This is a genomic window from Psychroserpens sp. (genome assembly GCF_036960315.1).
In the GTDB taxonomy this organism is placed as follows: domain Bacteria; phylum Bacteroidota; class Bacteroidia; order Flavobacteriales; family Flavobacteriaceae; genus Psychroserpens.
Window position 1 is genome coordinate 288,358 of sequence record NZ_JBALVR010000004.1, and the last position, 57,671, is coordinate 346,028.

The 57,671-nt window shown below is 33.6% G+C and carries 42 protein-coding genes (2 of these 42 only partly in view); 29 read left to right on the forward strand and 13 right to left on the reverse strand.

Features of this window, described 5'->3' with window-relative positions; translation table 11 throughout:
- Positions 1 to 768 carry the 5' portion of a tetratricopeptide repeat protein gene (locus tag V7719_RS09350; protein WP_335729628.1) on the reverse strand. The gene continues 444 nt to the left of window position 1, outside the view, so only the first 768 of its 1,212 coding nucleotides appear in the window; the start codon lies at positions 766 to 768; its stop codon lies beyond the left edge, outside the window.
- 36 nt (positions 769 to 804) lie between these two features.
- Between V7719_RS09350 and V7719_RS09355 the strand changes: the two genes are divergently transcribed.
- Positions 805 to 1,458, forward strand: coding sequence for a TrmH family RNA methyltransferase (locus V7719_RS09355; RefSeq protein WP_335729629.1), 654 nt, complete (start codon positions 805 to 807; stop codon positions 1,456 to 1,458).
- Between the two features lie 42 nt (positions 1,459 to 1,500).
- Entirely contained in the window at positions 1,501 to 2,025 is a 525-nt protein-coding gene (locus V7719_RS09360) for an SRPBCC family protein (protein WP_335729630.1), read from the forward strand.
- Positions 2,026 to 2,241: 216 nt separating this feature from the next.
- On the opposite strand, the gene V7719_RS09365 is transcribed toward V7719_RS09360, so the two are convergent.
- The 4 genes from V7719_RS09365 to V7719_RS09380 all read right to left on the reverse strand — a co-directional run bounded on the left by V7719_RS09365 (position 2,242) and on the right by V7719_RS09380 (position 6,868).
- Positions 2,242 to 3,060, reverse strand: coding sequence for a carboxypeptidase-like regulatory domain-containing protein (locus V7719_RS09365; protein WP_335729631.1), 819 nt, complete (start codon positions 3,058 to 3,060; stop codon positions 2,242 to 2,244).
- Between the two features lie 126 nt (positions 3,061 to 3,186).
- Positions 3,187 to 5,136: a DEAD/DEAH box helicase gene (locus V7719_RS09370; RefSeq protein ID WP_335729632.1), complete on the reverse strand. Its 1,950-nt coding sequence runs from the start codon at positions 5,134 to 5,136 to the stop codon at positions 3,187 to 3,189.
- A gap of 319 nt (positions 5,137 to 5,455) precedes the next feature.
- Positions 5,456 to 6,286, reverse strand: a complete 831-nt coding sequence (locus V7719_RS09375) for an alpha/beta hydrolase (RefSeq protein WP_335729633.1) — start codon at positions 6,284 to 6,286, stop codon at positions 5,456 to 5,458.
- Between the two features lie 6 nt (positions 6,287 to 6,292).
- On the reverse strand, positions 6,293 to 6,868 hold the full coding sequence (locus V7719_RS09380; RefSeq protein WP_335729634.1) for a non-canonical purine NTP diphosphatase: 576 nt from the start codon (positions 6,866 to 6,868) through the stop codon (positions 6,293 to 6,295).
- A gap of 125 nt (positions 6,869 to 6,993) precedes the next feature.
- Between V7719_RS09380 and V7719_RS09385 the strand changes: the two genes are divergently transcribed.
- The 4 genes from V7719_RS09385 to hpf all read left to right on the forward strand — a co-directional run bounded on the left by V7719_RS09385 (position 6,994) and on the right by hpf (position 10,252).
- Positions 6,994 to 8,028, forward strand: coding sequence for a metallophosphoesterase (locus V7719_RS09385; protein ID WP_335729635.1), 1,035 nt, complete (start codon positions 6,994 to 6,996; stop codon positions 8,026 to 8,028).
- 12 nt (positions 8,029 to 8,040) lie between these two features.
- Positions 8,041 to 9,441 (forward strand): short-chain fatty acid transporter, encoded by a 1,401-nt coding sequence (locus V7719_RS09390; protein WP_335729636.1) that lies wholly within the window; start codon positions 8,041 to 8,043, stop codon positions 9,439 to 9,441.
- Positions 9,442 to 9,485: 44 nt separating this feature from the next.
- On the forward strand, positions 9,486 to 9,845 hold the full coding sequence (locus V7719_RS09395; RefSeq protein WP_335729637.1) for a lipocalin family protein: 360 nt from the start codon (positions 9,486 to 9,488) through the stop codon (positions 9,843 to 9,845).
- A 107-nt stretch (positions 9,846 to 9,952) separates the two neighbouring features.
- Complete coding sequence (gene hpf / locus V7719_RS09400) at positions 9,953 to 10,252, forward strand: ribosome hibernation-promoting factor, HPF/YfiA family (RefSeq protein ID WP_335729638.1); 300 nt, start codon at positions 9,953 to 9,955, stop codon at positions 10,250 to 10,252.
- Positions 10,253 to 10,254: 2 nt separating this feature from the next.
- Here the strand turns inward: hpf and rlmH are convergent, their stop codons facing one another.
- Positions 10,255 to 10,728: a 23S rRNA (pseudouridine(1915)-N(3))-methyltransferase RlmH gene (gene rlmH, locus V7719_RS09405; protein WP_335729639.1), complete on the reverse strand. Its 474-nt coding sequence runs from the start codon at positions 10,726 to 10,728 to the stop codon at positions 10,255 to 10,257.
- Between the two features lie 89 nt (positions 10,729 to 10,817).
- Between rlmH and nadC the strand changes: the two genes are divergently transcribed.
- From nadC to priA, 4 genes are read left to right on the forward strand one after another with little or no spacing between them, the layout of a single operon-like run.
- The gene (gene nadC / locus V7719_RS09410; RefSeq protein ID WP_335729640.1) at positions 10,818 to 11,675 is read left to right on the forward strand and encodes a carboxylating nicotinate-nucleotide diphosphorylase; all 858 of its coding nucleotides are present in this window, start codon (positions 10,818 to 10,820) and stop codon (positions 11,673 to 11,675) included.
- Positions 11,675 to 12,625, forward strand: a complete 951-nt coding sequence (locus tag V7719_RS09415; protein WP_335729641.1) for a YihY/virulence factor BrkB family protein — start codon at positions 11,675 to 11,677, stop codon at positions 12,623 to 12,625. The genes nadC and V7719_RS09415 overlap by 1 nt, the downstream gene beginning before the upstream one ends.
- Before the next feature lie 25 nt (positions 12,626 to 12,650).
- Positions 12,651 to 13,043 (forward strand): DUF2147 domain-containing protein, encoded by a 393-nt coding sequence (locus tag V7719_RS09420; RefSeq protein ID WP_335729642.1) that lies wholly within the window; start codon positions 12,651 to 12,653, stop codon positions 13,041 to 13,043.
- Positions 13,043 to 15,496, forward strand: coding sequence for a replication restart helicase PriA (priA, locus tag V7719_RS09425; RefSeq protein ID WP_335729643.1), 2,454 nt, complete (start codon positions 13,043 to 13,045; stop codon positions 15,494 to 15,496). The genes V7719_RS09420 and priA overlap by 1 nt, the downstream gene beginning before the upstream one ends.
- A gap of 44 nt (positions 15,497 to 15,540) precedes the next feature.
- Here the strand turns inward: priA and V7719_RS09430 are convergent, their stop codons facing one another.
- Positions 15,541 to 16,236 carry a LytR/AlgR family response regulator transcription factor gene (locus V7719_RS09430; RefSeq protein ID WP_028873642.1) on the reverse strand — a complete coding sequence of 232 codons (696 nt, stop codon included), beginning with the start codon at positions 16,234 to 16,236 and terminating at the stop codon, positions 15,541 to 15,543.
- Positions 16,237 to 16,435: 199 nt separating this feature from the next.
- Here V7719_RS09430 and rpsF point away from each other — a divergent pair, with 199 nt between their 5' ends.
- The 5 genes from rpsF (at position 16,436) to V7719_RS09455 (ending at position 21,313) form a co-directional block, all read left to right on the forward strand.
- Positions 16,436 to 16,774: a 30S ribosomal protein S6 gene (rpsF, locus tag V7719_RS09435; RefSeq protein WP_335729644.1), complete on the forward strand. Its 339-nt coding sequence runs from the start codon at positions 16,436 to 16,438 to the stop codon at positions 16,772 to 16,774.
- A gap of 2 nt (positions 16,775 to 16,776) precedes the next feature.
- Positions 16,777 to 17,073 carry a 30S ribosomal protein S18 gene (rpsR, locus tag V7719_RS09440; RefSeq protein ID WP_028873640.1) on the forward strand — a complete coding sequence of 99 codons (297 nt, stop codon included), beginning with the start codon at positions 16,777 to 16,779 and terminating at the stop codon, positions 17,071 to 17,073.
- 13 nt (positions 17,074 to 17,086) lie between these two features.
- Positions 17,087 to 17,536, forward strand: a complete 450-nt coding sequence (rplI, locus tag V7719_RS09445; RefSeq protein ID WP_335729645.1) for a 50S ribosomal protein L9 — start codon at positions 17,087 to 17,089, stop codon at positions 17,534 to 17,536.
- 116 nt (positions 17,537 to 17,652) lie between these two features.
- Positions 17,653 to 20,772, forward strand: a complete 3,120-nt coding sequence (locus tag V7719_RS09450; protein WP_335729646.1) for a TonB-dependent receptor — start codon at positions 17,653 to 17,655, stop codon at positions 20,770 to 20,772.
- 67 nt (positions 20,773 to 20,839) lie between these two features.
- Entirely contained in the window at positions 20,840 to 21,313 is a 474-nt protein-coding gene (locus V7719_RS09455) for a DUF6495 family protein (RefSeq protein ID WP_335729647.1), read from the forward strand.
- A 123-nt stretch (positions 21,314 to 21,436) separates the two neighbouring features.
- Here the strand turns inward: V7719_RS09455 and V7719_RS09460 are convergent, their stop codons facing one another.
- Together V7719_RS09460 and V7719_RS09465 are read right to left on the reverse strand one after the other, a co-directional pair.
- Entirely contained in the window at positions 21,437 to 22,354 is a 918-nt protein-coding gene (locus V7719_RS09460) for an AraC family transcriptional regulator (protein ID WP_335729648.1), read from the reverse strand.
- Complete coding sequence (locus tag V7719_RS09465) at positions 22,347 to 23,585, reverse strand: ABC transporter permease (RefSeq protein WP_335729649.1); 1,239 nt, start codon at positions 23,583 to 23,585, stop codon at positions 22,347 to 22,349. Before V7719_RS09465 ends, V7719_RS09460 begins: the two co-directional genes overlap by 8 nt.
- A 128-nt stretch (positions 23,586 to 23,713) precedes the next feature.
- Here V7719_RS09465 and V7719_RS09470 point away from each other — a divergent pair, with 128 nt between their 5' ends.
- Complete coding sequence (locus V7719_RS09470; protein WP_335729650.1) at positions 23,714 to 23,860, forward strand: hypothetical protein; 147 nt, start codon at positions 23,714 to 23,716, stop codon at positions 23,858 to 23,860.
- Positions 23,861 to 23,873: 13 nt separating this feature from the next.
- A complete protein-coding gene (hisS, locus tag V7719_RS09475; protein ID WP_335729651.1) occupies positions 23,874 to 25,244 on the forward strand; it encodes a histidine--tRNA ligase in 1,371 nt (456 codons plus the stop codon).
- 83 nt (positions 25,245 to 25,327) lie between these two features.
- Here the strand turns inward: hisS and V7719_RS09480 are convergent, their stop codons facing one another.
- Positions 25,328 to 32,269: a choice-of-anchor D domain-containing protein gene (locus V7719_RS09480; protein WP_335729652.1), complete on the reverse strand. Its 6,942-nt coding sequence runs from the start codon at positions 32,267 to 32,269 to the stop codon at positions 25,328 to 25,330.
- A 901-nt stretch (positions 32,270 to 33,170) separates the two neighbouring features.
- Here V7719_RS09480 and V7719_RS09485 point away from each other — a divergent pair.
- The 11 genes from V7719_RS09485 (at position 33,171) to V7719_RS09535 (ending at position 50,000) form a co-directional block, all read left to right on the forward strand.
- Entirely contained in the window at positions 33,171 to 39,038 is a 5,868-nt protein-coding gene (locus tag V7719_RS09485; RefSeq protein ID WP_335729653.1) for a PKD domain-containing protein, read from the forward strand.
- 5 nt (positions 39,039 to 39,043) lie between these two features.
- The gene (locus V7719_RS09490) at positions 39,044 to 40,048 is read left to right on the forward strand and encodes a PorP/SprF family type IX secretion system membrane protein (RefSeq protein WP_335729654.1); all 1,005 of its coding nucleotides are present in this window, start codon (positions 39,044 to 39,046) and stop codon (positions 40,046 to 40,048) included.
- 360 nt (positions 40,049 to 40,408) lie between these two features.
- Positions 40,409 to 40,855, forward strand: a complete 447-nt coding sequence (locus tag V7719_RS09495) for a hypothetical protein (protein ID WP_335729655.1) — start codon at positions 40,409 to 40,411, stop codon at positions 40,853 to 40,855.
- A 181-nt stretch (positions 40,856 to 41,036) separates the two neighbouring features.
- Entirely contained in the window at positions 41,037 to 41,666 is a 630-nt protein-coding gene (locus V7719_RS09500; protein WP_335729656.1) for an MBL fold metallo-hydrolase, read from the forward strand.
- Positions 41,667 to 41,945: 279 nt separating this feature from the next.
- Positions 41,946 to 42,248, forward strand: a complete 303-nt coding sequence (locus V7719_RS09505) for a DUF1330 domain-containing protein (protein WP_335729657.1) — start codon at positions 41,946 to 41,948, stop codon at positions 42,246 to 42,248.
- A gap of 269 nt (positions 42,249 to 42,517) precedes the next feature.
- A complete protein-coding gene (locus V7719_RS09510) occupies positions 42,518 to 43,489 on the forward strand; it encodes a YitT family protein (protein WP_335729658.1) in 972 nt (323 codons plus the stop codon).
- 193 nt (positions 43,490 to 43,682) lie between these two features.
- On the forward strand, positions 43,683 to 44,861 hold the full coding sequence (locus tag V7719_RS09515; protein ID WP_335729659.1) for a DUF1624 domain-containing protein: 1,179 nt from the start codon (positions 43,683 to 43,685) through the stop codon (positions 44,859 to 44,861).
- Positions 44,862 to 45,040: 179 nt separating this feature from the next.
- Entirely contained in the window at positions 45,041 to 46,735 is a 1,695-nt protein-coding gene (locus V7719_RS09520) for a tetratricopeptide repeat-containing sensor histidine kinase (protein ID WP_335729660.1), read from the forward strand.
- A 2-nt stretch (positions 46,736 to 46,737) separates the two neighbouring features.
- Positions 46,738 to 47,403: a response regulator gene (locus V7719_RS09525; protein WP_335729661.1), complete on the forward strand. Its 666-nt coding sequence runs from the start codon at positions 46,738 to 46,740 to the stop codon at positions 47,401 to 47,403.
- A 435-nt stretch (positions 47,404 to 47,838) separates the two neighbouring features.
- Positions 47,839 to 48,072 carry a hypothetical protein gene (locus tag V7719_RS09530; protein WP_335729662.1) on the forward strand — a complete coding sequence of 78 codons (234 nt, stop codon included), beginning with the start codon at positions 47,839 to 47,841 and terminating at the stop codon, positions 48,070 to 48,072.
- Between the two features lie 473 nt (positions 48,073 to 48,545).
- Entirely contained in the window at positions 48,546 to 50,000 is a 1,455-nt protein-coding gene (locus V7719_RS09535; RefSeq protein WP_335729663.1) for a T9SS type A sorting domain-containing protein, read from the forward strand.
- A 959-nt stretch (positions 50,001 to 50,959) separates the two neighbouring features.
- Here V7719_RS09535 and V7719_RS09540 read toward each other — a convergent pair.
- On the reverse strand, positions 50,960 to 51,463 hold the full coding sequence (locus tag V7719_RS09540; protein ID WP_335729664.1) for a nuclear transport factor 2 family protein: 504 nt from the start codon (positions 51,461 to 51,463) through the stop codon (positions 50,960 to 50,962).
- Positions 51,464 to 52,025: 562 nt separating this feature from the next.
- Between V7719_RS09540 and V7719_RS09545 the strand changes: the two genes are divergently transcribed.
- Positions 52,026 to 53,036: a PDZ domain-containing protein gene (locus V7719_RS09545; protein ID WP_335729665.1), complete on the forward strand. Its 1,011-nt coding sequence runs from the start codon at positions 52,026 to 52,028 to the stop codon at positions 53,034 to 53,036.
- Between the two features lie 1,014 nt (positions 53,037 to 54,050).
- Here the strand turns inward: V7719_RS09545 and V7719_RS09550 are convergent.
- Positions 54,051 to 55,631 (reverse strand): hypothetical protein, encoded by a 1,581-nt coding sequence (locus V7719_RS09550; protein WP_335729666.1) that lies wholly within the window; start codon positions 55,629 to 55,631, stop codon positions 54,051 to 54,053.
- Between the two features lie 289 nt (positions 55,632 to 55,920).
- Positions 55,921 to 57,671: the 3' portion of a helix-turn-helix domain-containing protein gene (locus tag V7719_RS09555; RefSeq protein ID WP_335729667.1), read on the reverse strand. The gene runs 448 nt beyond the window's last position; 1,751 of the gene's 2,199 nt are visible here — the last part of the coding sequence; its start codon lies beyond the right edge, outside the window — the gene reads right to left on this strand; the stop codon is at positions 55,921 to 55,923.

Consider the following 57,671-nt stretch of genomic DNA (forward strand, 5'->3'; position numbering starts at 1 on the left):
GGATTTTAAATATTTATCATCATCAACATTACTAGCAACCAATGATTTAAAAATCAAAAAAAACTTTTCCTTTGAAAGAGGAGACGTTATACCATTCATGAGTTTGTAAGCTTTTTTAAAATCACCAGTATTATTATAAGTCATGGCTTTTATGAGGTCACTTATTCCTTCATCCATCGGTGTTTTTATGAGTCCGAATAACTTTTTATCCGGCATCGTGTAGGTCATTACTCTTGCTAAGGTTTCGGTTAAATTTTCTCCAGAGATATATAGGTACATATCCGAAAATTGCATCTCTCCATCTTTTTTATGAATTCTAAAATCATGATAATTCATGCCACTTTCCGAAGAATACAATCTAAACAGCGCAAAGTAAGTCTGTAGAGTTTGATCATAGCGATAACTGATAAAATCATAGTAAGAGCCATTTTCGACTTCCGCAATGATTTCATTAGGGAATTTATTTAAGCCTTTTTTCATTCCTGAAACAAAACTCTTTACGTACTCGTCTTGAGGATCAACTGACGGAATTAAATCTAGTATACGTTTAAAAAAAACGTCCTTATCTAATTTTGAAAGGAACAATTCTGGCTCGTTATTATGAATAGAAGCATCAATAAACTCTCCGAACTCTATGATCTTTTGTGTGTTTTCTTCACTATAAGTAATGGTGTCTTTTAGTATGATGGTTTTAATATCTTGTGAAAACACGCAAAAATAACATAGAAAACAAACTGAAAAAAGGGTCAATCGTTTTTTTAATCCCATAGAGTTTTATATTTTCATTAAATATAAATCTTTTTAATGATTGACATTAAACTTTTACAACATCTTGAGGGTTACTTGACAGAACAGCGTAAAGAAAAATTTGAAAGAATACTGTCCCAGCGGACAAAGCATTTTACTGTTGCCACAGAAGATGTGTATCAATTACACAATACTAGTGCGGTGATGCGCAGTTGTGATGTTTTTGGTGTTCAAGAACTAACAATTATTGAGGAGCAGAATAGCAAGGAGATCGATAGAGAAATTGCTATGGGAGCACAAAAATGGGTGGATTTAAATCGGCATCATTCTGTAAAAGAAGCGATTTCAGATTTAAAACATAAAGGCTATCAAATTGTGGCAACGACGCCACATGAAAATGATAGTTTACTCGACGATTTTGACGTTACTAAAAAGTCTTGCTTCTTCTTCGGAAGAGAAATGAGTGGCTTATCTCAAGAAGTCATCGATGAGGCAGATTGCTTTTTGAAAATTCCTATGGTTGGTTTTACTGAGAGTTTAAATATTTCTGTTTCTGCGGCAATCATCTTACAACATGTTACCACTAAGCTCAAACAAACAGATGTAGATTGGAGACTCACTGAAGAAGAACACCTCGAAAAACGTTTGGATTGGTGTAAGAAAACTATTAAAAGCTACAAGGAGATCATTGAGCGCTTTTATGAAGCGTAATATTTTTTGTAATTTTAGAATAACAACCAAAACCTTATAGGCATGATCTTTCTCTACATTTTAGGAGGCATAGTAGTACTTGTTATTCTGCTATCATTAATTGCACCCAAATACTACGAAGTTAACCGAAGCATTGTTATTGATAAACCCATACCTGAAGTTTTTGATTACTTAAAGCACATAAAAAATCAAGATTTCTGGTCGCCATGGAAAAAGAAAGATCCAGATATGAAACAAGAATTTGTTGGTACTGATGGAAAAGTAGGTTTTATAGCCAAGTGGGATGGAAATAAAGAAGTCGGACTTGGAGAACAAGAGATTATTAATATTGTTGAAAATGATAGAGTCGAAGCTCAGCTTCGGTTTTTTAAACCTTGGAAGTCTGAGTCGGATGCTGTAACTAAAGTTGAAGATGCTGGAAATGGTAAGACAAAAGTGACTTGGGGATTTTCTGGACAAAACAAAGTGCCAGCTAATATTTTTATGATGCTCTATAATATTGATAAGCACGTTGGTAAAGATTTTGAAGAAGGCCTAACAAGTTTAAAAGAGATATTAGAATCATAGGGATTATGAACCGCTTCGCTTATTGATATAAGAATCAAGATTTGTTTTGTTGATAATCTTGAAGTCTTGACTCTGAAAGTCTTACTAACTATTGAAATGGTATTTAGTGAGGAATACGCATTCAGTCTAAAACACAAATTTCACCAGAGCATGGTTATATGGGGTGTTTTTGGGTACAGAAGGAAATAGAATAGCAATACATTCTAATAAGCAGTCTTAGAAACGACCGGACTTATTTCGGTTTAAGACTTTATATTCTTCATAACACTCGCTAATAGCATCTAATATTTGTAGATCGTTAGCAGATTCTATGAAATTTTTTGAGTAGTTACATTGGTTGACAATTTCATCTAAATCAAATTTGTCAACTTGTAATAAAACCATGAGCATTTCTCTATCAAAACGTGAAGCTAACAAGTTTCTAATCTCGTCATCTTTCTTCATTTTTTTAAGCTTACGTAACTCGTTTGGTTTTTTTCCGAAGATATTATGTAAAAAATCTGCAGGATTAAAAATAGCACCTAGAACTTTGCTCACGGCATTTGGTCTTCTATTACCAGCTTCGTAAGCATTATTAAGTCCCGAAATACTATATCTGTAATTTGATTTAATAGGAACTTGCTTGACATCTATTTCTAGGTATCCAGTCAGTTTTAATTGATTCACGACCACTTCTTCAAGCGCTAGAGCCAATTCGGTCATTCCAATTTTAGTTTCTCCAAACTTGAGCCAATCATTAGTCACTCTAACTTTAATAGATTTGAAACCTAAATAAGATAAATGTAATGTGTCATTAACTGTTGCTTTGATTTCAAAATTACCATCATCATCAGTTGAGGTTCCAATCACCTGATTCAGATTAACAATATTTACGCGATCAATAGGTAGGTTTGTAGCTAAGTCAATTATTGTACCTTTTACACTAGTATTTACACTGATAGAATCTTGACTTTTTTGGTCTTGATCTTTGGTCTCCTGTGCAAAGCCTACTGCTGTTGCAGAAATAAATAAAATGATTGTAAAAAGGTACTTCATGTGTTCAATTATGTGTTAAAAATAGTAAACAAATAGCATACCACTGTGTTAGTGGTCGGAAATTTGACTAAATATTAACAACATGGTTTAAAAAAACCTCGTAACACTGTTACGAGGTTTTTTTATTTAATCTCTACGTCTAGAGCGTCTTGGTCTATCAGAACCTGAATCACTTTCCGAGCTTCTAGATGGTCTTGAGTCTCCTCCAGGGCGTCTATCACTTCTGTTTCCTGAACTTTCACTAGAACGTCTGTCGTTTCTGTTTCCAGAATCACTACGTCTTCCAGATCCTTCAGAAGAACGTCTGTCACTTCTATTGTCAGAACCAGAATCACTACGTCTTCCAGATGAGCGTCTGTCATCGTTACGTCTTCGGTCTCCACCACCACCAGAGCGTCCGCCATCACGACTTCTTCCGCCACCACCAGAGCGTCCACCACCACGACTTCTTCCGCCGCCACCTCTGTCTTCACTAACTTCAACGTTAACAAAACGTCCGTCATGTTTAAAGTCGGTAAAAAAGGCTAATACTTTTTCTTGAGATTCCTTTTCAGTATTAAAGAATGAAAAGCTCTCTTTTACATCTACTTTAAAGACATCATCACGACCTAACTCTAAAACTTCTTTTAAGAAATCTTTTAGTTTCATCCAATCGTAACCGTCTTTACGTCCTACGTTAATAAAGTAACGTGATTCATTTTTACTTCCTCCATAATCACGTCCGCTTTCACCTTCAGAATCTCTAGACGAACTTGCCGCATTAAGATTTTTAGTTTTTTGATAGTAGTTAAAGAAACGTGTAAACTCAACAGAAAAGAATTTCTTAATCAATTCATCTTTATCAGTATCTTCAAATAATTGGTTGATACTTGTCAAGTATTTGTCAATCTCGTGATTAACTTCAGTATTGTGTATTTTACTAGCGAGAGACATTAATTGTACTTCGCAAATTTCCATTCCATCAGGAATTTCTTTTTTCTCAAATTCTTTCTTGATGATACGTTCAATACTTTTAATCTTACGTACTTCACTTTTAGAAACGATTACCATCGAAATACCTGTTTTACCAGCACGTCCTGTACGTCCAGAACGGTGCGTATAAATTTCAGGTTCGTCAGGTAATTGGTAATTGATTACGTGTGTAATATCATCTACATCAATACCACGAGCAGCGACATCTGTAGCAACTAGCATCTGTATTTGTTTGTTTCTGAAAGACTTCATCACCATATCACGTTGGTTCTGACTCAAATCACCATGTAAAGCGCCAGCGCTGTAACCATCTTCGATTAAGTTTTCAGCAACTTTTTGTGTATCACGTTTTGTACGACAGAAAATCACAGAAAAGATATCTGGATTCGCATCTGACAAACGTTTTAGCGCTTGGTAACGATCTCTTGCGTTTACTAGATAGTATTCGTGAGAGACTTGACTTGTGCTTTCATTTCTGTTTCCAACTGTAATTTCAATTGGGCTATCCATGAATTTTCTTGCAATGTTAGAGACCTCTTTAGGCATCGTTGCAGAAAATAACCATGTGTTTTTATCTTCTGGTGTATGTGATAGAATATCAGTGATATCCTCATAGAATCCCATGTTTAGCATCTCATCGGCTTCATCTAAAACTGAATATTCAATTTTAGAAATATCAACCATGTTTCTACTAATCATATCTTTCATACGACCAGGCGTAGCGACAATAATTTGTGCGCCACGTTTTACAGCTCTTGCTTGATCTTGGATACTAGCGCCACCATAAATAGCGACAACATTTAGACCTTTACAATACTTTCCGTAAAGTTTAATTTCATTGGTAATTTGTAAACAGAGTTCACGTGTAGGTGATAAAATCAAACCTTGCGTTGTACGACTATCTACATTAATTTTTTGTAGCATTGGAAAACCAAATGCTGCAGTTTTTCCAGTTCCTGTTTGCGCTAAGGCAACAAGATCTGTATCTCCTTCTAATAATATTGGAATTGCTTTTGCTTGAACGTCACTAGGCGTTTCAAATCCTAAATCGGTAATTGCATGTAATAGGTCTTCATTAAGACCGAGTTCTTGGAATGTGCTCATTCGTTTATTTTGTATTCGATTATGTTCTTTAGTGTTACAAAAGAAGCGAATCGACATACTAAACACTTAAACTTCCAGATAACACATCCTCACTCTGAGGAATTTGAAAAATCCAACCCGTGGTTTTTTCAAGCTGCAAAGATACTCATTTATTCGGATAAACAATACTTGTGTATTTTCAACGCAACTTTATTTGATTTTGGGCGTCTTAACACGCTTTATTCGTGTTATATTATTTTTTTGGTACTCATGAATGTAAACATTTCGCAAGTCGCTTTTTTTAAAGAGCTCCAACAATTGCTCCATCGTTAGCTCGAGCTTAGTTTTTGGTATTAAAGATGAGATTAAAAGCATCGTAAACTGCTAAATGCAGTGTGTCTCCATGATTCAAATCTTCAAAAAAGCCAAAATATAAACGCGTATTGTCTTTTTTGTTTGACTTTAAAGTCTTGAATAAGCCCGCAGCTGCTGTTTCCATAATGTCACCTTCTTTTCCAACACCAACATAAATGTTTTTTGTTGTTGTATATGTTTTTGCTTTTAGTTTTAACAATGAGTCGTCGTCCCACCACAAACTTGGGCTAATGATAATGTAATTATCAAAGAGGTCAGGCTTTTTATATAAAATCTCAGTAGCTAATAAGCCTCCAAGTGATTGTCCAATGATAGTTTTGGTATTTTTAGTTCTATAATTTTGATCTATGAAGGGTTGTAATTCGATTTCTAAGAAGTTAATAAATAGTTCTGATTTACCGGTTGTTGGAAAATCTTTTTTATCTTTTAAATTAGTAGTTGGATATGTGAAATCTCGTTTTCTGTCTACATTAGAAATACCTACTACAATAGATTCAGGTAGCATATTAATCCAAGAAAAGGAACCAAATTGTACAAGTCCTGCAATATGTATAAAGTCTTCATCGATTGAACCATCTAATAAATAGATTACAGGATATGTCTTTAATGAATCTTGAGCATAAGAATTGGGTAGATAGACATTTATTACACGATTTTCATCAAGAATTTTGGATTTGATGCTAGTGGTTTCGCCAATAGATAATGGTACTTTTGATGTTGTTGTTATATTGCTCTGAGCAATTAACTGAATAGCAATTAAAAGCATAATCGCAGTTGTGATCGTTTTTAATTTCATAGTGACTTAAATATTAATTAGAAAACTAACAAGCAATCTCACCGCTTTTCCACGATGTCCAATAGCGTTCTTTTCATCTAAAGACATTTCAGCAAAAGTCTTGTCATAACCCATCGCTTTAAAAATTGGGTCATAACCAAAACCTTGATCGCCAGATTTTGTTGTACTGATGCTTCCTCTGCAAATACCAGTAAATGTTTTAAGCTCTCCATTGAGATGTAATGCAACAACCGTTTTGAACAGTGCACTTCGGTCTTCTTTGGTAGATAACTTATTTAAGAGCTTATCCATATTATCATGCGCATCGCGTTGCTCTCCAGCGTAACGAGCACTATACACGCCAGGTTCGCCGTCAAGTGCTTCAACTTCTAAACCAGTATCATCTGCAAAACAATCGAAACCATACTGTGCTTTGATATACTCGGCTTTTTGGATGGCATTACCTTCAATAGTGAGTTGTGTTTCTGGGACATCTTCAAAACAACCAATGTCTTTTAGGCTTAGGAGTTGGATATGCTCAGGAATAAGGGATTGTACTTCTTTAAGTTTATTGCCGTTGTTTGTGGCGAAGACGAGTTGCATGAGTAATTAGGATTGATGTTCAAAAATAGACTATAAAACGTTAACTAAAAAATAGCTTAAGTTTGAAGAACAACTTTTGACTTTTCAATAAAAATGTTTGTTATCTTAGACTCAAATTTTTGAACATGATAAAACAGTTAGCCCTATATTTTGCGATTTTAAGTGGCGTTTTTTTAAACGCTCAAGTAAAATCAAATGATAGCATTTCTCCGCTTGTTAATGATGGACCTTATGTATTTATAGAACAAGATCGTTTGGTAGAAAAGCGTGTTGTAAATGGAGAGCTTAAACAAAAAGATTTGAAGCTTAATTCATATCAAACAACCTTTAATGCGGAAGTTTCAATATATAGTGATGTTGAACAAATAGTCGCTTTAAGTGATATTCATGGTCAATTTGATTTGGCGATTGAGATTTTGAAGAATAATAAAGTGATTGATGAAAATCTAAACTGGATGTTTGGAAATGGACATTTTGTAATCGTTGGAGATGTTTTTGATCGTGGTCCGAAAGTCACAGAAACACTTTGGTTTATTTATTATTTAGAAAAGCAAGCTAAGGCTAGTGGAGGTAAGGTTCATTTTTTATTAGGAAATCATGAATATATGGTGCTTCATAGCGATCTTAGATATATACATAAAAAATATCAGAAAACTGAAAAAGTATTACAAACGAGATATGATCAACTTTTTAGTAATACTACGGTATTAGGTAAATGGTTGAGATCAAAAGCAACCTTAGTAAAAATTAATGATAATGTATTTGTACATGGTGGCGTTTCTTCAGATTTTTTAATCGAAGAGTTCAATATAGAAGCTACAAATAAATTAATGAGAGCATCAATAGATCGTGAAAAGACTGAAATGAAATCTAGTTCTTTTTATGAAAGATATTATGGATCAAATGGTCCTATATGGTATCGAGGCTATTTTAACGATGACTTAACAAATGAAGAGGTCAATACGATTTTGAATCAAATCAATGCCAACCACATTGTAGTTGGGCATTGTTCTCAAAAGGAAGTTCTTCAACTATATGACCAAAAAATATTTGCTGTGGACTCAAGTATAAAAAATGGAACATATGGAGAAGTTCTTTTTATTGATGCCGAATTATATTCAAGAGGTACAATGAAAGGTGAAAAAATGAAATTTAATTAATAAGATGCAATCATGATCACCAAACTCGGCGAAATGTTCACAAATGTATTTCAAAAGTATATGCCAAGCGCGTTTGTGTTTGCTTTGGTCTTAACTATTATAGTGGCTTTGTGCGCTTTTTTATTCACGGATAATTCACCTTTGCAAATTATAGCGTCCTGGTATGATGGCTTCTTTGATTTGTTGAGTTTTGGTATGCAAATTGTACTTCTCATTATTACAGGTTTTAGTATTGCCTTATCCCCAATAATTAATCGAGGTATCGATAACCTATCTACTTATATTAAAACACCAAAGCAAGTTTATTTTTTTGTTATTCTTATTGGCGCGCTTTTATCATTGGTGAGTTTTGGTTGGATTGTAATTACCTGTGTTTTAGCAAGAGAATTAGCGCTTAGAGTAAAAGGTGTTAATTATCCGTTTCTCATAGCATGTGTTTATTTTTCAGGAGGAAGTTGGGTCTCTGGATTGTCAAGTTCTATACCATTATTGTTAAATACGCCTGATAATTTTCTAATTAATGCAGGCATTCTTGATCAAACAATACCCATGAATTATACGCTAGGTTCAACTTTAAACTTAGTAATGATGGCGCTTTTTTTAATCATTATGCCATTTTTTATTTTGTCTATCATTCCTAAAACAAAAAACATAAAAGAACTTAAAGATTTATTAAAGAAAGGAGGTGATATAAAACATGTAATCTCTATTAAAGACGAAGCTGAGAGTTATAAATTACCAATTAAAGCTGTTTCAGATACACTAAATAATAGTATTGTGTTACAATGGAGTATTGCTTTAATGGGTTTTTGTTACATATGTTATCATTTTGTGAATAAAGGATTTGACTTGAATTTCAATATTATGATTTTCATTTTTATTATGCTAGGTTTACTTGTTCATAAAACGCCAATGCGGTTTAGCATTGCTATGAAACGGTCTAGTAGTAACGTTTCCGGAATTTTATTTCAATATCCTTTTTACGCAGGAATCATGGGAATCATGTTAGCAACTGGATTGGGTTCTAAATTAGCAGATGTATTGGCTTCTGTGGCTACCATAGATACGTATCCATTCTATGCTTACGTTACAGGTGGATTGGTGAATTTTGCAATTCCTTCAGCAGGAGGAGAATTTGCTGTGGTTGGTCCAAGTATGATCGAAGCTGTGAAAGATTTGGGAATTGGATTGCCTCAAGATCAAGTCACAGCTATGGTGTCGAGAGCATCATTGTCGGTTGCTTACGGTGAAAGTTTAAGCAACTTGTTGCAACCATTCTTTTTGCTGTTAGTAATGCCTGTGATGACTGCAGGTGTGAAACTACAAGCTAGAGACGTTATGGGGTATTTGGTATTACCATTTGTTGCCTTTTTTATTATTCAAGTATTAATGGTGCTTTATGTTCCATTGTAATTGCCGATATTTAGGCCATTGTAAATTAATTTAAACCCAATACTATGAAAAAATTATTGCTATTATTATCTGTTTTATTAGTTGTGTCTTGTAATGATCTAAAATACGCCGAAGACATTGTTGGCGAATGGGAATGTTCTAGTTGGATAGATGTAGCTTCTTCTAAAGATAAATGTAATAACAATGCCTATTTCAGTTTTGAAAAAGATAAGACTTATACATCAAAAGTAGGCGCTCAAGAAACAAAAGGCACTTATAAAATTGCTGATGGTTTATTATACTCCCAACCAGATGGTAAATTAGAGATTGCTGTAGAAATTAATACACTAAATGCAGACACGCTATCATTTACTATGAGTCGTTCAGGTAATGAAGAGATCTTGACATTAATTAAAAAGGAGTAAATTTTTTCATAAGAAAATATTTCCAATACTTTAAGGATTTCAGTGCTAAAAATCGTTCAAAATTTCGTAAATTAGAGTAATGAAATTAACCTAAAAAGAAGAACTATATGACCGTGAATTTTCAATATGTAGATGTCGATGTAAGTGAAACTCTAAGTGCTTTTACCGAAGAAAAGTTAAACAAGTTATTTAATAGATATGAGTTTTTAATCAATGCAACCGTGCGTTTTAAGCACGATGAACATAGTCATGCAAAAGGTAAAATTTGTGATATAGAATTGAGCTTGCCAGGGCCGCGAATTTTTTCAACCTCAGATGAGAGTCAATACGAAGTGGCTGTGAGAGAAACGATTAACGATTTGGAACGACAATTAAAAAAACGAAAAGAAGTTTATAAAACGTATTAGACTTAACGATGATGGTAAGGTTCGTTCCTTAAAATCGTAAAACTTCGATACAATTGCTCAATCACAAATAAGCGAATCATTTGATGGGAAAAGGTCATTTTTGATAATGACAGTTTCCCATTTGCTTTTTGGTATACGTCTTGCGAAAATCCGTAAGGACCTCCAATAACGAAAACCAGTTGCTTAATGCCAGAATTCATATGCTTCTGTAAATATTGAGAAAATCCAACAGAATCTAATTGCTTCCCATTTTCATCAAGTAGAATCATGACGTCTGTAGCATTTAGCTTGTTTAAAATAAGTTCGCCTTCTTTTTGTTTTTGTTGTTCTTCGCTAAGATTTTTAGCTTTTTTAAGATCTGGAATGATTTCAAATTCGAATTTTACATAAAAGCCTAATCGTTTTTGATAATCATCAATTAGCGATTGCAAGTCCTTATTATCAGTTTTGCCTATGGTAAGAAGTTTAATAGTCATATACAAATTTACATTTTAATTGGAATTTGAAATTTGTAATTTGAGTATTTTGTTTCACAATTGCTATTTTTACATTAAATATTCTAAACATGATTTCACAAGAACAATTCGATATAGAAATAGAAGGCATCATTAGCAATGCTATAAGAGAAGATGTCGGTGATGGTGATCATAGTTCGTTGGCTTGTATTCCGGCTTCAGCAAAAGGGAAAGCTAAACTTTTAGTAAAAGATGAAGGTGTTATTGCAGGTGTTGAATTTGCCAAACAAGTTTTTGCTTATGTTGATAAGGATATGACTGTAGAAACGCTTATCGAAGATGGGAGTCATGTTAAATACGGAGACATCGTATTTTATGTTGAAGGTGCTTCACAATCCATTTTAAAAGCGGAACGTTTGGTGCTTAATGCCATGCAACGAATGAGTGCTATTGCTACAAAAACAAAGCGATTTGTGGATTTATTAGAAGGTACAGGGACGAATATTTTAGATACCAGAAAAACGACTCCGGGAATAAGAGCTCTAGAAAAATGGGCTGTAAAGATTGGAGGAGGAGAAAACCATAGATTTGCACTTTATGATATGATTATGCTAAAAGATAATCACATAGATTTTTCTGGAGGAATCACAAAAGCGATTCATAAAACTAAGCAGTATTTAAAAGATACAAATCGTGAATTAAAGATTATCGTAGAAGCAAGAAGCTTAGAAGAAATCAAAGAAATTTTAGAAACAGAAGGTGTCTATCGTATTCTCATCGACAACTTTAATTATGAGGATACACGAGCTGCAGTAAAATTGATTGGTGATCAATGTTTAACAGAATCTTCAGGAGGTATTAATGAAAAAACCGTGAGAACATATGCCGAATGTGGTGTTGATTATATTTCGTCCGGAGCTTTGACGCATTCAGTTTATAACATGGATTTAAGTTTAAAAGCCGTTTAATGTCAAAATCCTTAAAAGAGATATTAAGTAAAATACCTATTGTAAATCGACTTGTGGATTTACTTAGAAAAATCAAATTACCAGGTTTTCAGGGCTTATCGCTTTACGATTTATTAGAGTTGTATGCGATTGGGATTTTTGAAGGTGCGCTAACTGCTAGAGCAAGTGCGATTGCCTTTAGCTTCTTTACGGCTATATTTCCGTTTTTACTGTTTGTGCTTATCTTGATGCCCTATATTCCTATTGAAGGATTTCAATTGGAGTTTCAGCAATTTTTAACTTCTTTTTTACCACCTCAAACCTCCGATTTTTTCTTTTCTAATATCTTCGAAAATATAGAGAATACAGAACGTGGCGGTTTATTATCGTCAGTATTTATAGTTTCGATTTTATTAATGGCTAATGGTGTGAATGCGGTGTTTTCTGGTTTTGAAAATTCCTATCATAAAGAGCACACCAGAAATATTTTTAAGCAATATCTATATGCGCTTGGTGTTGCACTTATTCTTGCGTTATTGGTAATTTTAACGGTTGCGTTTTTTGGATATTTTCAAATTTATGTCATCCAGCCATTATATGAACAATTCGAGAGTTTGGACTATGCGTCTAAAGACTCCAATCTATTTTGGGTGGTGTTTGCCAAATATCTTTTCTTTGTATTTATGGTATATATCGCAACAGCGACTTTATATTACTTCGGAACAAAAGCAGGAAGGATCTCTAAATTCTTCTCAATAGGCGCTTTATTTACAACCTTACTTATTATATCAACGTCCTATTTATTCGGAATATATATTGATAATTTCTCGCAATATAATAAGCTCTATGGTTCTATTGGTGCCTTATTGATTTTGCTCTTGTATTTATGGCTTAATGCCAATATATTGTTATTAGGTTACGAACTAAATGCTACTATTAGGCGTTTAAAGAGAAATGATACTGATGACTAGATATTTCATAATTTTAGCACTTCTAATGTCGCAATCTATTTGCTCTCAAACGATCTTCGGAAAGTGGAAAACGATAGATGACAAAACAGGACAAGAGAAGTCTGTTGTTGAGATTTATAAGAAGAACGGAAAAGTCTACGGAAAGATTATCGAAATATTTGATCCAGCTAAACGAGATTTGCCTTGTAAGTTTTGTAAAGGTGATGATTATGATAAACCAGTTTTGGGTTTAACAATTATCAAGGCTATGGAACAGTCTGGAAATGTATATAAAAAAGGAACGATTACCAATCCTGAAAACGGAAAGATTTACAATTGCCGTTTAAAATTGGATGACAATAATACCAATCGATTGCAAGTAAGAGGGTATATTGCCATTTTTTATAGAACCCAGTATTGGATAAGAGTTAAGGATTAATGCAACACTTCATCAACGTCATATTGCCCATTCCTTTAGAAAAAAGCTTTACCTATGCGATAACACAAGCAGAAGCGGATTTTCTAAAACCTGGTATTCGTGTGTCTGTTCCCTTTGGGAAAACAAAGATTTATACGGCACTGGTTGTGGAAATTCATAATAATCCGCCTCAAGTCTATGAAGCCAAGGACATTCATCAAATACTAGATGAAACACCGATCGTTACACAACACCAATTACAACATTGGAAATGGATGTCTAGCTACTACATGTGCACTTTAGGAGAAGTGATGCGAGCATCCTTACCTAGTGCTTTTATTCTAGAAAGCGAAACCATCATCAGTAAAAACGATGACGTCGTTATAAATGATGAAGATTTAAAAGATGATGAGTTTATTGTTTATGAAGCTTTACATCATCAATCGTCTTTAAAAATTCAGGATTTAATGTCCATTCTGGATAAGAAAAATGTACTGCCAGTCATTAAGCGGTTGTTAGAAAAAAACGCAATTTCTGTACAAGAGGAGATCTATGAAAAGTACAAACCTAAATTAGTTCGTTATGTGAAATTGGGCGCTACATTTTCTTCGGAAAATGGACTTCAGACTTTAATGGAGGACTTAAGTCGAGCACCAAAACAAAGAGATGTCGTAATGACATTATTTTCGATTTCAGCACAAACGAAAAAGCCAGTTAAGGTGTCTGATTTATCTTCGGAAAGTGGTACATCTTCAGCGATTATAAAAACGCTTATTGATAAAGGAGTTCTCGAAGAATACCACATTCAAATCGATCGTGTTCAGTATGATGGAGACGATAATGAAGACTCTAAGCGGTTAAATGAATATCAAGAAAAGGCTTTAGACGAAGTAATTGAGTCATTTAAAAATCATAACATTACTTTATTACATGGCGTTACATCTTCAGGGAAGACTGAGGTTTATGTCAAGCTCATTGAAGAACAACTCAATGCTAAAAAGCAAGTCTTATACTTACTTCCTGAAATTGCATTAACCACCCAATTGGTTGAGCGTCTACAAAATTATTTTGGAGAAAAAGTAGCTGTATTTCATAGTAAGTATTCGTCTCATGAACGTGTTGAGGTTTGGAATAATGTATTGAACAATTCACCAACAGCTCAGGTAATTTTAGGTGCGCGTTCTTCGGTGTTATTACCATTTCAGAATTTAGGATTAATCATCGTTGATGAAGAGCATGAATCTTCATACAAACAGTTTGATCCAGCACCGAGATATCATGCTCGTGATACAGCAATTGTATTGGCAAGTATTTTCCGAAGTAAAACACTATTGGGTTCTGCAACACCAAGTCTAGAAAGTTATTACAATGCGAAACAAGGGAAGTATGGTTTGGTAGAATTAAACCATCGTTACAATAATGTGTTAATGCCTGAGATAGAGTTAGTTGATATTAAGGATAAGCAAAAGCGGAAGCGTATGCAAGGCCATTTTAGTGATCGCTTAGTCGAAGAGATGACTGAAACGCTAAAGAATAATTATCAAATTATCCTATTCCAAAATCGACGTGGTTTTTCGCCTATTGTAGAGTGCAATACTTGCGGTCATTCACCTCAATGTCCTAATTGCGATGTGAGTTTAACCTTTCATCAATATAAAAATCAGTTACGTTGTCATTATTGTGGCTATAATACAGTAATGCCGAAAACCTGTGATGCTTGTGGAAGTGTGGAACTCGATAGTAAAGGTTTTGGTACAGAACAAGTAGAGCAGGAGGCGAAGTTGTTGTTTCCTGATCATAATGTAGCACGTATGGACTTAGATACCACTAGAGGTAAATATGGCTACGAAAAGATTATAACGGCATTAGAGCAAGGCGAAATCGATATTTTGGTAGGTACACAAATGCTTACCAAAGGTTTAGATTTTAGAAATGTGAAGATGGTTGGAATCATGAATGCTGATAATATGCTCAATTTTCCAGATTTTAGAGCGCATGAACGTAGCTATCAATTAATGGCTCAGGTGTCAGGGCGAGCAGGACGAACCGAAGAACGTGGTAAGGTGTTGATACAAACTTATAATCCGTATCACAGAATATTACAGCAAGTCTCTACTAATAATTATGTTCAGATGTTTGAAGAGCAGTTGGACGAGCGACATACGTATAAGTATCCGCCAATTTTCAGAATGATTAAGATTACTTTAAAACATAAAGATTTTAATCGCGTGAATGTAGGAGCCGATTGGTATGCACGATCGTTGCGTACTGTTTTTGATGCTAATGTTTTGGGGCCAGAGTTTCCGGCAGTAGCGAGAATTAGGAATCAGTATCTAAAACATATCTTGGTGAAGATTCCGCAGAAACAATCCTTATCAAAAACAAAAGAAGCTATTATTAAAATTAATAACAGCTTCTTAAGTGTGAAAGATTTTAGGGCAATAAGAGTAATCTTAAATGTCGATAATTATTAAGAAAATTAGTTAGGGTTAATTTTATATCTTCAAACTAAAAAGTCTTAAATATTATTTAAAGCGTCTACAAGTTGGGTTTTCTTGTTTCTACTTAAAGGAATCTCATAAGCGCCAACTTCTACGTTTTTGCTATTAAATCTATCTACCTTATCAAGGTTTACGATATATGATTTGTGGATTCTTAAAAATTTACCTTCTGGTAATTCTTGTTCAAAAGCTTTCATTGTAGATAAAACGACTAAGCTATTTTCTTCGGTAACTAGTTTTACGTAATCACCAAGAGCTTCAATCCATTTAATATCTTTAATGTAAACTTTTCGTTTTTTCAAGTTACTTTTAACGAAGATATGTTCGCCATCAGTTTCATTGAAATCAAGCTTAAGTTTATGTTGCTCGAGTGCTTTTTCTACAGAAGTATTGAAACGTTCCCTATTTATAGGTTTTTGTAGGTAGTCGGTTGCATCATAATTAAAAGCTTTAAACGCGTATTCAGTTTTACCTGTAACGAAAATAATTTGGGGTTTGTTGTTGAGAACGTCGAGCAGTTCGAAACCATTCAGGACAGGCATCTCAATATCTAAGAAGATCAAATCTACTTTATGAGTATTGAGCCCGTTCTTGGTCTCTAATGCACTACTGTATTCTGCAATAAGGTTAAGTGAGGAATGATTCTCAATTAACTTTACAATCGATAATCGTTGAATCGCAGAATCATCAACTACTACACAGTTTAAAGTCATAACATTATTATATTTTAGGTTAAGATATCGACAATAGTACAAAAAATTCGGTTAAAAACCAAAAAACATCGGTAAAGTGTTGATTTTAACAAAATTTTAAGAAAATCTTAATAACCAAATTTTTATATACAAAACGTTGCCAGAAACATAAATTATAGTTATTTTTGCACTCATTTTTAACACAATAAAATAGATTTTTATGAATCATTATGAAACTGTTTTCATCTTAAATCCCGTTTTATCTGATGACCAGATAAAGGAAACAGTACAGAAATACGAAGATTTTCTTGTTTCTAGAGGAGCGAAGATGGTAGCCAAAGAAGATTGGGGCTTAAAAAAATTAGCCTATGCAATCCAAAACAAAAAAAGTGGTTTTTATCACTTATTTGAATACACTGTAGATGGAGAAGTAATAAATCCATTGGAAGTAGAGTTTAGACGTGATGAGCGTTTTATGCGTTACTTAACTGTAGCATTAGACAAGCATGCGATTGCTTGGGCAGAAAAGAGAAGAATCAGAGATAAACAAAAAGCGTAACTATGTCTTCAATTGAACAACAAGCAAAAGGAAAAAAAGACGGAGAAATTAGATATTTAACTCCGTTAAATATTGACACGAGCAAAACGAAGAAATATTGTCGTTTTAAGAAATCTGGAATCAAGTATGTTGATTATAAAGATGCAGATTGGTTATTAGGTTTTGTAAACGAGCAAGGTAAAATTTTACCAAGACGTTTAACAGGAACATCATTAAAATACCAAAGAAAAGTATCTGTAGCTGTAAAGAGAGCGCGTCACTTAGCGTTAATGCCTTACGTAGCAGATTTATTAAAATAAAATACCAATAACTATGGAACTTATATTAAAACAAGACGTTGATAATTTAGGATTTAAAGACGATATTGTAACAGTTAAGAACGGTTATGGTAGAAACTTTTTAATTCCTCACGGACAAGCTATAATGGCAACGTCATCTGCTAAAAAAGTTTTAGCGGAAACAGTAAAGCAAAGAGCTTATAAAGAGAAAACAATTATTGAAGCAGCCCAAAAAACTGCAGACGCCATCAAAGGTTTAGAAATTAAAATTTCTTCTAAAGTTGGTTCTGGAGACAAATTATTTGGATCTGTAAACAATATTGATTTGGCTAACGCATTAAAAAAGGCTGGTCATGAGATTGATAAAAAATTCATCTCTGTAGCTGGTGGTAGTGTAAAACGTCTAGGGAAATACGATGCTGTTGTAAGATTACACAGAGCGGTAACTGTAGATTTACCATTTGAAGTTGTAGCGGAAGCATAAACAATAAACAATTTATCGTTAATAAAAAAAGGCTGTTCATATGAACAGCCTTTTTTTTTTTCATAACTTTATAAAGTATATTATGCATGCATAGTAATTAACTAATCCAAAACACAATGAAAAAAATCACATTCTCAATTCTTTTAATGGTATTTAGTGTCTTTGCTTTTTCGCAAGTAACGACGTCCAATATTAAAGGTTTAATTTTAGATGAAAACTCAGATCCTTTACCAGGAGCTAATGTTTTAGCAATCCACACACCAACAGGAACTAAGTTTGGTGCAGCAACAAATTTTGACGGTAGATATAACTTACTCAATTTAAGAGTTGGTGGACCATATACCGTTACAATAAGCTATGTTGGATACAAAGAACAAACATTTAATGATGTCTATCTTACATTAGGTAAAACAGAAAACATAGATGTTACTATGGCTGCTGATAGTGAACAATTAGATACCGTTGTCATTACGGGCTCAACTGGAACGAGCACTTTTAGCGATAGTAGAACTGGAGCTGAAACCGCTGTTGGAAGGCGAGAATTGACTACGTTGCCTACAATATCTAGATCAACAAATGATTTTACTAGATTAGAACCAACGGCTAGTGGCGGATCTTTTGGAGGGCGAAATGACCAATTCAACAATTTCTCATTAGATGGCGCAATTTTCAACAACCCATTTGGTTTAGATGCTGCACAGCCTGGAGGTCAAACAAATTCTTCACCAATATCTATTGATGCCATTGATCAAATTACCGTAACAACTGCTCCTTATGATGTGACTCAGTCTGGTTTCACAGGTGCTTCTGTAAATGCAGTAACTAAAAGTGGTACTAACGAATTTCATGGTACTGTATATGGTTTTTTTAGAAACGAAAGTTTTACAGGAAAAAAAGTAAGAGGAGAGGATGTAGTAAGACCAGATTTAGAGCAAAATCAATATGGCCTTAGTGTAGGAGGTCCAATTATTAAAAATAAATTATTCTTTTTTGCTAATTTTGAGAAAGATGAACGTACAGATTTAGGAAGTAATGGTTGGGTTCCTAATACAGGAAGTGGTGCCATTAATGAATCTAGAGTATTAGAATCAGATTTAATAGCAGTTCAACAGGCACTTATAGGTATTGATTATAACCCAGGAAGCTATCAAGGATTTACGTTTGGTTCAGAATCTACAAAAGGAATTATTAAGTTAGATTGGAATATCAATGATAATAATAGACTAGCGATCATCTATAATTGGTTAGATGCTTCAAAAGAAAATCCAGCGCATCCATCGGCTATAGGCTTCAGAGGGCCAAATGCAAATACCCTGCAATTTCAAAATTCTGGATACGAAATCAATAACAAGTTAAAATCTGTTCAAGTAGAGTTAAACTCCACCTTATCTAATGAAGCAACAAATAAATTGCAAATTGGATACACACATTTTGATGATTTCAGAAATCCGTTTTCTACACCTGGACCTTCAATAAACATTACTAAGGACGGATCAAACTATATCATTGCAGGACATGAGCCATTTTCTGTTCATAATAAGTTGGATCAAAAAGTATTACAGTTTTCAAATAATTTAAATGTTTACAAGGGCAATCATACGTATACAGTTGGTTTTGCTTTTGAAAAATTTCAATTTGACAACTCTTTTAATTTAACAGCATATGGCTTTGACCTTTTTGGAGGTGTTGATATAGCTAATTTTAATGCTAATGATTATGCTACTGGATTTGGGAGTTTTGAAGCGGCGGAGGCCATATTTGCTGCAAATAATACTGTTCCGGAAGGTACACCAGGTGGTTGGGCATTGGCAGAAACTAATGTTGGTCAGTTATCATTCTATCTTCAAGATGAATGGAATGCCTCAGAAAAATTTAAATTAACGTATGGCTTTCGTTTTGACAAGCCTTTGTTTTTTGACTCTGCCGAAAAAGCGCAAGAAGTTATTGATAGAGGAGTTGTTGTACCAGATATTCCTTATGTAAATCCAAATACAGGCGAAACCGTATTTATTGATAACACGAATATGCCAACTAATAAATGGTTGATATCTCCAAGAGTTGGATTTAATTACGACGTAAAAGGTGATAAAACATTCCAATTACGTGGTGGATCAGGACTTTTTACTGGACGTTTTCCTTTTGTTTGGTTAGGAAATCAAATTGCTAATCCAGATGTGTTTTTCTTACAAGCAGTCGATCCAGATTATCAATTCCCACAAGTTTGGAGAACCAATATAGGGACAGATTATAAACTTGAAAATGGAGTTATTTTAACTGGAGATATATCTTATACTAAAGATACTAATGGAGCACATGTTCAAAATTGGGGATTAACAGATCCTTCAGGAACCTTAGGAGGCGTAGATAACAGACCAATTTATTTAGCAAGTGACCTCATTAACAATGCTTATGTGTTTACAAACTCTGATAAAGGTCGTATATGGAATGCTTCAGTTAAAGCGCAAAAAAACTTTGATAATGGTTTGTATACCATGTTAGCCTATAGTTATTTAAACTCTAAAGATGTAAACTCAATCGAAGCAGAAATTACGAGTGATGCTTTTGCAGGTAATGCCACTTCTGGCAATGCAAATGATGATGTATTATCGTACTCTAGATATGGAGATACACATCGAGTAATTGGAGTTGCTAGTAAAAGATGGGTTTACGGAAACGATAAATGGTCAACTACAGTTTCAGGATTTTTTGAATATGCTCAAGGTGGACGTTTTAATTACACCTATGGAGGTGATATTAATGGTGATGGTTCGGGTATAAACGATTTATTATACGTTCCTACTTCAAGTGAAATACAACAAATGGAATTTTCAGGAACCAACCCAAATGAGCAGAGAGCAGCATTTGATATGTATATTTCCCAAGATGATTATTTAAGTGAAAGACGTGGACAATATACAGAACGTTATGGAGCAAAAGCACCTTGGAGAAGTCGTTGGGATATTAAAATATTACAAGACTATAGAATTAAAGTTGGAGCAGATAAATACAATACTATTCAGCTTAGTCTTGATATCTTAAACCTTGGAAACTTACTGAACAGTGATTGGGGAATAGTTCAACAACCAAACAGCATCCAACCTATTGGTATTGATAGTATTGATGCTAATAACATACCAACATATACATTTAATCCAAATTTAACAGAAACATTTAATTATGATTCAAGTTTGGCATCTCGTTGGCAAGCACAATTTGGATTACGATATATTTTCTAAAAAGAATATAAAATCACTAAATTTGCGCTCTTAATTTTAAGAGCGCATTTTTTTTATAGCATATCAAATGAAATATACAAGACTAACAAAAGAACAATTTGAAGAATTACACCAAGAATTCATCAATTTTTTAGCCACACAATCTATTACTGCAGATGAGTGGGCAAATATCAAAACCAATAAACCCGAAGTGGCAGAGCAGGAGTTAGATGTCTTTAGTGATATTATTTGGGAAGGCGTCTTATCTAAAGTAACATATTTAGAACATATTTCACCACAGCAAATGCACTTGTTTCATTGTACAGATAAGCATATGCGTTTAATTGCACTTAAAATCAAAAAGGAAGCTATTGATATTACTACCAAAGATGGATATGCTTGGTTTAAAGATAACCTGATGTCTGATGATGTTGAATTTTACACTGCTAAAAAAGACTATTCAGAAGATAAAGGTTCAGATAAATTTAAGTTAATTCAAGAAGGAGCAACTATAACTAAAGGACAGTTGTACCAATATTTTGAGAATCTAGTAAGCAAGTAATTTTATTTAAAGCACTGTTCGTGTTTTCACAGAGAGTAGTTTAGCCACTATTTTTTTTCCCTCACTCTTGTGGTTTTTAGTATGGTTAGGTTTTTGAATTTGAATGAAATTTTTAATTACAATTCATTCCACAGGAATGTATAAATCTACAATACACTTTTTCTCAGGATGTGTATTAAAATCGTTGTGATAAATTTCAAAAGGTGGTTGTTCACGTTTTTTATAACCATTATCATTCATCCACTTAAATAGATTCATCCAAGTCACAGGAAATTCGTGAATACCAATTTCATAGTGTGCTGTGATATATTCTCCAGCATTAATTGTAGTTGAAATAACTTCACCATCAGTTTTTAAAGGCTCATTAACTAATAAACAAGCACTCATTCGTACTTTGTCTGGAGCAGTGATTTTAAAGCTGTCATAGAAGATCGTTGCTATTTTAAAATCTGGATTTCGTAATAAACCTTTTTGTCCAGCCCATTCCAATAAGCGGTTTATGGAAGGTGCCAATTGTTGTTTGCCAATGCAAGTGATACCTACTGTATGAATAGCGTCTATGGTTTTTACTTCTGGTGATGTCATACTAGTGTCATTATTTTGATTCATAGGCCAAACATACGACTCAAAATTAGTGATGGGTTGTCCATTCTTGCTTTTCACTTGACTAATCTTGCTATATTTTCCTTTGCTTGTATTTCGGAAATGTGACGGACTCATACCATAGAATTTCTTGAACGCTCTTGTAAACGACGAATTACTGGTAAAACCATATCGCGTAGATAATTCTGAAATAGTGATGTTTTCTCTATGCAATAAATCTGCTGAAGCTTTCTCTACACGCTTTCTCGCGATGTAGTTGTTGAGTGTTTCGTTAGTGAATTGTTTAAACACACGATGGAAATGATATGGCGAATAGTGTGCAACTTTTGAAATTTCTTCTAGCGACAAATCACTTTCAAGGTGTTGCTCTATAAAATGAAGCGCTTTATTGATGCTTTTGATATGGTCTTCGGAAAGGGGTATTCTATTTTTACTCATAACGCAACGATTCGACAGGATCGAGCTTAGCCGCTTTATTTGCAGGATAAGAACCAGAAATAACAGCTACAATAAACGTAATCACACTAGCCCAAATCATTGCGTTCCAAGGAATGACAAATTTAAAATCGACAATCGCTGCAAACCCGTAACCTAAAAGAATTCCGAGAATAATACCTAATAATCCGCCTAGTTGTCCAATAATTATCGTTTCAATAAAAAACTGAAAGGCTATCGTACCACGTTTTGCCCCTAAAGCTTTTCTAACACCAATTTCTCGTGTACGTTCGGTTACAGACACCAACATCATATTAAGTAAGGCAATCGTAGATCCAAAAATGGTGATGATACTAATAATCCAAGCCACAGTCGATAATACGCCTGTGATAGAACCAATTCGGTTGATTAAATCATCGCTTTTCTCTAGTCCGAAGTTGTTTTCCTCAACAGGATTAAGGCCTCTAATATTTCTGAATAATAAAATAGCTTCATCCTGAGCACCTTCGAGCATGTCTTTTTTTTCGGTTTTTACACTCAGACTATAATTGATATTCGGATTTGTAAAAATGGTTCTCGCTTTTTGGAGAGGCATAAATACTCTTAAATCTTGATTATTACCAAAAGTAGCCCCTTTCTCTTTGAGAACACCTATGACTTTAAATTTGGCGCCTCTAATACTAATTATCTGATTTATAGGGTTGACTTCTGATAATAAAGCTTTTTCGAGATCACTACCAATCACACAAACGCTATTGCTGTTTTCTACATCAAAATAATTCAACGCTCTACCCAATTCGACTTCTAATCCAGAATTCTGAATGAAATTTTCGTTAATTCCAAACACTTGAACTTCCGGGTCTGTTTTTTCATTCTCGTATTTAACTTCTGCGCTTCGCGTTCCTAAAAAGGAAACAGAAGTTTTTGTGTATGGAAAATCGTAATCCTCTTCAAATTCTTTGACTTGTCTGTAATTAATAACCGGATTTATTTTCTGGTCATCATTCGATCGACGTTGCGATCTAAAATCATAACGCTGAATATTGAAGGTATTTGCTCCCATAGATGAAAAATCACTAGAAATGGTATTCTCTAATGCAGAAACAGCACTCAAAATACCTACCAAAGCTGTAATACCAATGGCTATTATTAAAATGGTAAGAATGGTACGTAGTAATTGACTTTTGATAGAATCAAAGGCGATACGGATATTTTCTCTAATTAATGAAAACATAGTGAGCTTAAAAGTTGGTTGCGTTTTATAGTAAGACTACAAAACACCTATAAAGTTACTATAAAATTAAAATAAGTATACCCTCACTCTAAAATTTATAATATTTTTGTGATTGATAAATGAATTAAATGTCATTATTATGTTCTTCGGAAATTTTAAATGACAGACAAAAAGAGATTCCTGCTTTTGCAGATAGAAATTTCAGTAAGTTAATCACGGTGTTTTTATTTTTCTTCAGAAGAATTGAAACTACTTTAAAAGAGATTTCCACTTAGGTGGGGAAATATTATGGCACAAAAACCAAGCATACCAAAGGGCACGAGAGATTTTAATCCTGAAGAGGTTTCAAAACGAAATTATATTTTTGATACGATACGTCGTGAGTTTGAGATTTTCGGATTTCAACCTATAGAAACACCTAGTTTTGAAAACTCAGATACTTTGATGGGGAAATATGGAGATGAAGGCGATCGCTTGATCTTTAAGATTTTGAATTCTGGTGATTATTTGAGTAAAGTCAATGATGAGTTATATCAATCAAAAGACTCAAATAAAATAACGTCTAGGATTTCTGAAAAAGCCCTTCGTTACGACCTAACTGTTCCTTTTGCGAGATATGTGGTGCAACACCAAAACGAGATTGACTTTCCGTTTAAGCGTTATCAGATTCAACCTGTTTGGAGAGCTGATCGTCCACAAAAAGGACGTTTTAGAGAATTCTTCCAATGTGATGCTGATGTTGTTGGAAGTAATTCCTTATGGCAAGAAGTAGAGTTTGTACAATTATATGATGCCGTATTTAGTGCTTTAGGATTAAATGGTGTGACCATTAAAATTAATAATCGTAAAATTTTGTCTGGAATTGCTGAGGTGATTGGAGCTCAAGACAAACTTATCGATTTTACTGTAGCCTTAGATAAGCTGGATAAAATAGGAGAGGAGAAGGTGAAAATCGAAATGTTAGAGAAAGGAATTCCGCAATCTGGAATTGATAAATTACAACCTCTATTTAGTTTAACAGGTGATTTTGGAGCTCAGGTAACCGAATTGAAATCGATTCTCGATACTTCCGAAGAAGGAAAAAAAGGGATTGAAGAATTAGAATTCATTAACAAAGGGATCGAGACACTTGGCTTAAAATCGGCAACATTGCAATTAGATGTGACGTTGGCTCGTGGATTAAATTATTATACAGGAGCTATTTTTGAGGTCGCTGCTCCAGAAGGTGTGAAAATGGGATCGATTGGAGGAGGAGGTCGTTATGATGATTTGACGGGTATCTTCGGACTTAAAGACATGAGTGGTGTTGGGATTAGTTTTGGTCTCGATCGTATCGCTTTAGTGCTTGAAGATTTGGGGTTATTCCCAGAAACGATTACCAATACCGTAAAAGTCTTATTTATCAATTTTGGAGACGCTGAGTCTATGGCAAGTATGAAAGCCATTAAAGCGCTTCGTGACAATGGTGTGAGTGCCGAATTATTTCCTGATAATAAGAAAACCATCAAGCAGTTTAATTATGCAAACAAGCGTCAGATTCCGTTCGTGGTATTGTTAGGCGAATCGGAGTTAGCTTCAAACACATATACATTAAAGAATATGGGTTCTGGTGAGCAGCAGCAAGTTTCTTTAGAGCAGCTCATTTCAGCATTACAATAAAATTTACGAGATAAAAAAAGCCTCAATCCAAAAAAGGAGAGAGGCTATCTTTAAGTTAAGATCACGGTAGATTTGGGTCTATTTTATTTCACCAAAACTTTCTTAGATATCAAACCGCTTAAAGTATCCATCTTAATAATGTAAGTTCCAGTGCTTAAGTTCTTAACTTGGTATTCAGAATAGTCCAGTTCTGAAATATTTTCAATTTTTATAATATTTTGACCGATGATGTTATATAATTCAATAGACTTCACATCGATAAAATAAGGGTTCAATAACCCAATACTTTCAGTTTCGTTGTTATAGAAAACATCTAGTGAATTTAATTCATTTTCCTCGACACTAAGTGAATCTTGATCTTCACTAAATGTTAATTCAAATCTGTTTAAATATTGACCTGCAAGAAGGAAGAATTGGAAATCACCGTCTCTTAGGTTATGGTATGTATCATTTTCAATATCATGAATAAATATGTCAATGCTATCTGGTACATTTTCTAACCTATCAATAGTTATAGTATTTAATCCACCATCACTTGTTTCGATTCCTAAAGGATAAATACTTCCTGGTTCAGCTTCATTACTACCTTGAATCGTAAACTTTTCATCATTTATCATCCAGAAGAGGTCATCCATTTGGTTATCGTAAATTTTTGCATCAAATGCCCAATCGTATCCAGTTGTAGTTGATTCGTCAATGGTTAATAACAACTGTCTGTGAATGGTATTAATTGAGTTAAAACCAATTCTGAATTTCATACGACCATCTCCAATTTCAGGATCAGTATCTGCATCAGAACTTGATGAATTTTCTGCTTGTCTTACAAAAACTGAAGCATCTGCACCAGTTGATTTCTCCTTTTGATACGCTCGTTGACCGTTATTGAAATTAACCGATCCTGTAGTTTCACCAACAACGAAGAACCCTTGACTTACTGGAATATAACGTCCAGGTACTTTAGTAGGTGTTCCACCTGTACCAACATCTGGATCATTTGTTCCTAACGATGGAGCACCAACACCTCCAGAGAAATTATAGGTAGCATATCCACCTTGGTAATCGGATGAGTTATGAGATCCTCCACCCCAATGTTCCCAGAAATAAAGTGTACCACTAATTAAAGGATCTGCTCCAGCTCCAGTGATATTAGGGCCGTTATCTGTTATAAATTGGTTAGCGTCTATAGCGGAAGGGTATGGGTTACCCACTAAATAATCGTTTCCAGCATTTAATGCAAGATTAATATCTCCGTTACTTGGCTTTCCAAGGAAAACATAGTTTTGTTGATCTACGATTGTACCAGATCCAGGACCTTTCATCGTATAACCTTCACCTGGTAAAACAGTTCCGTTTCGTCTTACATGTTGCCATGCAGAATAATCACCGTCTGGCTGATTAGCAAATTTCCAAATCCAGTAATCTGCAATGCTAATGATTGCTCCATCTGCACCATCATATCCTGAGGTAATGAAGTTAATTGGATTTACCCCATCATACATAATGTCAGACACTGCATATGCGTTATTATTAGTTGTTGCATTTATTTCACCAACTGGAGATGACCAGTAGTTATAGGTGTGGACATCAGCAGTACCCTGTTGATCTTTTTCAAGAGAACCTGATGATGTTGGATCCAAATCACTTCCAATGGTTTGAACTAATTGTGATTGACCTTCTAAGTCAATTTTTCCGTCAAGTTTTAAGTAGTGAGATACCGTTAAACCATTTCCAGCTGCAGCATCTGCATTGCTACCTTCTACTGTTAATTCTCCTGCATCTAACATTAAACCTAAAACTTGTCGATCTCTGCCTAATATTATTTCGGAGCCGATGTTGACATCATGACTAATTCTAACAATATTCCAGTCCACTGGAGTTGTTCCATCTGCAATTGATAATGCATTAGGTAGTGTTTGTACTGTATTGTTTAGCCAAGTTGCATCTGTAGTCCAGTCACCACTTGCTCGTGATTCGTAAGGTAAAGGAGCTGTTTGTCTGTCAACCGTATTTAGGTTTCTTAATGCACCTTGATTACCATTACCTGAAGCATCTTCAGTGTTGGTATAGGTGTATACGGACATTGGATAATATCCTGCCAAATCTGACCACGGAATAGTCCCAATATCATTTTTAGTAATAGTAGTTGGTAATACTTTACCAGCTACAAAAGTTGCATTGTTTTCAATTTCCTGATTCATTACAAATCGCAATTGATCTAAACTAAGATTTGTATCCCAAACTCTTACCTCATCGATATTACCTCTAAAGTGTTGTGTTGGTGCATTCTTTGCAGCTGCTGCAATATAGAATGAATCGTCTGTATCTACTGGAGCAGCTCTAACTCCTGATTTACCTAGTACGCCGTCGATATATATGTATAGCGTAGAACCATTATATATTGCAGCAACATGATGCCATTCGTCATCTGGAATAGCGTTAGTTGATGTAACAACTAGATTGGTTGGTGTTTTCCATCTCATTTGTATTCTGTTGTCATCTAAGATTCTAAAATCATAACCAGTACTAAAAGTTGTGTTTCTTTTTGATACAATAGATTTTGTTCCTGTATCAGCTACATCTCTTTTTATCCATGCCGATATTGTAAACCCAGTTGGGTTAAGATTTAAGGTGTCTTCCATATCTATATAATCTGCAACACCATCAAAATATACTGAACGTTCAACAATAACTTGAGGAGCATAACCAAATGTGATATATTTTGTACCATCAAAATCATAATCTGTTTCAAGATTACCATTTCCATCTGCTGTCATCACTCTATAATCAGCAGTAGGATCAAAAACGCCTGTACTTGAGATAAACATATAATAATCACCAGGAGGTGTGATGTTTCTAATAGCAGCCTCCGGAAGTCTAACTTTTGCCATAGGGATATCTCCACCTGTTTCTTCAACTTTCCAAATACGTTGCATGGCTGTAAATGACACAGTAGTAGTGAGGGCAGGAGAGATGCCAGCACTCATATTTATAGAAACCGTAGAGGCAGTTAAATCTAAGTCAGCTCCATTATTTCCCCAAACAAGATATTCTTTGTCATTAAATGTAGTTGGGTCCGAAGATATATGATCTCTGTTTGTATCATAGATATCATTTAATCCTATTGTTAAAATTCCTTCTGTTCTAGTAGTAACAGGATCAACACCATCGTAATCATCATTAACACTTCTAGATTGTTTTTGGTTCAATTCTGAAATATCATCTCTACCAATACCAGTAATATCATAGTTGTAACCAGCATTTGCAGATTGGTCCCAAATGACATTACCATCACTATTAACATAGTCTTGGGTAGTTCCATTAACACCTAAAGTAATTCCGTATTTAATTGCTAAATAGGATTGGATTCTGTTTCGTTCTTGAGTTAAATTTCCATCAGTTTTTCTTGAGTTATATGTAATGACTTCAGCAATACGGCCATCATAACTACCATTCCAGTATTGACTTCGACCTAACCAATATTTTCCATTATTTATCATTTTATACAATGAAATATCATTCGTTTCATTACCAACTTGATTGGCATTGAAATATAATTCCATATCAGTATCTGTAGCATTTTGCCTTAAGTTTACAATCTGTATTTGGTTGTAATCTGTACTTGAACTGGTATCTGCTCTACCATAACCATTTTCTGGATTACCAGGTGTGGTTTCATTTGTAGTGGCAATGCAATATGCAAGTCTTTCATTGTCAAACCTTCCGGTATATGCACCATATCCAAATCCAGTAACATCTTCAGTATATGTTTGACCAGCTGGATCTGTACTTGTAAATGTATCCAAAGGGATCATGGTAGTCGTAATTGTAGGGTCTGGCATGAGTACAACAAAAAGATCATTCGTATTAAATCCGCCTGTTCCTTTGAGCACTTTTCTACTACCATCGTTTATGACATAAGTCATGTCACGATTGGCAGTTGTATTATCGTTTACAAAGTCAATTACAGGATTAAAATTGAAATTTCTGGCAACACTGTTTCTATAAACTGGCTCTTGACCGGTAACAACGACTTCTGCGTTATTTCCTTTGCCATTATCAGCCCACTGGCTAACAGCAGAACCATCAGCAGCATAAGTAATTCCATCCACTTGATCGGCTTTCAACCATAAATCTAAGCCAGATATAATTCCTCCTGGAGCTTCAGTTGGTGTACAAAAAGAAGTACCTGTAATAGTAATGTCATCTAGATAAACCCTATCATTATCATCACTCGCATCACAACGCATTCTAAATTGTGCGTTACTTCCAGTTGGGAATGTATGATCTGTTTTAAATATGGTTACAGTTTTACTATAGCCAATAGCAGTTGTTGTAGCTTCAAAATCTGCAGTTTTGTTTGCGACAATTCCACTTATAAAAGTTCCAACAATTGTCCAACTGGTACCTCCATCACTACTATATTCAATAAAGAAATCTTCGGCTGTTTCCATTCCATCAGGTTTGAAAAAGAATTTAAAGTCTACTTTATCGTAAGATGAAATACTAAATAGAGGCGATAAAAATGAAGACACATTTCCTGTGGCATCATCATCTCTTACTCTTAAACTATAGCCTCCACTGTAAGCCCATGTAGCATCGTTTATTCTTGCTGCATCACCACCACCAGAGGTCCATCCCTCTAGTCCGCTTTCAAACGTTGCGCTATGAATAGCAGTAGTTCCACATGGAGGAGGTACAAATCCTATTCCTTGAATATTAAAATTGTATGGGTTTTCATCACTATCATTGTTTGCGATAGTAACGTTAGCTACTCTAAGTCCAACGGCACTTGGATCAAATGTAATAGCAAAAGTAGTACTTCCACTAGAGGCAATTGGAGTAGTAGGTATTGTTGTAAGAGTGAAATCTGCAGAATGAGTTCCACCAATACTTACGAATGGAGAACCTCCTGTTAATGTTAAATCAATGGTACCACTATTTTGTATGGTAAACACATTTACATTTGTACCTCCAGCGATATCAACAGTTCCAAAATCTGTGTCATCAGGGAAATCTGGAGTTGTATCTCCATCTACAATTGTAGTAGCGTTTCCTTGAATATTGATTTCAGGAGCAGGTGAAAATCCTGTTCCTTGTAAATTGAAGTTATATGGATTTTCATCACTGTCACCATTAACAATGCTTAAAGAAGCAGTTCTCAGGCCATCGGCACTCGGATTAAACGTTATAATGAATGTTGTGCTTCCAGAGGTTGCTACTGAACCTGCAGGTGATGCAGTTACAGTAAAATCTGCTGAATTAGTACCAGAAATGGTAATCGCGCCTATAGATAATGATGCTGTTCCTGTATTTTGTATTGTAAATGTGTTGGCCTTTGTTCCGGCTGTTGTATTTACTGATCCAAAATCTGTATCATCTGTTACATCTGGTGTTGTGTCACCATCTATAATTGATGTTGCATTTCCTTGTATATTGATTTCTGGAGTAGGAGTAAAACCAGTACCTTGAATATCAAAGTTATAAGGGTTTTCGTCACTGTCATCATTTACAATACTGAAATTAGCAGTTCTAAGTCCGTTTCCACTTGGGTTAAAAGTGATATCAAATGTTGTATTTCCAGAGGTCGCAACAGAAGCTGCAGGACTTGCGGTAATAGTAAAATCACCTGCATTAGTACCAGAAATGGTAATCGCTCCAATAGATAATGATGCTGTTCCTGTATTTTGTATTGTAAATGTATTAAGATTGGTTCCGCCTGAAACATTATGACTTCCAAAGTCAGTGTAATCTCCAATTATAGGAGTAGTATCACCATCAACTATTGTTACTGCATTACCTTGGATATTGATTTCAGGACCAGAAATAAGGGTGTTTATACCTACTAAATCTATTATTTGAATTTCATGAGACATAGTATTTTTATCTCTATGAGCCCAATGTGCAGCTTGAGTTGTTGAGTTTAAATAATAGTTTCTCCAACCTCTACCATATGCTGTACCACCACCACTGGATATTGAACTACCAACTATTAATGCTTGGTTTACATCGGTTAATCCAGCACTAGTAATGTCGATTGTAACTTCATTAGCTGAATTACTCGTGTTTGTATAACGTGTTACATTCAATCCTGTATTAGTAAGTACATGAGCAAAATGTCTATTTGTTCCTGCTGAGTCGTGATCTGAATTAAAAGCCCAATCTACTGTTTGATTATTACTTCCAGGCTCCATTTTTGGCCAATTGTCAGCAATTGCATCATTAATACCATTATCTGCAGTATCTCCAATATGATGCGAAAATATAATTGCATCACTCCAAGCGCTTACATTAGTCGCTGTTCCTGTTCCATCAGAACCGTCTCTTATAGTAAATGTTCCTGTATCATTTGAATCATTACCAGAATCACCGTGAAGTACAGTCCAGTTACTTCCTGTAAATTCTACAACAGTTATGTAAACAGTAACATTATTTCCATTAGATCCTTTTAGAACTCTTAATGTTGTTAAGTCTTGTAAATATGCTATAGCTGTACCTGAATCTGCATCATCATTAGTTGTATTGTTCATTATCCCCGTTATAAAAGGAATACAATTATTCGCAATTGAGATTCCAGATAAAGCTTGAGTAACACTATTAGTTGTTCCATTTAAGTTCACAGCATATCTGCCTCTAACTATCATTTCATTATTTCCGCCAGGAGCTCCTACATATTCCCATATTGAAGTATTAAACCTCATATTTGAAGCTAGTGAGCCACTCTCTCTATAGTATGTTAGTGTACTTGTGTTTGTTAATTGCCTTGCTCCAGCCATATCATCTCCGTTTAAATTTGAAGAAGAACCATTTCGGCCTGCATTAGATTTTCTGTTGTTATTTGCTAAGGCAACAGCATTGTTTAGGGAGGAAACAGGAGTAAAGCTAGTATTTGTACCTCCTGTATTAGCAACATCATTTTGAATGTGTTGAACATTACAATCTGGAGTCTGCGAAAAAGAAGAATAAGATAAACATAGCATGCATAAAATGGTAGCATACTTTCTCGGCGAAAGTGTAGAAATTTTCATAAGCGGTTAAATTTTAGTTTGGGACTAATAAAATTATGGTACAAACATAGAATATAACTCTATGAAATGCAAAAATAATCGATGAAATGCATATATAAATTTTAAGATGTTGATTTTCAATTATTTAAAAATCACTGAAAATGATGTTTTTGCCATAGCCTTAAATATGTTTCTTGTTGATTATTAGTTAATTGAATAAAAAAGGCCAGATTTTTAAATCCAGCCTTTCTGTTTATTTACAATTAAAAGTTTTAAAATTTAATCAATCTCAATTGTAAAAGGGATATTATCAACTCTTAAACTATGGATTCCAATCTCAGACAATTCGATTATTAAGCCTTCGCCGTCATGATCTACTCCACAGCATAAATCGTTACCTTAAGAAGCTATCGTATTAATGGTGCGTTGGCTAGGATTACTAATTTTAATTAGCGAGTGTTTGGTTTGGGCAAAAGAAGTTTGAACTACTAATAATAGTAGTACAAATAATCAGTTGACTTTTTTTATTAGTTTGGGGTTTAATGAATTTATGTCAATTTAATTAGAGAGCTAATATTATTGTATTGCAAATTTACCCTACAAGACGTATAAAAAGCTATTGAAATGCAGTTATTTGAGATTTAGAGATTCTTGTTTAAGAATCCATTATTTGATAATCAAAGATTTTTTTTTTTAATCTTACTTGATTTTTTATTGGGTAAAAATTTCATAAAATACCTTTGATTGGGTATTCTTTAGAAGCCCTAAATTCAGTTAATTTATAGTATTATTAGTTTTTAGTACAATTAAATGTGAATAGTAAAATTATTGAAAAACTGATAAAAAAATTCCATTAATAGATTTTGTATTGATAGTAATTTAATTACATTTATTTTCTCAAAGAATTAATTTCCATTGATTTATGATTAAAAAGTACATTCTATCATTATTAGTTGTTTGTTTTGTTTTCAGTTTAATAAATGCTATTAATGTTCGCAGTAAAAATTTTAATGATGTATTAGTCATAAAAAGGAATGTTAATGAATCTATATTGCTACTATCAGACGCAAGTATTAGTGGAACGACAACAGTTTGTCTTAATGAGTCACCATTGCCACAAGTTACCTTTACAGGCTCTGGCGGTTCTACACCTTATACGTTTACTTATACGATCAATGGAGGTGCTAATCAAACCATAAGTACAACTGGAAATAATAATGCCGTGTCGTTAAGTGTTAATACAGCTAACGTTGGCGTATTTACATATCAACTTGTCTCAGTTGAAGATGATACTGGTACAGCAGATTCAGTTTCGGGTAGTGCAGTTATAACTGTGATTCTTTCGCCAGATACATCTTTAGGAGGAACGGGTTCAGGAACTACTTTTGAAGGTGTTCCAGTATTTAGACAATGTAGTAATACAACTTCAACATTTACATTTACAAATACATCAACAACTACTTCGACTAACACTAATTATACAATAAGTTGGGGAGATGCTTCAGCAGATTTTAATCAAACGACATGGGCAAGTACAACTCACACATATGACGTTGGTATCTATAATCTTGTTTACACTATCGAAGGAAATAATGGATGTATTAGTACGACAAATTATACAGTTTTTGTTGGCTCGAATCCTGCTGTATCTCTAGGTAATCCAGGTAATACTGATATTTGTAACTCTAGCCCGCTAACGTTTCCTATAACTGGAACTGAAAATAATCCACCAGGAACCACATATACTGTTACGTTTAATGATGGATCAGCACCGCAGACATTTATTCATCCGCCACCTGCAAGCATAACACATACATTCACAACTTCTTCTTGTAATACTGTGAGTTCAGATGGAACTAATACGTATCAAAATTCATTCTCTGCAATTATTGTCGCTTCAAACCCTTGCAGTGCTTCATCAGTTGGAGTTGTTCCTATATATGTTTCCATAGCTCCAGAAGCAGATTTTGATTCTCCAGATATTGCATGTGCTAATACTCAGGTGTGTTTTACTAATACATCAATTGGAGAAGAAAATAATGGTTTGGGTAGTTCTTGTGATACAAGTCCTAATATTATTTGGGATATAACACCCTCTACTGGTTTTGCCATAACTTCGGGTAGTTTAGGAAATGATTTTGGATCTAGTGATCCTGGGCTATGGGTTTCTGGATCTGACAATTTGTGTCTAAGTTTCACTCAAATAGGCACCTATACAATAACTCTAAATACTGGAAACAGATGTGGTAGTGATAGTATTGTTAAAACAATTTGTGTTGAAGATGATTTGGTTCCTGTTTTTACCACAAATGTATCGGAAGGTTGTGGACCTTTAGCAATTACTACATCAAATACAACTGATGAATCAAATGCGTGTCAAACACCAGAATATCTCTGGGAAGTAAATTATATTCCTAGTAATTGTGGAACATCATCCAACTGGAGTTTTACAAATGGAACAGACCAAAATTCATTAAATCCATCATTTAGTTTTGATTCTGCAGGCACTTATGATTTGGTATTGACCGCTACAAATTCATGTGGAACAGCATCTAGTGAACCACAAGAAATAATAGTAAAAGCACCACCAACAGCATCAATTAATGTTATAGATGATGCTTGTGGTGCAGTAGATGTTAACCCTACAGCTATTGTTAATACCTGTGCTCCAGGTACTGAGACTATAACTTATAGTTGGTCTTTTCCCGGCGGTACACCTGCAAGTTCTAATTCACTAAGCCCAGGAACCATTAGTTATTCTGCTGTGGGGAGTTATACGATTACATTTAGTGTGACTAATAGTTGCGGTACTGAAACCGTTACAGAAAGTTTTTCTATTAATGAAATCCCTGCAATTACAAATACGGATCTTAGTCAAACCCTATGTTCAGGTTCTGAAACTATGGCAATCAATTTAATGTCTGATACCACTAATACAACCTATACTTGGACGTCTAATAATCCAACGGGGTTAACCGGCTACCTGTCTTCAGGTGTAACTGATGTAATTCCAGTGCAAACATTAATCAATACTACAAATACTACGGTAACACTTATTTATACGGTTATACCGCAAATTGGAAGTTGTACTGGAGCTCCTGTAGCTTTTGAAATTATAGTTGAACCGGCTCCAATCATAACAATACAGCCATTACCTGATGAAGTTTGTCTCAATGGAACCACGCCAGATTTAACAGTCGCCTATCAAGGTGTAGGAACTCCAAGTTATCAATGGTATGAAAACACGTTAGACAACACTGCAACTGGCACAGCTATAGCGGGTGCTACTTCTCAAACATTTTCGCCTCCTACAAACGTTATAGGAGATACTTATTATTATGTCATCATTACATTTTCAACAGGTGGTTGTAATGAAATCATTTCTGATACGGCATTAATTGAAGTAAAAGAATTTTCGCAAATAGACACTCAACCATTAGATAACCAATCAATTTGTGTGGGAGGTCTCGCAGATCAACTCTTGGTTTCCGTTTCTGGAGGTGCTGGGAATCCAACTTATCAATGGTATAGTAATACAACCAATAGTAATACTGCAGGCACACTAATTACTGGAGCAACAGCATCTAGTTATACACCACCTATTTTTACAACTGTTGGAACTTATTATTTTTATGTTGAAGTTAATTATGGAGCAAGTGGTTGTTCAAACTTAGTAAGTTCTACTTCTGAAATTATAGTTGTAGACGATCCAACTGTTATCACGCAACCAATGGCATCTCAAAGTTTATGTCAAAACACTATGCCAAATGATTTGGAAGTAATTATCTCAGATGGATTGGGTAATATATCCTATCAATGGTATGTAAATGCCACTAATTCTAATGTTGGAGGAACACTCATTGCAGGAGCAACATCTAGTGTGTTTACTCCACCAACGACAGCCGTTGGGACTTTGTTTTATTATTGTATTATCACTCAGGATGTTTCAGGTTGCGAAGTCACTAGTTTATTAGGTGAAGTCGAAGTTACGGCAGCTGCACAATTTACTAATCAGCCAATATCCGACGAATTATGTCTTGGTGAAAGTACTGCCGATTTATTTGTGTCTTATTCAAATGGTAGTGGTGCACCAGCTTATCAATGGTATGAGAACACCATTAATGATACAACATCTGGAATTCTAATTGTAGGAGCGACAACGTCTACATATAGTCCTCCAGTTAGTTCGATTGGGACGACCTATTATTATTGTATTATTACTCTAAGTTCAGGTGGATGTTCTGAAATTATTTCAGAAGTTTCCGAAATCATCGTTAATGTAACCCCTAGTATTAGCAATGCTAATTTTTTAATTTGTAGCGACAATACATTCGAATACATTCCAGATGCTTCCAGTGGAGATGTTGTTCCGGTAAATACCACTTATACATGGTCTACACCAGTTGTTAGTCCAACAGGAAGTATTACAGGCGCTTTAGAACAATTGACAAATACGACGAGTATTTCTCAACTTTTAGTAAATACAACTATAAATCCGGCTACGGTTACTTATACCATAACACCTAAATCTGGTGATTGTGTAGGAGTGGATTTTGCAGTGGTTGTCACTGTTAATCCATCAATTTCTGTGACTTCTCAACTCATAAATAATGATTGCTTTGAGTCTAATAATGCATCTATAGAAATCTCTATAGTTGGAGGCGTTCCTTTTTCAACAGGAAATCCTTATAATATATCATGGGCAGGTCCTAGCGGATTTACAAGCAATGATGAAGATATTTTTAATCTTGAAGCAGGAACATATACTCTAGATATTATTGATGATGGAGGATGTCCTTATTCTGAAATATTTACAATTACAGAACCTGATGTTTTAGAATTTAGTTTTATTGATTTTAATCCTGAAACTATTTCATGTTTTGGAGCAGATGATGGTCAGATAAGTATTGATGTTGCAGGAGGTACAATTCCGTATGACTATAATTGGACTTTAGATGGACTACCGTTTTCTTCAGATGAAGATTTAACAAACTTAGGACCTGGAACCTATACGATTTCTGCAAACGATGCTAATAATTGTGGTCCAATCACAATCGATTTTATAATTATAGAACCCGATGTATTAGAAGTCATTTTAAATACAAAAACTGACGTTCTCTGTTTTGGTGAAAATACTGGAGTTATTTCAATTAATGCGAATGGAGGTCGACTTGATTATGTGTTTTCCTGGACTGGTCCTAATGGGTTTACTAGTGCCAATCAAAATATTAGTGATGTATTTGCTGGTATTTATAATGTGACCTTAACTGATGCATCTGGTTGTACAGATACACTTGAAGTAGAAATCATTCAAAATGATGAAATTAATATCGGCGTGACAACCACTGAGATTGAATGTTATGGTGATAACGATGCTTCAATTATTATTAATTCAATTTCTGGAGGTGTATCACCTTATGATATCGCATGGAGTAATTTTGGAACAGGTAATAGTCAGACTAATCTTTCCGCAGGCACCTATACAATTACAATAACTGATGCTGAAAATTGCTCAAAAGACTTTCCTGTAATTATTGAAGAAGCACCAATTTTTCTAATAGATCCAGTAGTAATGCAAATGTCATGCTCAGGTGAAAATGATGCCAGTATTGTACTTAATTTTGTTGGAGGAATAGATCCTGTTACTGTCGTTTGGGATGATGACGCCTCGGCCGGAACAGAACGAAATAATATAGGGCCAGGAACTTACTCAGTAACAATTACTGATGGCACGCCATGTGTAATCCAAGATAGTTTTACGATTTTTGATATTTTACCATTAGTCTTATCGGCTAATGTCACTAATGCCTTAGATTGTGATGATACTAACAGTGGAGCCATCAACTTACTTATACAAGGAGGGACCCCTCCGTTTTCAATAGTTTGGTCTAATGGAGAGGTAACGGAAGATTTAGGAAATATTCCACCAAATAACTATACAGTTCAGGTTACAGATGCAAATGGTTGTGAAATAACAGGTAGTTGGGATGTTAATAGATTTGAACCTTTGGTTTTAAATGTTGAAACACAATCTGAAGTAGATTGTGAAGCACAAACCGTTGACCAGACTTTTGTAGCTCAAGCATCCGGAGGCGTACCACCATTTGAGTTTACTTGGTCTAGTGGAACAGTTAGCGGATTGAACAATGAATTAATGACAACAGAGCAAAACGGATTGGTCATTTTAGATGTTGTCGACAGTTTAGGATGTAGTACTAATTTTAGCCTTAATGTAGAGATTCCTGTACTCGGTGATCCAAGTTTCACAACTACCTCTATAGGCTTCACTAATTTTGGTATTTTTTCAATACAAGATCCGATACAATTTACGAATACTGCTACAGGAGATTATGAAAGTATTTTGTGGAATTTTGGAGATGGAGCTTTTTCGGCAGAGGAAAATCCAATACATACCTATGTTGCCATTGGTAATTATGTAGTGACTCAAACTGTAACATATCCATTTGGTTGTGTGTATGAAGCTGTTGTGACCCTAATCGTAGAAGAAGGGTATAAACTAATCTTTCCAGACGCATTTACTCCAAATGAAGACAACCTCAATGATTTCTTTGTTCCTAAGTATATTGGATTAAATACTATTGAATTTAATATCTATGATACATGGGGAAACCTTATATATTCCGAATCCGAACAAGAGAGTCTTATAGGTTGGAATGGTGAAATAAATGATAAACCTACTGAAAACGGAAATTACTATTACACTTTTTCTGCCATGTCGTTTTATAATAAAGTGATTGAAAAACAAGGTGTTTTTGTATTTCTAAAATAACAAAAATGAAGTTAAAACAAATAATATTTTTTGCATTAATTCTAGTTAGTTTTAGTGTAAAAGCTCAAGATCCAATATTTTCTCAGGCTACTTTTGTTCCTGAAACTTTAAATCCAGGATTTGCTGGTTTTGAGGATAAAGAAAGGATACATGCAGGACTTTTAAGCAGATTGCAATGGCCTGGATTAGATTCTAGGATTAATACACAATATGCATTTGCGAACCAATCTTTTGAAGGGAGACATCTCAATTTTGGTTTGGGATTTAATGCGCAATGGCAGTATGAAACCTTTAATAATTATAATTTCTTTCAGTTTAATGCTGATTATGCTTATCGTTTACAAATTAGTCAACATTCAACGTTAAGACCAGCTATAGAAGTAGGCTTTGGAGATAAAAGTAACCGATTTCGAAATCTTACTCTTGGAGATCAGATAAATATTAATTCAGGTGTTATTGATCCAATATCTATTGATCCTCTGGGAAATAATACAAGTAGCGCTATTTATTTTGATTTTTCAACAGGTATCGTTTTTGAACGCGCTGAGATTGGAAACAATGATATTTCTTACTGGATTGGCGCCTCAGTCAAACATATTAATAGACCAAATATTTCATTTGTAAATGGAGAGAAGGTGCCTTTAGATATTTTTATGTCATTGCATGGTAATTATACGTTTCCTGTTATGAATGATTATTTAGTTTCGCTCACAGGAAATTATATGCGTCAAGGTGAAGCCGATCGTTTAGATCTTGGGTCTTTAATGCATTATGGGGAATTTATGTTAGGAATAACCGCGACTACAAATCCTGCTCGAAGCACACCGAATAGTCATTTGTTGACATCAATTAATGGCTTTGTTGGTATTGAGTTTACCGAATTTAGATTTGGTATATCTTATGACAAGAATGTATCAAAATTAGGAAACACCGAAGGTGTTTATGAGTTTTCTATGACTTATCTTTCAAGATGCAGAAATTGTAATACCAGAAGAGGAAGAAAGAAATAGAGCTGTAAACCTGAATTTTCTGGTTACTCTATAGTACACGTATTAATGCGTGCCTTTTTTTTATGTGTTCATGGCATCCGAGACAAAATCGTAAGAAATTTCTGTTATTTTATTTTTGATTTTTGAATGCTTTGTCTATCTTTAAATTCTCCCTTTTTTATTAATTCGTATAAATATTCTTTTATCCCAACAATAAAAGGAGATAAATCTGATATTTATGGACATGTAACGAGTTAGCAACAAGCTGAAAAAAGTAATTCTGAAGATTTAAATATTAATATCAAATAAAAAAATATTAAATAATTTTCAGGATATTTAATATCATGATTGTTATATAATAAACATAAAAAATCAACAATTATGAAAAAATTATTATTGCTATCAGTATTAACATTAAGCTTAATGAGCTGTGAACAAGATGATTCAAATGAAATACTAGATCCTGCAGTATATGATATTGAAGGTAAATGGTTATTTGCCTCAGATACACCTGGTATAAGTGAACAAGGTATCTCAAATACCATGTACATTTTTGAAAATGGAACAAGGTATACTTATTACTGTGTTGGAGATGATTGCGAGTCCCAATATGAAACATTTGAAGCAGGAGATTCTAATGCCATCCCAGGAACGAACGAATATACATTTGAAGATGGTATTTTAACCATTGATTTAAATTTTGGTAATATACAAGTCCTTCCACTTATATTTGATTGTGATGGAGTTAGAATTAACTTTCAAGACACTGAGTCCCCAGATAGATACGATTGGGTAAGATTAGGAGCTGATGAGAATAATTGTAATTAACAGAGGTGTCGATAAAAATAGCCAGTAGCTAACAACGTATATAAAAAATAGCTAATTAAGCGCAATCCATTTGGTTTGCGCTTTTTTTAATACATTTATATAATATGAAAAATCGCTCTTATTAAAACGCTACTTTTCATATACAATAACGTTGGCAAACATAACAAATAGGAAAGCGAATATGCACAAAATAGAAGATGACTTATGGGAAACAGAACCACAATCTCCATTCCCAGGAATGTACACACACGCTTACTTTTTGATGTGTGCTGAAGGAAATGTGCTTATTTACAATACCTCTAATGAAAGTGACTTTGATTGGATTGAAGAAAAAGGGGGAATAAACATACAATATTTGAGTCATAGAGATGAAGTTAGTTCATCATTGAGCTCTATTAAAAAGCGATTTAATTCAGATTTGGCATGCCATTATTTGGAACGAGAATTTGCTGAAAAATTTAGACCTGTGAACGTAGTTATTGAAGGTAACCAAACTCACTTTTCCGGTATTCAAATTATTCACTCTCCCGGACATACTAACGGAAGTATTTCCTTTTTATATGACTCTCCACACGGTCTCAGGTACCTTTTCACAGGCGACACCGTGTTCTATGCCAAGAACAAGTGGAACTCACTGATATTTCCAGGACATGATGGAGACAAAAACGCATTAATCAAGACCCTTCAAAATTACATTTCATTAGAACCAGATCTCGTGATTTCCAGCGGTTCATCAGAACCTATAACATGTACTCCAGTTACTTCTGAAGAATGGGTCAATGGAATTAATAATTTGATTATTAGATTATGATTTATAACCACTAGGACTAATAAAAAACGATTGCCAACAACGTGTATAATTCATTGCTAGTGCAATGATTACTTGGAAAATCCTACGGATTTTCCTCTGGCTCGTTTTCTTTTGCTAAATTAGTTACCTAAACACGCAACAAAAGTCATAAACGAACACGTTGGCAACACGCGAGAAAATCTACTTTGAGTAATTTTCAACGACAAAATTTTTCAAATTTGAAATGGATATAATTAATAGAAATATAGTTTTATAGTAATTAATTTTAAATTCAATATTATGATTTATTATTCAGTATTAGATATAACTCCATCCACAGATAAATGGATAGAAGGTTATGTTTTATCAGCGAACAAGTTAGTTTCAAAACACGGAGGTAAGTTTCTGGCAAGAACAACTAGTCACGAACAGCTCGAAGGAAAAGTATCTGATGCTGCTTTTCGAACAATTATTGAGTGGCCATCAAAAGAAGATGCTTTAGCATTTATGAAAGACCCTGAATATATTCCACATCTTGAAGCTCGTACAAAAGGTTCTGCAAGCAACCATTATCTTATTGCAGGTAAAGATGAACTTAAATAAAAAAATCAATAAAAAAACACCATGAGTTTTTATAGTGCTTTATAAAAATTTACACCGTTTAGAATAGAAGAGCCAGTTGCCAAAACCGTGTATAATTCATTGCTAGTGCAATGATTACTTTGAAAATCCTACGGATTTTCCTCTGACTCGTTTTCTTTTGCTAAATTAGTTACCTAAACACGCAACGAAACCATATACAAACCCGTTATGTGACATTATAAAAAATATTAAAGAGGAAAGATTATTAGCAAGAACGTAAAAAAAATGAAATGAACCCATTTATTCAACAAATAATCGTTGCCACAGTAAAACATCGGCTTAAAAAAAAGAATAAACAGATTACGGATAGAAAACTTTTGAGCGAAGTTCAAATTTTAAAAGTTAATATCACTCATATATTCAGAGATACTGTTTTTGTCTTAATTGGAATTGTTTCAGCTGGTTTTGGGCTCAAAGGATTTTTATTACCTAATTCATTTATAGATGGTGGTGCTATGGGTATTTCGCTGTTAATATCTGAAACCACCAATGTGTCGTTATCCCTACTCATTGTAGTTATCAATTTTCCATTTATAATTCTTGGGTTTTCGCAAATTGGGAAACAATTTGCTTTTAAGAGTATTTTAGCAATTATTGGACTTGCCTTAATTGTTCACTTTATACCTTATCCTTTAATAACATCTGACAAATTACTTATCGCTGTTTTTGGCGGGTTTTTCCTAGGTGCAGGCATAGGAATGGCAATTCGTGGAGGGGCAGTCATAGATGGGACTGAGGTGTTAGCAATTTATTTAAGTAAGAAAACAGGACTAACGATTGGAGACGTAATATTAATTTTTAACATTATAATATTCTCATTCGGTGCTTACATTCTATCAATAGAAGTTGCTTTATATGCAATGCTAACATATATAGCTGCTGCAAAAACTGTAGATTTTGTAATTGAAGGAGTTGAAGAATACACAGGAATAACAATCATATCAGATAAAAGTGATAAAATAAGGTTAATGATTACTGAAAAATTAGGAAGAGGAGTTACCATTTATTCTGGGAAAGGTGGGTTTGGAACAAAAGGCCATAATTTAAAACAAATTGACATTCTTTATACAGTTGTAACTAGACTTGAAATTGCAAGATTGCGCACAGAAATTGATATAATTGACTCTGATTCATTTATAATAATGAATAGCATAAAGGATACAAAAGGGGGAATGATAAAGAAACGACGATTAGAAAAATAAATCAACGGCACATAACAATGTATATAAAAAATAGCGGTTTAAGTGTTAGAACAAAAGTATAAACATAAAATAAAGGTCCCTATTAAACTGAAAAGTTAGCGTCTTTTTACACGCCACTAATCATATACAAATACGTTACCCAACATTATAACAGAGCTAAATATTAACATATTTACAATAAAACAAAACGTCAATGCAAATTAAAACCAAGCGAATTGAATCCATTGATATTTTAAGAGGACTCGTAATGATTATAATGGCATTAGACCATACAAGAGATTATTTTCATTATAGCTCTTTTTTGGGAGATCCTACAAATATGGAAACTACCACTCCTTTTTTGTTTTTCACTCGGTTTATAACCAATTTTTGTGCACCGGTATTTGTATTCTTAGCCGGTACTTCGGCTTTTTTATATGGCACTAATAAATCCAAATCAGAACTTTCTAAATTCTTGCTCACTAGAGGACTTTGGCTCATTCTTTTAGAAATCACTTTAAATAACCTCATTTGGACTTTTGATTTTACCCATGATAAAATAATTTTTCAAGTTATTTGGGCTATTGGTTTTAGCATGGTTTGCTTATCGTTTCTAATATACTTACCAAAAAAAGTAATTCTCATCATTGGTATTATGTTAGTTGCAGGTCATAATTTATTAGATGGAATTGTCTTTGAAGGCACCAGTTTTAAATCTGTGGTTTGGTATTTATTGCATCAACAAGAGCGTTTGCCCTTATACCCATTTAAATTAGCAGTATTTCATTACCCTGTTATTCCATGGATTGGATTAATGGTTCTTGGTTACTGCTTTGGCACCTTTTATAAAAAGAAATTTGATGTTACAATAAGAAAAAAATGGTTGTTAATTTTAGGATTAGGTTCCATTGCATTATTCTTCATTATAAGAGGAATAAATGTTTATGGAAATCTATTACCATGGTCTGTTCAAAAGAATACAACTTTTACAATTTTGTCATTTTTTAACGTTACCAAATATCCGCCCTCATTAGCCTATTTATTAATTACAATGGGGCCTTCTTTATTGTTTTTATACGCTATAGAAAATTATAAAAATAGGGCTACCAATTTCCTCTTGGTGTTTGGAAGAGTTCCTCTCTACTTTTATTTTGTACACGTGTTTGTTATTCATGCCTTTGCTATAATTGGTATTCTTATTTTTGGTGGAAATTGGCATGATTTAATTGGTGACGGATCTGGATGGTCTTTAAATTTAGTCAACTATGGTTATTCCTTATTTATCGTTTATGTTGTGTGGATGAGTATCGTTATTTTACTATACCCTAGTTGCAAGAAATACATGATTTATAAAGCAAATAATAAAGATAAATGGTGGTTGAGTTATTTATAAATCCCAGTTATCCACAGATGCGGGATAGTTAGTTCTTGTTAAAACTAATTTCACAATCGTTTAAAAAAACGTGTTCAGTTCTGTGTTCACTTATTATTTATAATAATCTTAATCAAGATTAAAATAAATATTCTAATATTCAATTTTAAAGGGTTGAAAAATAATTCTATTTTTGAGGAATGAAGACATACAAAGGTTCATTCCTCTTTTTTTATTTTTTTATCTGTGCTGTTATACTGTACTCACCATATGTTTTACATGCACAAGAGATTAAAGCTGGTGATAGCTTGGCGCACTATAGCACCCTAGCATTTAATTCCAAAAATAGTACTGACTTAACTAATACCTATGCATTTTTCAAACAACGTAGTCAACAGAGTTTAAAAAATGAAGACACCTTAAATGTAATTCATGATTTAAGGTATATAGCAATCATTCAATTTGAATTAGGTTTATTACAAGAGAGTGAAACCACGGCAGTGTCTGCGCTTGGTTTTATTGATAATTTGAAGGCGAATGGTTCTAATACTACTGAGCCTAAGGTGGGTTTGAATAATCATTTGGGTCGGGTATTTACGGAATTACACGATTATCCAAGTGCTTTAAAATATTTTAGTACAGCCCTAAAATTACAACAAGACCCTAAAGAACTTAATTCGATTCTTAATAATGTAGGGTTTATATATTATAAGCAAGCCAATTATCAAAAAGCCTTAGAAGAATTTACCAAGGTGCATCAAACCAATTTGACTTTTAATGATACAGCGAAGACTGCTAGGTCATTGAGTAATATTGGAATGACTATGTCTAAAATGAAGCGATCCGAGGGTTTAGATAGTCTTACAAAGGCGCTACAACTTAGAAAATCAATTGGTTATAAGAATGGCATAATTGGCAGCTATTTACAATTGGCTGAGTATCACCAAGAGAGAGGTGATTTAGCAAGTGCAAATGGTTATGCGAATAAGGCAGAGCAATTGGCAGTATCATATGGAAATACTCATCTGGAAGTTGAAGCACTATCAGTGTTAATGCAGTTAAATCCTAATACTAATGTGCAGCGCTATACGAGGATGGTTGATAGCATTAATGTTGCGAAGCTAAATGTTCAAAACAGGTATGCGGCAAAAAAGTATGGGTTGGAAAAACAAGAACGACTTGCAAAAGAAAATGAACTCAAATTGATAACCATTGAGTTAGATAAAGAACAACAGAAAAGACGGGCTAACTCTTCTATGTTTGTTGCAATTCTAATTCTGTTATCCGCGATTTTCACTGTTATCTATATGAGATCGAAACACAAAAAAGAAAAGCTTCAAGAGGTCTATGACACTGAATCCCGGATCTCTAAAAAAGTCCATGATGAGGTCGCCAATGATGTATACCATGTCATGACCAAATTACAGGCTGAGACTAATAATAAAGAAGACGTATTAGATCATCTGGAACATATTTACACAAAAACGAGAGACATCTCTAAAGAAAATAGTGAGATCCATGTCGAGGAAAATTTTCACGACCTTCTCAAGGATTTATTGTCGAGTTATCAAAATGCCGAACTCAATGTTATTACAAAGAATGCGACAAAAATAGATTGGAATAATATCTCAGACTTAAAGAAAACAACGATTTATAGAGTACTACAAGAATTAATGACCAATATGCGTAAACATAGTAAGGCATCAATTGTGGTTATTAGTTTTGATCGTGTGAATGATAAAATAAGTATCCAATACAAGGATAATGGAATAGGTTGCGATCTGGTAAAAAGCAATGGTTTGCAAAATACGGAATCCCGTATGGTATCAATAAATAGTTCTATTAAATTTGAATCTCAAATTAACAATGGTTTTAAAGCCATAATGAGTATTTAACTATGTTTTCAAAAGTATTAGTATCAGACGATTTAGGAAGTATCAACCAAGGCGTGTTAACCGTATTAGATACTTTGAAAGTTCCAAAATTTGAACAAGTCCAGTATTGTGATGATGCCTATATAAAAATTAAACGAGGTATACATGATAAAGAACCTTACCAATTATTAATTACGGATCTCTCTTTTAAGGTCGACCATCGGGAGCAAAAATTCAGTTCAGGTGAGGATTTGATTAAAGAACTTAGGGCTGAACATCCTGAATTGAAAATTATAGTGTATTCTGTTGAAGATCGCCTGCAAAAAGTAAGAACACTTATGCAAATTCATAAAGTTGACGCCTATGTATGTAAGGGGAGAAGAGGCCTAATCGAATTGGCAGAGGCCATTGATTACGTTTATAATAATAACACCTTCGTGTCACATCAAATAGCACATGCTTTAAGTCCGAAAGCCGATTTAGAAATTGAAGATTATGATATCGATCTTATAAAACATATGGCTAATGGCTTATCACAAGATGAGATTAGCCAAGTATTTAAAAACAATAACATCTCACCGAGTAGTCTTAGTTCTATTGAAAAACGCCTGAATAAACTTCGTATTCAATTCAAAGCTAATAACGCCATACATCTTGTGGCAATAGTTAAAGATTTAGGGCTTATTTAATACAATCCAGTCCCTTACGGGAAACAGTAAAATAGTTAGGTCTACAGTAATTATATTTAACTAATCATTGCGTTTTTAGGGAAGTATAAGGATCTTGTTGTTAGACGTAATGATGACCACTAAATAGAGGTATTCTTTGCAGAATATCTCTATTTTATTTGAAGATATGGGTTCCCGTAAGATGTATTAGAATCTTGTCTATATATTTAAGGGCTATTAATCAATTTTGAGCCTAAATGTTTAGGTTATTCTAAAAGGTACGTATATATACGTGCCTTTTTTTATGGGTTTACGGGATGCCGTAAGGGAATATCTAAATATGGAGTTAGGTTTGGGATAGAGAATATAGTTAGTAGCTTAAAATCCAATATCTTAATTAAATAGATTCGTTTGATCGACAATTGAATAATAAGTTCAATTTTTAAAATGTAAGAAATGGTTAATGATAAAATTAAAATCACCCCTAAACGACTCAAATTTATTGAAAAATATGCTGAGTTTGACGATAGTGAGACTTTAAAAGAGATGCTTTTTGCTCAACAGATACAAAATGAAAAACTTGAAAAGATAAGAAGTGATACATCTAAATTAGTTTGGTGGCTTATTGCGCTACCTATAATTATATTTTTCGTTTTTACTATATTGGGTATAGGTGGATTGGCTATTTAGCTTTGAAAGAAGAAATCAGAACTATTGAGAATACTTCGTTCCATGTGTAGATGGTTGTGTTTATGGACCTACAAAAAGGCCAACTAAACGAGAGCTAGACGAAATGAAATCCTTTGAAGCAGTTGAAGAAAATATGTTGATAGAATTTGTGAGAAATGCAACTAAACAATTAGTATCTGAAATGAGAAACTAACGAAAAAAGTACTGGGGGTAACAACGTATATAATCAATAGCTAGTGCAAGCCTACTTACGAATTTGTAATAATAATTACTCTTTAAATCTTCTGATTTACAGATCATGTTGCCTTTTCAGTATATTCTGAAGGGATCTAAGGACTATTTATTCGGATATAAGTAGTTGTACATAATGCTGACCCGTCCTGAATAAAGGTTACATAATTTTAAACATTATGTGCAAAAAATGACAAAGTAATTATAGATTAATCCTTAATTTTGTAAGAAAATATAATTTTATGAAAAGAATTACTTTACTTTTTGTGTTACTCCCTTTTTTAGGGTTGAGTCAGGTACAAGTCGGTCAGGATATTAATGGTTCTGCGGCTGGAGTAATATCTGGTTATGATGTAGAATTATCGCAAAACGGTAATTTTTTAGTAGTTAGTGAACCATTAGCTAGTGATAATGGTACCGAATCTGGAAAAGTGAAAGTTTATGAGAATCAATCAGGAATTTGGACACAAATAGGTTCTGATATTACAGGAGATTCACAATTTAATTATTTTGGATGGAATGTAGAGATAGCTAATAATGGTAATATAATTGCTATTTCAACGCCTTATAATAGTAATGCAGGTGCAAGTGCTGGACACGCAAAAGTTTATGAAAACCAATCAGGAGTTTGGACACAAATAGGTTCTGATATTGAAGGTTTAAATAATGATCAATTAGGATGGGGTTTAAGTTTATCTTCAGACGGATCTATATTAGCTATTGGAGCTCCTTCTAACGATGCAAATGGAAGTAATTCTGGTCATGTAAAAGTTTATGAGAATCAATCAGGTACTTGGGTGCAATTAGGTAATGAAATATCTGGTGATTTAATGAGTGATCAATTTGGCTTTAGTGTAGATTTATCTTCAGATGGATCAGTAGTGGCTATAGGAACTCCCTTTGGTTTAAATTCTCAAAGTATAGCATCTGGTTATGTGAAAGTTTATGAAAACCAGTCAGGTACTTGGACACAAATAGGTTCTAAAATTTCTGGAACTGCTGAATTTGATCAATTTGGAAGAGATATTGAATTATCAAATAATGGAAATAGAATTATAATTGGTGCTCCAAGCAATGATCCTAATAATCGTGCAGGATTTTGTCAGGTTTATGTAATTCAATCTGGTGTTTGGGTACAATTAGGTTCTACACTTACTAAAAATATTAATAATGATTATTTTGGTAATGGTGTTTCAATTTCTAATACCGATGATTCGGTTATTGCAATTGGTTCAAGGTTAGAAAATAATAATTCTGGAAGTACTAGTGTTTATAAATTTATATTTGGAGATTGGCAACAAATAGGTAATACGATATCTGGAACCAATTCAGGTGATCAATTAGGGTCTTGTATTAATTTGAGAAGTAATAATTTAGCTATAGGCATACCAAATAGTGGTGTTAATGGTAATAATTCTGGTCAAACTAAAGTTTTTAATATTTCTAATTTATTATCTATAGAAGAAAATGAATTGTCTAACTTCAAACTCTACCCCAACCCATCAAAAACTCAATTTACAATTCAGCTAGATCCTTCTGTTCAATTAGAAAAAGTGTTTATTTATAATACTTTAGGACAAGTAGTCGCAGCTTCTGAAGAAACAGTTGTAAGTACCTCAAAATTAGCTTCTGGATCTTATATTGTTGAAATCATAACCAACCAAGGAAAATCTAGCAAAAAGCTAATTATAGAATAATCGTAAATTCAAAATAAAATACCTTAAAGACCTGTAAATTTACAGGTCTTTTACATTAATTTAACGCTAATAGCAAACCATTAAATAATTAAACCGCGGATTTGCAGAAACTTAATACTTCTATTAATGTGGTCAATGAGCGTAGTCGAAGTGAAAACATTAACGTCTTCACTCTAAGAATTAAGTTATTAAAAACGATAAGATTCCTTTTTTCAAAGGAATACAAATTAAATGACAAAAAAGAGACACGGTAAACCTTCAAACAATTAGATTTCCAACTTAACAAATCCAATTCTAAGTATTTTAAGAAAAGATAGAAACTCAACCTTTAACTATAAACAAATTACTGCTAAACTAGGTGTTAACGATGCAAATAGCTGAAACCAAATTATAAAAAATTACAACAACCTAAAGCTTAGCAAGATATATAAGAATTAGAACGCGGCAAGTTTAAAGCCATTGTTAATACTGAATATCATAGAGGTATTTTAGATTTAGCCACTAACGGAAATAAATATATAAGATTAATGATTTTGAAGGGAGTGTATTCATTTCTTCAAACAACATTAATAAAGCCTTAAACGGTGACGAAATAGAATTCTACGCTTGCAAAAGACGTCATAGAGGGAAATAGGAAGGAGAAATTACTAATATAATAAAACGTGTAAAATCGGAATATGTAGGTACTATTCAAAACATTAAATTTGGGCAAACAAACGAAATATAGAGTATGATTTTTTGTATGATGCAAATCATTACTATGAAATTAAAAGCTATTAAAAAAGCACTATGTACAACAACGTGTATAATTAATTGCTTGGTTGGTTAAGACGAGGAACTTCTCCTACAAATTACTATCTTTAACTAATCGGAATATTCTAAACGAAATTCCCGCAAATAACAATACACAAATCCGTTGTGCGTCATTATGACTAACCAATGACAAATGCTGTAGTAGATTATTCTTCAGAGTTTTGGTTAGAATCAACTAAGATAACTTCTGCCGCTTGTTTGGTATCCGCAAATTGCTGAAACGATGAAATCAAGGAATCTTTCAATGTAAAAAAGTGAGCAAATTGAGCATCTAATATTTTCCCATTCGCTTTGTTCTTGGCTTGATAGCGCCCAGTTGCTAATACTTTGTCTGACTCCACATTATAGGTCTTAATACCTACAAGATTCCAATATTCCCATTCTTCTCCGATACGTTGAAAAACACCAGACACGATAGCATCTTTGCCAACATAAGGATTGCCATCAGCGTAAATAAAATTCTCTGCTTCATTCCATTGAATATCGTCAGTAAATCCAGCGAGCACAGTCTCAATATCACCGACACTAAAAGCTTTATAAATAGCTTGTACATAATCAGTATTAGATACTTTAGGCATTTCCACTTCCTTTTTATTATTATAACAAGCAAAAAGGGTTAATGCAATCGAAAATAGAATTAGTCTTTTCATTGTTAGGTTGATTTAATGAATTCTAAAGATAAGGAATTTTGAGTTTTAGGGATTTTAAGGTCTAACATTCCTGATATTATAATATATCCAAAAGAATGCTAAAGTACTTATAAAGGAAACGTAAATAGATAAATAACGAATGCACAACAACGTGTATAATTAATTGCTTGTTCTCGTCTACTTTATAAATTCCTACGGTATTGCCAACTTGGTGCGTACTTGCAAAGTTTAATGCTAATCCCCGCAACTACTCATAGCCAAACACGTTGTGTTTCATTATAACTAACCTGTAATCAAAGGATTAAATTCTTTAGGAAAATACGTTATTAAATAAAGTGCGGAAACAGCAAATTAAATTATAGATTTCTACGCATGTAGGAACTTAGATACTTATTTATTATATTTACTTAACCCTTTGATTCTATGGTGTGTATTTTTACAACCTTATGTATTGAAGAAGCGCTTAGAAAAGTTTTGTAAAATAGCATATTCGCTATTTGTTGTATAGATAGATTTTTCCTTAAATCAAAAAAAAACCTACAAAACTAACTAAACATAAATTATGAGTAAACAAATTTCAAAGTATGGAATGGCTATCAATGTTGTAGCCGTACTATTTATTATTTGGGGTGTCCTAGGTATGATGGATGCTAAGAACTACACACAATCTGGTTATTTTACCGGAGACGACTGGTCAATATTAAATGTTGAAGAAGGAAGTCCTGCAGAGGCTGCAGGTTTGCAAGTTGGAGATCTAATAAAAAGTACAGGAGGAATTGCAGTAACAGACACAAAAGCACTTAATGTTCGTGAACGACCTGCTATTGGAGAAACAAGAGAAATTGTTTTAGACCGCAATGGTGAAGAAGTTACGCTTCAATTAACTTACGCCGCTTTGCCAGATGATGATAAAACCAACAATATGATTGGTTTCATAATCGGTATTTTGTTTGTGGTAGCTGGCGTTTACGCCAACTTTAAGCACAAATCTGACTTAAGTGCCGCTTTTGCAATCTTTTCAATATGCTTTGGATTCCTATTTCTAAGTGGCCCATATTTAGGTACTGGGTTCTTTTCTACACTAATAAATATGCTTTCTACTGCGGTAGTTTTATTTTCATTTACTGCTCTAGTGATTTACATGCTAAAATACCCACAAGAAAGCGCATTTTTAAGCGGTAAGAATAGAAAGCTAATATATGTGCCAATGCTAGTAATTCTAGCCATAATAGTGGTCTTAGAGGTTACGCAAGTGGATAATTCAGAAACTCTGAATACAGTAATTCGTCTACTATTTGGTACATTTATAATTTCGTATTTCTTGATTGCCGTTATTACCCAAATTCGTAAATACAATAAAGCAGATGCTACCGAAAAAAGTTCCAAAGGATTAACATTAATGCTCATAGGTACTATTATCGGAATAGTTCCAATCTTAGTTTATTTTACTATAGGTACTATTTCTCCAGGCACAGATTTGCCTGGTAATGACTATGTGTTCTTTACTTTTGCAGCGATACCAATTTTCTTTACAATGGCATTAAATAAACTTAATGCGAACACTGGTTCATAAACCAAGTGATTACAGCTTAAAATCGTTAGGGTGAATTCTAGAATTCACCCTAACTTTATGCAATGAAAAGCTACTCATAAATCAGTAAGTGTCAATGCTTTTACCCAGTATCCGAAAGTCATGCTGTGATGTTTATATTACTTAATTTAAATATAAACCTCCTATCCCATGCCGTAAAATAGAACACTAGATATAATACATCTTATTTGAACATCAAATTAGAAAATAACGCAAGCACAACACCGTATATAATTTAGTGCTAGTGCAAGCCTACTTACGACTATGTAATAAAAATTACTCTTTTAATTTTCTGATTCCCAGAGCATCTTGTATTTAATATCTTTTGACTCTTTATTCCTTGTAACATTTTTTAATATATCTCGTCTATAAGTTATACAGTTGTAGTTAGCAGATGAAACATAAAGTAAATGATGTAAATCATAAATAAAAAGAAACATAAATTAATTACAAATCATCAATCATTTTAAATCATAAAACAAAGGGCTCGTTAATTCGACCCTTTTTTTATTGGAACTAACTTAGTTCTAGCCAAAGCAACTTACCATAAACAAAAACTATTTATATTTTAAATCTTTACGGCATCCCGCAATAAAACCGTCAGAAATTTCTGTAATTTTACTTTTGGATCTGTAATGCTTTGTATACATTTATAATCCCGAATTTATAGCTAGAGAAGAACATCATGAATCATGACGTAACCTTTTAGGATTTTTTTTGGTATTACGGGAAACAGTAATTCTGTAGGTTATAACAATCTTACTTTTATTAAAAATACACATAGAACTACCTATATAGAAGCGCATGGGTTTTAGTAATTTCAAAACTGATAAATCAACTCAAAAAACACGCTTATCCCGATATTAAAAAGGGATATCACTGATATTTATACTCATATAACACGTTGTGCTTCATTATGACACTACTAAAAAATTAATAAAAAAGAAAATGCCTGAATAGGATCAGGCATTTTCAAAATAAGAATTAGTAATTATTTTAGCGATGATTCCTTAACCAATTGCGCAAGTTAGACCATACGAGATTATCTGCATTATCACCAACCGACATATCCATATGCCCAAAACTAGTTACTATATGGTTTGTAATATCGGTACTTGAAGTTAAACTGCTTGTATATTCTCCAGCTGTACCAACTCCTATTTCAGCACCGACATAAAGAATAGGAACTGATATTAACCCAATATGATCATCAAAAGTAACATTCATAGATGTGCAATTTACAGCATCAATTTCTGACCATAATTGATTTGGCATATAATGAGAAAAATTTGCAATAGCTCTTGTAACTCTTTCCTCATCAGAATTATAAAGTGTACTAATATCACCTCCAAAGAATTTAAAACCAAAACCAAAGACATCTATAGCAAAAATTAGTCTAAATGCTTGAATATTTGTGGTAGAATCATCACCGAATATTGGAGACAATTCATTAGGTAATTCATGAGCTAAATAACCTACTGTTTGAAAGAATTGCCCATTGGTGTTTTCCAAAGCCCCAGAGTCGATAACATCTTGTGCAGCTACACACCCACTATCACCATCTAAAGTTTTAAATGCATTGTCAATAGATATAATTCCTTTTATATGACGTTTGCTCATATTATTTTCTTGGGTTTCTATATTAGCAGCAGCATAAGCAACAGTACTTCCAGAGCTTAGTCCTAGTAAATTTAAGGCTGAAAATCCCTGTCCTGTCATTCCTCTTACTGTGCGTGCAATACCCATAGCTTGTAGCGTATGATCCGCATCTTTTTCATATCCCCAGCCTTCCATAAATAAAAAATCTGTAGTTGTATTTGGAACCATAGTCCAACCCATATCAATTCCCCATACATCAATATTTTTTGAAGCCAAGTAAAACGGTGATGAGGTATGTGCATTAATATCGCTGGATTCCAGCCCTATTGATAGAAAAGCTCCTTCAAAACCTGTAAATGCACCATGCACCATAAATACATCTCCTTTTGTAGGAATTGGATGGTAAGGACGACTCTCACGAATAACGCGATGGATACGCACTATATCGAATTCACCTTCTCCCATTTGCACATTAAATTGGTAGTGAGCAATTCCTGCTCCTAGCTCTGTTCTAGAAAAGTCACTAATGCTGCTCGTTGTTACCCGATTTTGTGAATTTGTTTGAAAATCACCAATACTTTTTTGATCATACAGTTTTAATATTTCAATATTATTTTCTGTACTGTTGTTAATTACCAGATCATTAGGCGTTATGCTTAAGCCAATTATTCTAACATCAGACTTGTTATTTTTAAATATTTCCTGATAAGTACCCGGTTCAATATAAATAATTTCTCCCGGCAATGCGGCATCAATAGCATTCTGTATGGATTCACCATTTTGTACAAATGCAATTTCCGATTTCAGATCTAATAGATTTAATTGCTTATTCCACGAAATCAGTTGTTCTCTAGAAGACAAATCAGGAGGCATAATATCATCCTCGAAAGAATTTTCACAACTGTTAAAGAGCAAAATGGCCAATCCTATCAAGGTAATGGTCATGAATTTTTTGATTGTTGTTTTAAAAGTTTTCATAATATTTAATACTTTAAGATTATTTAATAATTTCAATATTGCATAAGCTTTATCATGCAGATTGACCATTTGCTATTAATTAATTTTCGGGAGATTGAGAAGTGTATATGCGTATAAACCAACAGTATAAATATATTTAAATGAATTTTATATTGCTTTAAATATTAAATCATATGATTGTAGTCTTATGTCAAATGATTGTAATTTTAGACCATTTTAAATCTAAAAGGGCAGAAAGTTAAATAGATAAGGATTTTTTTATTTGGTAGGCAATTAATGCTAAAAAAGTTTAATTATAAGCTTCACTCTCATTCCAATGTGTAAGTGGTAAATAATGCTTTCTTAATAATGTCTTAAAGCGTTCTTCTTTACGATAAGGATCGACCTCAAAATAACTATTGAAATAACGTATTTTATAGATATCTTTCTCCTTATTTATATAATAGTACATCGAATCTCTTTCTTTTAAAATGGCGAAAACTCTTGCCTTTTCGTAGTTTGCCAAAACACCTTTATTTAAAATTTCATAGGTCTTTTTTATTTTTTTTTGCTTTGCATATAATGAAGCTTGGTCATCGTAATTATCGTAAAAGTATTTTTCAACGTATATTTCAGCTTTTTCATATTCTCCCTTCATATAATAATGAGTGGCTAATGGAGCTTCGAAACCAAGACCTAAAATCATCTCATAATTCTCTACCCATTTTTTATTTTTCGCTTGTGAAAACATAAAAGTGCGTTTAAAAACATATTGCTTAGGTATGTTTAACTTAAGGGCTAATGTCGAGTCCAACTCATAAGCTATTTTGGAATACTTATAAAAGTTAGGTGCGGCATTTAATACTTCATCATAGGCCTCGGCTAATAATCTGTAGATTTCTGGATTTTTTGGATCTTTTTTTATTTCATGATGATAAAAATGTAAGGCTTCTGTCCAATCTTTTTTTTCTAAACTCACTTTTTTTGCCTTTGCCTTAAGAAGTCTTGTTTGTATTTTTGATTTCAAACCTTCAGTAAAAAAAGAATAGTTATCCTTATAAAATGTTTCAGCCTCAACAATTTTATCGTTTTTTAATAAATATTCAATTTTATTATAATTGATTGCATAAAAATGAGGATTTAGTTTTTGCGCAATATTTATATGTTCAAGTGCTTTAATATAATTAGGCTCTGCTCTTGAAGCAAAATAGATCGCAAAATAGAGTTGGTTAGTAGCATCATTAGGTTCTAATTCAACTGCTTTTTGAAAATATTCTTTGGCTTTTTCCCAATTTCCTTCTCGATAACCTTGCATTGCTCCTTTTGTTGTATAAGCAAGTGCTGAATTTGGGTTAATTTCTAAAGATTTCTCAATTAATGAGTTAACTTCTTTATTGTCAGCCCACAACAATTGTAAACTAAATGCCATTTCTGCATAAGCCTCTGAATAATTAGGGTCTAAAGAAATGGCATGTTCAAATAACTCAACACTTTTTATTAAATTACTTCTCCCTCCTGGTAGCAAAAACGGAATCCTTTCTAAATATTCTACTCCCACCAAATCTGCAAATGATCTACCTTCCGAAACCAATTGAAATGCTTCTAAATTTTGTGTAGAGATATAATTTAAACTTTTCTCTTCCTCCAGGCTTAAATCAATTTTAAGTTGTTCAATAATTTGTTCGGCAACATTTTGCTGAATAATAAAAAGATCATCAAAACTATCATTATATTCTTTAGACCAAACATGATCATTGTTTGCACGGATCAACTGGGTCGTAATTTTAACTTTATTATTGTCCATTGCCACAGATCCTTCAATAACATAATCTGCACCAAGAGCTTCAGCTATTTCAGGTATAGATTGATTAGAGTTTCGATATTGTTTTACCGAAGTGCGCCCTATAACTGTTAATCTTTCAATTCGTGTTAATTTTGCTGTTATTTCTTCTGTTATTGCACTGCAAAACCATTGTTTATCCGATTCCGAACTATGGTCATCGAAATACAAAACTGCAATCGATATTTTGGCAGAGTTAGAATTAGTTGTAGTACTTTCAC

What these genes read in the sequence shown, in the direction of transcription:
- V7719_RS09355 (WP_335729629.1), top strand. Translation starts at nt 805, where the DNA reads ATGATTGACATTAAACTTTTACAACATCTTGAGGGTTACTTGACAGAA.
- V7719_RS09360 (WP_335729630.1), top strand. Translation starts at nt 1,501, where the DNA reads ATGATCTTTCTCTACATTTTAGGAGGCATAGTAGTACTTGTTATTCTG.
- V7719_RS09365 (WP_335729631.1), bottom strand. Translation starts at nt 3,060, where the DNA reads ATGAAGTACCTTTTTACAATCATTTTATTTATTTCTGCAACAGCAGTA.
- V7719_RS09370 (WP_335729632.1), bottom strand. Translation starts at nt 5,136, where the DNA reads ATGAGCACATTCCAAGAACTCGGTCTTAATGAAGACCTATTACATGCA.
- V7719_RS09375 (WP_335729633.1), bottom strand. Translation starts at nt 6,286, where the DNA reads ATGAAATTAAAAACGATCACAACTGCGATTATGCTTTTAATTGCTATT.
- V7719_RS09380 (WP_335729634.1), bottom strand. Translation starts at nt 6,868, where the DNA reads ATGCAACTCGTCTTCGCCACAAACAACGGCAATAAACTTAAAGAAGTA.
- V7719_RS09385 (WP_335729635.1), top strand. Translation starts at nt 6,994, where the DNA reads ATGATAAAACAGTTAGCCCTATATTTTGCGATTTTAAGTGGCGTTTTT.
- V7719_RS09390 (WP_335729636.1), top strand. Translation starts at nt 8,041, where the DNA reads ATGATCACCAAACTCGGCGAAATGTTCACAAATGTATTTCAAAAGTAT.
- V7719_RS09395 (WP_335729637.1), top strand. Translation starts at nt 9,486, where the DNA reads ATGAAAAAATTATTGCTATTATTATCTGTTTTATTAGTTGTGTCTTGT.
- hpf (WP_335729638.1), top strand. Translation starts at nt 9,953, where the DNA reads ATGACCGTGAATTTTCAATATGTAGATGTCGATGTAAGTGAAACTCTA.
- rlmH (WP_335729639.1), bottom strand. Translation starts at nt 10,728, where the DNA reads ATGACTATTAAACTTCTTACCATAGGCAAAACTGATAATAAGGACTTG.
- nadC (WP_335729640.1), top strand. Translation starts at nt 10,818, where the DNA reads ATGATTTCACAAGAACAATTCGATATAGAAATAGAAGGCATCATTAGC.
- V7719_RS09415 (WP_335729641.1), top strand. Translation starts at nt 11,675, where the DNA reads ATGTCAAAATCCTTAAAAGAGATATTAAGTAAAATACCTATTGTAAAT.
- V7719_RS09420 (WP_335729642.1), top strand. Translation starts at nt 12,651, where the DNA reads ATGTCGCAATCTATTTGCTCTCAAACGATCTTCGGAAAGTGGAAAACG.
- priA (WP_335729643.1), top strand. Translation starts at nt 13,043, where the DNA reads ATGCAACACTTCATCAACGTCATATTGCCCATTCCTTTAGAAAAAAGC.
- V7719_RS09430 (WP_028873642.1), bottom strand. Translation starts at nt 16,236, where the DNA reads ATGACTTTAAACTGTGTAGTAGTTGATGATTCTGCGATTCAACGATTA.
- rpsF (WP_335729644.1), top strand. Translation starts at nt 16,436, where the DNA reads ATGAATCATTATGAAACTGTTTTCATCTTAAATCCCGTTTTATCTGAT.
- rpsR (WP_028873640.1), top strand. Translation starts at nt 16,777, where the DNA reads ATGTCTTCAATTGAACAACAAGCAAAAGGAAAAAAAGACGGAGAAATT.
- rplI (WP_335729645.1), top strand. Translation starts at nt 17,087, where the DNA reads ATGGAACTTATATTAAAACAAGACGTTGATAATTTAGGATTTAAAGAC.
- V7719_RS09450 (WP_335729646.1), top strand. Translation starts at nt 17,653, where the DNA reads ATGAAAAAAATCACATTCTCAATTCTTTTAATGGTATTTAGTGTCTTT.
- V7719_RS09455 (WP_335729647.1), top strand. Translation starts at nt 20,840, where the DNA reads ATGAAATATACAAGACTAACAAAAGAACAATTTGAAGAATTACACCAA.
- V7719_RS09460 (WP_335729648.1), bottom strand. Translation starts at nt 22,354, where the DNA reads ATGAGTAAAAATAGAATACCCCTTTCCGAAGACCATATCAAAAGCATC.
- V7719_RS09465 (WP_335729649.1), bottom strand. Translation starts at nt 23,585, where the DNA reads ATGTTTTCATTAATTAGAGAAAATATCCGTATCGCCTTTGATTCTATC.
- V7719_RS09470 (WP_335729650.1), top strand. Translation starts at nt 23,714, where the DNA reads ATGTCATTATTATGTTCTTCGGAAATTTTAAATGACAGACAAAAAGAG.
- hisS (WP_335729651.1), top strand. Translation starts at nt 23,874, where the DNA reads ATGGCACAAAAACCAAGCATACCAAAGGGCACGAGAGATTTTAATCCT.
- V7719_RS09480 (WP_335729652.1), bottom strand. Translation starts at nt 32,269, where the DNA reads ATGAAAATTTCTACACTTTCGCCGAGAAAGTATGCTACCATTTTATGC.
- V7719_RS09485 (WP_335729653.1), top strand. Translation starts at nt 33,171, where the DNA reads ATGATTAAAAAGTACATTCTATCATTATTAGTTGTTTGTTTTGTTTTC.
- V7719_RS09490 (WP_335729654.1), top strand. Translation starts at nt 39,044, where the DNA reads ATGAAGTTAAAACAAATAATATTTTTTGCATTAATTCTAGTTAGTTTT.
- V7719_RS09495 (WP_335729655.1), top strand. Translation starts at nt 40,409, where the DNA reads ATGAAAAAATTATTATTGCTATCAGTATTAACATTAAGCTTAATGAGC.
- V7719_RS09500 (WP_335729656.1), top strand. Translation starts at nt 41,037, where the DNA reads ATGCACAAAATAGAAGATGACTTATGGGAAACAGAACCACAATCTCCA.
- V7719_RS09505 (WP_335729657.1), top strand. Translation starts at nt 41,946, where the DNA reads ATGATTTATTATTCAGTATTAGATATAACTCCATCCACAGATAAATGG.
- V7719_RS09510 (WP_335729658.1), top strand. Translation starts at nt 42,518, where the DNA reads ATGAACCCATTTATTCAACAAATAATCGTTGCCACAGTAAAACATCGG.
- V7719_RS09515 (WP_335729659.1), top strand. Translation starts at nt 43,683, where the DNA reads ATGCAAATTAAAACCAAGCGAATTGAATCCATTGATATTTTAAGAGGA.
- V7719_RS09520 (WP_335729660.1), top strand. Translation starts at nt 45,041, where the DNA reads ATGAAGACATACAAAGGTTCATTCCTCTTTTTTTATTTTTTTATCTGT.
- V7719_RS09525 (WP_335729661.1), top strand. Translation starts at nt 46,738, where the DNA reads ATGTTTTCAAAAGTATTAGTATCAGACGATTTAGGAAGTATCAACCAA.
- V7719_RS09530 (WP_335729662.1), top strand. Translation starts at nt 47,839, where the DNA reads ATGGTTAATGATAAAATTAAAATCACCCCTAAACGACTCAAATTTATT.
- V7719_RS09535 (WP_335729663.1), top strand. Translation starts at nt 48,546, where the DNA reads ATGAAAAGAATTACTTTACTTTTTGTGTTACTCCCTTTTTTAGGGTTG.
- V7719_RS09540 (WP_335729664.1), bottom strand. Translation starts at nt 51,463, where the DNA reads ATGAAAAGACTAATTCTATTTTCGATTGCATTAACCCTTTTTGCTTGT.
- V7719_RS09545 (WP_335729665.1), top strand. Translation starts at nt 52,026, where the DNA reads ATGAGTAAACAAATTTCAAAGTATGGAATGGCTATCAATGTTGTAGCC.
- V7719_RS09550 (WP_335729666.1), bottom strand. Translation starts at nt 55,631, where the DNA reads ATGAAAACTTTTAAAACAACAATCAAAAAATTCATGACCATTACCTTG.